Origin of the sequence: Paenibacillus sp. CF095 (genome assembly GCF_900101225.1) — a bacterium.
In the GTDB taxonomy this organism is placed as follows: Bacteria; Bacillota; Bacilli; order Paenibacillales; family Paenibacillaceae; genus Paenibacillus.
Window position 1 is genome coordinate 1 of the sequence record NZ_FMZN01000005.1, and the last position, 57671, is coordinate 57671.

Sequence of the window (57671 nt, forward strand, 5' to 3'; positions counted from 1 at the left end):
GAAAGTGATCTGGAACCGTGGTGTAGTTGGCCTAACATGCCTGCCTGTCACGCAGGAGATCGCGGGTTCGAATCCCGTCGGTTCCGCCATTTTTAATTAAATATACACCGTGCCGGTGTAGCTCAACTGGTAGAGCAACTGACTTGTAATCAGTAGGTTGGGGGTTCAAGTCCTCTCGCCGGCACCATTTTTAGTATTTACATCTGAATTTGTGATAGAATGTATATTATAGATGCAGTTGCTAATACTAAGATACTCTTAGTGGATGAATGGCTTACTCTATGGCGATCGTGGCGAAGTGGTTAACGCACCGGTTTGTGGATCCGGCATTCGGGGGTTCAATTCCCCTCGATCGCCCCATGATTTTTTAATGGGGATTAGCCAAGCGGTAAGGCAACGGACTTTGACTCCGTCATGCATAGGTTCAAATCCTATATCCCCAGCCATTTCATTACGAGTCATTAGCTCAGTTGGTAGAGCACCTGACTTTTAATCAGGGTGTCGAAGGTTCGAGCCCTTCATGACTCACCATTATATTTTGCGGTCGTGGCGGAATTGGCAGACGCGCACGGTTCAGGTCCGTGTGGGCTAACCCCCCGTGGAGGTTCGAGTCCTCTCGACCGCACCATATGTTTTGCGGAAGTGGCTCAGCGGTAGAGCATCGCCTTGCCAAGGCGAGGGTCGCGGGTTCGATTCCCGTCTTCCGCTCCAATATTTGCGCCCTTAGCTCAGCTGGATAGAGCGTTTGACTACGAATCAAAAGGCCGGGAGTTCGAATCTCTCAGGGCGCGCCATTATTCTCATAAGTATCGGGATGTAGCTCAGCTTGGTAGAGCACCTGGTTTGGGACCAGGGGGTCGCATGTTCAAATCGTGTCATCCCGATTTTTTTATTTTGCGGGTGTAGTTCAATGGTAGAACTTTAGCCTTCCAAGCTAATAGCGTGGGTTCGATTCCCATCACCCGCTTCCGAGTAACATACAGAAAAGCCTTTGCTTATAGTAAGGGTTTTTTTTTGCGTTAAAAAGAATAAGTGGATTCCTTTTAAAATAGAGTCAATTGTCATTTGATTAAGGATAGAATCTTTGTTTTAATAAATAGAACAATTCGTATCTGATTTACCGTGTTTATTTATAAAGGAGGACAAACAGTAATGAAAAGAGCACTGGTCATTGGTGGAAACGGAACGCTAGGTAAAGCTGTTGTTGCGAAACTGAGAGATTATTCCGTTGAGGTTATTACAGCAGGTAGACAATCCGGGGATGTTCAGGTAGATATGACTTCGACAGAGAGTATTACTACCCTCTTTGAAACGGTGAGAAATATTGATTACGTCATTGTGGCGGCAGGTCAGACCCATTATGCGAAACTCGAAGAACTTACACCTGAGAACAATCTGATTAGTGTGCAGGGTAAACTGCTTGGACAGGTTAATATCGTGTTGATTGGTCAGCACTATATTAATGACAAAGGGAGTTTCACGTTGGTCAGTGGCATAATACAAGACCACCCTATTGAGAAAGGCGCATCAAGTGCTATGGTCAATGGGGCCATTGATGCGTTTGCCAAAGCGGCAGCGTTTGAGTTGCCAAGAGGCATTCGTTTGAACTCAGTTAGTCCCAACTTGTTTGTAGAGTCGGCGGAGAAATATAAGGATTTCTTTATTGGATTTAATCCTGTACCTGTAGAGAAAGTGGCTAATACGTTTATCCAGAGTGCACTTGGGATCGAAACAGCCCAAAACTTTAAAATATATTAAAAGCCTGATGTGAATGAAGAATTACTGGAATGAAGAACTGCTGAATGAGACCATTTGGAATATTAAATATAAAGGAGATCCACCGAAAATCCGGTGAATCTCCTTTTGTTTGTTGTGGATGAAACAGAGGTATGTTTACTATTGTGAAGCAGGTAGTCCAAGAACTTCGAGCATTTCATTACGTTTGAGCGATTCGGCAATGGGGCCGTCAATAAGCCATTTCTTAGCATTGAGGACATAGACATGACCATTTTGAACAGCGGGTAGGCTTTTCCATACTTGGAGTTGCTGGATTTCGTTGAGTTCATCTTTTGTTTTTTGCAAAGCTTCAGCTGATCCATCTGAGCTAATGGACACAATGAACAGATAGTCTGCTTTGATTTCAGGCAAAAGCTCAACCGAGATACTGGCATTCATCCGATCTGGATTCTCAGCCTCGAGTTTGGTAACGAGAGCATCGGGAGTGAATCCAATTTCATAGCCCGCTCCTACATAACTAGAAGCTGGGAATGGCGTAGATGGAATGGACGAGAAGAACAAACGCATATCTTTCTCTTCCAGGCGCAGGAATGCAGCTGTTGGTTTGGTCTTGGTGATATCGGCTGCGAGTTTCTGAGCTTCAGTTACCTGATCTTTATTTTTTTGTAAAAGCTGTTCAGCCCGCTCTTCAATATCCAATGCAGTAGCTACCTGTACGATAGATTCCTGCCAATTACGGCGATCATAAGTGATCGTAGGCGCGATTTTCTCAAGTTGTTCGAGAATTTTGGCATCCAAACTGGCATTGGCAATAATGAGGTCCGGATTGGCGCTGACTACAGCTTCAAAATTGACACTTTCATTAATGGGTTCAACAGCCACGCCTTGGGCTTCAAGTTGCTCATTCAGGTAATCTTGCCGGCCAATAGGTGTAGCAAGTACCAGTGGTACCTCCAAGGAGAGGAGAATGTCCTCCATATTAATGGACACAATCCGTTCGGGATGTGCTGGGATTTCTTTGCTGCCACTGGCGCTCTCCACGGTTTTAGTAGTTGATTCAGTGGATGAGTCCCCATCTGTCCCCGCAGCTGATTTTACGCCATCTGCAGATGGCTGCGAAGTGCTTGCAGGTGTCTGTCCACACGCAACAAGTAACATGGCGAGTATGAACAGGATCCCCGTTATTTTGACATAATGCTGTTTGTACATCATAATCCCCCTGTGTTTCTAATGATATTGATTCTCAGTACACTTTATATTGTAGCGGTCTCATGTTGGGGGAGACATAGCCTTCTGTGCTATCCGGTCATGGATTAATGTGCTGAGTACCACCAAAAAGTTTCAGGGTTTCATCAATAATTTGATCATGGGCATATGGTGAATAATCCAACCAAGGCATTTCATCTAGCAGATATACATGCTGGTTCTGCACGGGCATCAATTGTTGCCATAGCTGAGTATGTTGTAGTTTATGCCAACGTTGCTGGGATTCTGAGTCCTGGTCCACAATCAGTAACATGCGATCTCCAACCATTTGAGGCAACTCCTGTTCATCCAATGCACGATAGACTTGCCCTGGAAGCAGATCGTGTGAAGGGGACACGCCCAGGTCGTTATATAGAACAGCGCCCCCATTGCGTCGCCCGTAGATTAACAGATGACCCATCATGATATGAATGATGGAGACCGTATCCTTTCCGATGAAATGAGTAAGCTGCTCTTTGGCATGGATTACCTTGTCATCATACTGCTCCAACCACTGCTGAGCATTCTGTTGCTGTCCCACAATGGAGGCAACTTGTACGAAGTGTTCCCGCCAGCTCAATCCTTTCCATGGGATAACGATGGTAGGAGCAATTCGCTGCAGCGTTCTTTTTAACGAATGGGCTTCGTACTCATTACAGATTATGAGATCCGGGCGCGCTTGTATCAACAACTCAACGTTGGTTTGCCAGATATGAGGATTCATGCGTTTGCTACGTCCCAGATGATAAGGGATATTGGAGAAAAACAGATTCCTGTGTTGATCCCGTCGGTTATCGATCAATGCCGCATGGGGATGATCTGTAATGCTAGCAGATGGCCAGTGGTTCCGAAGGAGAGAGCAGCAATTTTACTGCGTTTCTGCCGTTGATAGGTAGAGGGAGACACGCCAACATATTTTTTGAATTTGCGACTAAAGTAAAACTCGTCCTGAAAACCAACCTGTGAGGCGATATGTTTGATGGTTTGGCCGGGGACGAGCAGCATCTCTTTGGCCCTGTCCATGCGGATGTTATTCACGTACTCCATGGGACTGATGCCAGTACGGTTTTTGAATACCCGCGAATAGTGCCATACACTCATACCTGCCACACCGGCAAGAACTTCACGAGAAAGATGCTCAGCATATCCAAGCTCAATAAGTTCAAGCGTTTGATCCAAAGCAGAGGTGTGTTCGGAATCTCCTACTGTACTTTCTTTGGGAGGAGCATACACATGGGTCAACAATTCATGCATCAAAGTCTGAATACGAAATGGACGATTTTCTTGAGGTACAGAGATGCATTCATGGAGCTGTGAGGCAATTCTGGTACATTCCTGAAAAAGTTCATGCGGTAACTCATCGGCATAAGACGAACGAAGTAACCCTTTTTGGTAAATCTCCATTACAGTAGATCCAGAAGTAGTTTTGTTCATATCTGAAATGGGCTTTAACAGATCAAAATATATCGCGATGCCCTGTAAAGGATGAACCTCATCCGGTGTATATTCTATCGCTGTTCCTGGCAGGATCAGATACATTTTGCCGAGTGTGGCATGATTCAGCCTGTGCCCAATACGGATATCGGCCTCACCACCAGTACAGATGAGCAAAAGATGTGAGTCAGCTAATACGAATGGGGGAAGAAAAGACGCTTGATTGAGAACTTCGGATGTCTTGAATCTTGCATATAGGTCATGGGTATGGTCACCGTTAGATATCAGTGGAAAGACTTGCAAAGTCACCAGAATCCCTCCTTAACTTACGATAGTAACATTATATATGATGTATTTGAGAATCATTATCAATTATCGCATATTGTCATACAAATAAGAAGTCCATATGATAATATGAAAATGATATACAGAAGAAAAAGCGGAGGGGGGTATATAGAATGTGGTTTATACTTGGTTTTATTATCTTAGTTTCGATATTTGGTATTCGAACGACGAGTCGATCCAATAAACTAAAACAGCAGTTCGGATCAAGGTTACATGCAGTAGGGATTCATCAGTCAGGGCTTCCACAAGTTGCAGAAGGCAGGCGGGTGGATGTGCTGATAGGTAATGGGAACTTATATATTCAAAGTGGTCAGCAAACGTTTGAACTCTCATTAAGAAAAATCGGGAGTGCAGGATATCCAAAAAGAGCAGGTAGCTCAAATTCGAGAAATTATCTCGTAATACACTACGAGATGAATGGTAGGGTACGTCCGATAGTATTAAGATATATGAAGCCTGCGCACGCTAAAGCATTTCTATGGGAAATCGAGGGTCATCTATTCACGCGAAACTCAAGTGATGGAATTATAAGACTGTAGAAATTCTGATCATTGAACCGCGTAATTCTCCACTATAAATTGAATTGATATAGGTTACCGAGTTGTAGAATAGCCAATACATAGTGCCCATCATCCAAACTGTTGAGCGAATAACCAGTAAAATCTCAACCGATGTTAATCGTAGAATTACTTAAATAACAGATCATTTAATTCACTACGCAAAAAAAGACAAGCCCTCTCCTACGATGTCCGCAGGAAGAGGAACTTGTCTTTTTAATAGAGCTAGCGATTAGTATCTTTCCAGAATCGTTTGTGTTTTCAAGCCATCTGCAGGAATCAGCCAGTTGTTGTTCTCCAGCAATTGCAGCAGTTGGGTACGCAGTCCGGATACGGCTACAGCATCATCGGTTTTGAAAGAAACCTCTACGATATTCTCAATACCTGTACCTGCTGCGTCACGGATCGGCCATACTTCGAGTGTAAGCTCTTGACCATTCCATGTACCTTCATATCGTTGGAACGTTATCGGACCATATGCACGGGATTGAGTCAGTTGCTGCTTGCCCCAGTTGGAGGAAGTCCAGTTTTTCAATTTGCCCGGAAGCTTGTCCAGTAACATGTTCAAGGCTTCTTGCTGCGAAGGAAGTTGGACTCCTGTCGCTTTGGTATCGACTTTTTTGGTGTTGGAGAAGCTCAGCGTCTGTTTGCCGTATCCCCAATCAATTTCAGCCTCGTAGTTATCATCTGATTTATCAAAACCCTCTTGGTTAGCCAGAGTCAGCGCTGCGTTGATATCGCCATTGATCACAGGGTAGCGTTTTTTATAAGTCAATTCGTAGTTATTCTTGTCATCCTTTTTGCGAAAACGAACGTTCCATCCTTGTTGATCCAATCCGAGAGCATTGGTGTCGAAGTACTCTACGTTAATGTTTCTTGGCGTGGAACTCAGGCCGAGTGTCTGAATCACTTCACTGCGTGGTGTCCCATCTGTATTCAATACAAGTTCCGGCTTGGCCAGAAACTTTACTTCATAAGCAGGAACGGCATTGGCAGCAGCTGAAGCCTGGGGTGCTCCCAGAAATGTCATTCCACTTCCCAATGTTACGATGCTCAGCATCAATGAGGCGGTTACCTTTTTCCACTTTTTCAAAACCAATCACTCTCCTAATCTGGATTAACGTACAGATCCCACTTTATCGCCCGAATATATGAAAGCGATTAACGGGGAGCGCACATTGCGTTAACCCTGCATAGATTTGATGAATGGCAAACGATAGTTTATAGCGGATCAAGGCAATCAGCCATGGAAAATGGGGAAGCCGTGACTCACCTCTCGCAGCACTTCTTTGAAGCGGTTTACCTGAACTGAAGGGTGGCGGTCCTTGTTATGTACGGTGTATATATGGCGTGGTGCCTGCTCTCCGGGAATGGGAAGAACTTGAATGAGCCCGTGCTGTTCCTCCCACTGTACCGCCATCCGAGACATGAATGAGACATGCCCCCCGATTAACACGAGCTGTTTGATCGCTTCCAGGGAATCCATCTCCACCGTACTCCGCAAACGAATGTCATGTTGCGCAAGCCATTGATTGGTTAACCGACGAGTACTGGATTCATTGCCATGTAAAGCAAAAGGAATCTGTGCGATATGATCAGGTGTTAATGCATCCTTCTGGGCCAACCCATGTTGCGGAGAACAGATCAATACCAGGTCGTCTTCACACAACGTCTCAGCTTGCAGTGCGGGTCCAACAAATGGCTCGGAAGAGATCACCCCCAGATCAATCTGATGCCTAATTAACATTTCGCGAATAACAGGTGATGGTTTGACGGATAAGACGATACGAATGCCCGGGAATTCCTGCGAAAAGGTATTGAGTATGGTGGGCAGCAAATATGTAGCCGGTACATAGCTTGCTCCAATGTGCAGGGTGCCCCGATAGAGACTGTCATATTCCTTTACGACCCGTCGTGCCTCTTGGGTCAGAGCATTGATTTTGACGGAATAATGGAGCAGAGCTTGTCCAGCCTCGGTTAGAAAGGTCTTTCCACTGCGCGATTCAAATAATCGCACACCCATCTCTTCCTCCAATGACTTCATATGAAATGTAACGGTAGGTTGCTTGATCCCCAGTAACTCGGCCACGCTTGTCATGTGATGATGCTTGTCGATCAGCTCAACAATTTGCAATTTGATCAGATTCAATGTCCCAACACTCCTCTCACTTCTACTATATAAATTGAACTAAAGCTTATTTACACAGACACTACGATGACAGAACAACCTTCCAATCGCTGTTATCCCCAGATTTTTTTGATTCCCTTTCTCAAGGGAAAATCCGGTGATAAAGGCGAACGCTCCGCTTTTTCAGGTTTTTTCTGTCCTCTCCGTTATCGTGCAAATGATTAGTTCACCTTCTATAGATTTAATCTATGAACATCAACAGAATTCATCTAAAAAGTTAATTCCAATTTTACATACAAGACATACAACTCGCGAAAGCGGACGTTAGACTGAGAACAGTGCAAGAGATCAAGTAACAGAAGACAGGCAGGGATGCTTATGAAATTAGAGATGACAGGAATTCAAAAATCATTTAATCAAACACCCGCGCTGCTGCCGACAGATCTAACGCTTGAACATGGAAAGTTCACGACCCTGCTCGGCCCATCGGGCTGTGGCAAAACAACACTGCTCCGCATGTTGGCCGGGCTGGAACAGCCGGACGCGGGGGAGATTCGTGCAGATGGTCAGTGTATCTACTCTGCGGCGAAGCGGATTGATATACCAACACACAAGCGTAATCTGGGCATGGTGTTTCAGGATTTTGCATTATGGCCGCATATGACCGTATACGAAAATGTAGCGTTTGGCCTGAAGGCCGGAAAACAGAAATCTGATCTCCGGCAAAAGGTGAATGAAGCACTTGGTATGGTTCGCCTGCAAGGCATGGAAGATCGATATCCTCATCAGCTATCTGGTGGACAGCAGCAACGGGTTGCTTTTGCCAGAGCCGTAGCGGTCAGACCTGGTGTGATCCTGTTCGATGAGCCACTGAGTGCACTGGATGCTGTACTCCGGGAAGAGATGCGGATTGAGATGATGTCGCTGGTTCGGGACATGGGGCTGACTGCGCTGTACGTCACACATGATCAGATTGAAGCGATGTCGATGTCGGATGAGATTGTAGTGATGCAGAAGGGTCGGATATTGCAAAAGGGAAGTCCGGAAACGATATATTCGGCGCCGAGTGATCCATATGTCGCTTCGTTTATCGGAAAGTCCAACTGGCTCACGCCTAATCAATCGATGGTGCGACCAGAGCATGTCACTTGGAACAAAACAGGCCATGATGATCTGTGTTATCCGGGGACGGTACTTAGTGTCAGCTATGTAGGTGAGCGCTATGAAGTACGAGTGCAGATGGAAGGGCTGGGCGTATGGACAGCCTATATGAACCAAAGAGTGCGCGTAGGGGAGCGGGTGCAGCTCTATGTAACCCCTGAGCGGATATGCCGAATGGACGGTTATGACCACCCGAGTATGAAGCAGAACGAAGCGATCGCAGTGGCGTATTAAATTGTTGAACAAGCACGCAGTTGGAAGCAAGAGTACACATTTTATAAGAAACCAGGGGAGATGGACGAATATGTTGGGTATGAAAACACGGAAAAAGAGCGCAATGCTGTTATTAACAGCGGTAATGAGTATCAGTTTGTTCGGATGTAGTACAGGGAACACAACCACAGGCAATGCGGCACAACCCGCGGGTGAGGGAAACACAGCAGCAGCGGCGGAAACAACGAAACCGGCTGGTGGCAAGTTGGTCTTGTACAGTGCTGGCCCACAGAAGCTGGCGGATAACATCGTGAGCGGATTTACGGACAAAACGGGGATTGAAGTCGAGATGTTCCAGGGAACGACAGGCAAAATTCTGGCTCGTATGGAAGCAGAGAAGTCCAATCCGGTTGCAGACGTTGTAATTCTAGCCTCTTTACCTTCAGCACAGGCTTTGAAAGCAGACGGACTGACCATGCCTTACCCTGAAGCAGCCAATGCAGACAAGCTGAACAAGGATTGGTCGGATGCAGAGGGCAATTATTTCAGCAGCAGTGCTTCCGCACTAGGGATTGTGTATAACACTAAACTGGTATCTACACCACCAACAAGTTGGGCAGAGCTGGCTACGCCTGCGTGGAAAGATGCAGTGAACATTCCCGACCCTACATTATCAGGTTCAGCACTCGACTTCATCACAGGGTACCTGAGTGCAAATGGTGAAAAAGGATGGGATCTGCTGAGTGCCTATAAAGCCAATGGTGTAGCGATGGCAGGTGCCAATCAGGAAGCATTGGATCCGGTCATTACGGGTGCCAAAAGCATCGTAGCGGCAGGTGTGGACTACATGGCGTATTCCTCCAAAGCAAAAGGTGAACCACTGGATATCATTTATCCTGAGGAAGGCACGGTAATCAGCCCAAGGCCGGCAGCGATTCTGAAATCCAGTCCAAATGTAGAGAATGCCAAAGCGTTCATTGACTATCTATTGTCCGATGAAGCACAGAAGCTTGTTGCAGATGCTTATCTGATCCCAGGCCGCGAAGACATTGAAGCGACTAACCGTGCCAATGTGAAGGATATTCCACAACTTAAAGTGGATTGGAACTGGATGAGCGAACATGGCGAAGAGACAGCGGCGCGTTTTTCCGAGACTTTTAAATAATAGGATAGAGACAACTAGGCAAAAGGAATACCTGCTGTCTGTGGAAAGTCATGTGAGGTGAACGTAGTGAAACCTGTTGGAATGGACAACAACCGAATTTTTCGGAGAGTGGGCGTGATTCTGGCCCTCTTTCTGCTGACCATAAGTATTGGCGTGCCGCTCTTGCTGATCTTCTGGCAAAGTGTGTATCCGGATGGACAATGGGACTGGATGGCTCCGATTCGCACGATTACCGGTCATCATCTATCGGGTGTATTGCTGAATTCCGTCTGGCTTGGCATCTGTGTTGTAGCAGTAACCACGCTGCTGGCGCTACCGCTGGCTTGGATGATGGCGAAGACTCGGATGGGCGAACATCGCTGGGTGGATGTAATCCTGATGATTCCGTTCATGACCCCGCCGTATATCGGATCGATGGGCTGGATTCTGTTTATGCAAAAAGGGGGATATCTCCAGCAATGGGTGCCCTCATCTGCGGGCTGGAGTGAGCTGTTCTTCAGCTTCTGGGGCATGGTGCTCATCATGAGCTTGCACCTGTTCCCGTTCCTGTATCTGCTGCTTCGAGATGCGTTGATCCGCATCGGTGGCAATCTGGAAGAAGCGGGAGCTGTGCACGGTGCACGTGCAGGTTACCGTTTCAGACGTATTATTTTACCCTTATTGTTGTCGTCTTACGGCATGGGGATCATGCTGGTCTTTGTCAAAACGATTGCGGAATTCGGAACACCGGCAACCTTCGGGCGCAAGATTGGCTACTATGTTATGACCTCCGAAATTCATAAGTACATCTCCAGTTGGCCGATTGACTTCGGCAAGGCGACTTCGCTGGCATCGGTGCTGCTGTCCGTCTGTCTGGTGATGTGGTATATGCAGTCTGCCATGAGCCGGAAGTTCACGTATCGTCTGGTTGGTGGCAAAGGGCAACGTTCGAAGCGATATTCTCTTCGTGGCGGAGCAGGATGGTTATGCGGGGCGTATCTTGCAATCCTGTTGATCCTGTCGGTAGGCATTCCGTATTTCTCCATCATCGCCGCTTCGACCATGAAGTTACGGGGATCGGGAATTGCTTTTGATAATCTCACCTTGGATCATTACAAGGAGCTGTTATCTTGGGGATCGGTGAGTATGAAGGCCATTGGGAACAGTCTGGGATTATCCCTCGCGGCTTCAACCGTTGCTGTTATTGTCGGTACGGGTTTTGCGCTCGCGATCGGCAGATCATCTGCATTCATGCAGCGTGTGATTGACTTGTTCAGTCTGTTGCCTAATACGGTGCCGGGTATCGTGATGGTTGTGGGTCTGATTCTTTTCTGGAACTCACCCTGGATGCCAGTTACGTTTTATAACACCTACGGCATGGTTGTGCTCACGTACGTTGTTCTCTTCTTGCCTTACACCGTGCAGTATGTAAAATCGAGCTTTATCCAGATTGACGGAACATTGTTCCAGGCTGGGCAAGTGTTTGGCGGGAAACCGCTGTATATTCTGCGGCGAATCCTGATCCCGCTAATCCTGCCCGGCATGCTGGCCGGCTGGATGATGACCTTTACGATTGCTACCCGGGAGCTGGTAGGTTCGTTGTTGATTCTTCCTCCGTCGATGCAGACGTCGGCTACGTATATTTTTGCCCAGTTCGAACAAGGTCAGGTATCCCTCGGAATGGCGATGGCCGTTGTAACTGTAGGCATGACGGTGCTGATGCTGCTGGGAATCGAACTGCTGAATTCAAAGAGAAAGTGGAATGCATCATGATCAAACTGAACGTATGGGGCGGTGCAGGGGAACATGGACGTTCCGCCTATCTCCTGAGCGGGAGCCGGTTTCGGCTTTTGCTGGATTGTGGTGTGAAAAAAGAAGGCACAGGCCAGTATCCGCTGATTGATCCGGAGATTGTCCCACAACTGGACGCGGTCCTCTTGTCCCACGCCCATGAGGATCATTCGGTCGCCATCCCTTTGCTGTATAAGATGGGCTACCAGGGTGAAGTGTGGACGACGAGAGAGACGAGGGCGCAGCTGCGTACGTATTTTGCCAACTGGCGTAGGTTTGTAGAGCGTATAGGCGAAGAACTTCCTTATGATGAAGTAGATGAGCAGGCTATTCGTTATCGGTATCTGGAAGATGAGGTCGTATCCCAAACCTGGTTTGAACCTTTTCCCGAAGTAAAAGTGATATGGGGCCGGAGTGGACATCTGGCCGGATCGGTGTGGTTTGGGGTTGAAATGGAAGGTAAGCGGATTTTCTACTCCGGGGACTACACGTCCGAGTCGATGCTTTTACAGGAGGATTGTCCAGCGGAGGCATTCTGGCAGACAAACATGCTTCGTGAGAATCCTGTGTTCGATGCTCCGAGCAGCGAACGGTGGGGTACGGAGGAACTAATCGCCATAAATAGTGGGAAAAAGACTGGAGAATTCATAACGTCACAAGATCAGACATCTGTTGCATCAGAGGCATCGTCAAGAACACTTGTATCCATGGAGATACCCATGAAGCAGGGAAATTTCACATCGAACGGAGCAGATGGAGCAGGCAGAGCAAACGTAGCAAGCGGAGCAGATAGAGCAGCAATATCTTCCGTCGGGCTAGTGGATCTGGCGATCGTTGATGCGGCCTACGGTACGGACGAGGATACACAGGCCGACAAACTGGAACAGCTTGAACGAGCCATTCGCCAGACTATTGCTCAAGGCGGAAAGGTGCTCTTACCCATGCCTGTCGTAGGTCGTGGACAGGAGATCATACTGTGGGCACAGCAACAATTCCCGGCTATCCCAATCGTAGTAGAACACGGGCTGGTAGACGGCATGAAGCAGCTTATGCATGTTCCGTATTGGTTGAGGGAGAAGGGAGAGCATGTCATCGGAAGTTCGTTGAAAGACAAAATTGATGGCTTTCTGACTGGACGAGGATGGGATCTGCCTACGACCACCCAAGAGCGGGAACAACTGTTGGAACATCATGCTGCTTCGCTATGGTTCATTCCGGACGGCATGATGCAGTCCTCGCTTGCCCGTTGGTATTATAGTCAATTATCGGACAGGGAGGAGAATCTGATTCTGCTCACCGGGCATGTTGCTCATGGTACATTTGCTGATAAGCTGCTACGGGTTCCTGACAAGTATGGAGTGTGTGTGGTGCGGAAAATACGTTATAAAGTGCATCAGGGCTGGAAGGATGTTGAACGAATGCTGCATCAGGTTCCAGCAAGGCATACGGTCCTTGTGCATACTGACCGGGCAGAGACGGACCGTTTAAAAGAAGGTTTGCTCAGAAATAGCCCGTCACCGGGAACAGTTATACATTCACTGTCTGCTGGTGACGAGCTATATGTGTGAATTGTGCATGAATCGAATTGATGCGTCAGATTGGAACGTCCCTGGGGACGTTCTTTTTCCATTGTTGTCTGATCATTTAGGGTTCACGATGAATGGGGTGGTCCAGTTCGGCATGACCCATCAAACTATCAACGGCTTCACCATCCACCAGTATATCCAGGCTGTTCACTTCATCAAATTGAAACATCGTTGTAGTTAAAGCTTCCAATGCGAGCAATTCTCCACTGGTACCGAGATTGGCTTCAGCGGGGATATGAACATCCAAAGTCACTGTACCCTCAACATATTGGATAGAGAGCAATTCCACCTGCTCCCAGAGGGAAACAAGCTCCGAATCGGTGTTCGTTTGCAACGCTGTAAATGTTTTTTCATATTTTTCGGAATCATCCTTGTATTCAATTTCCTGCTCTGTTTTCTCAAGCTCAAGTACCTGAGAGTCTGCCAAATATACATCGACGACTTGTGTATTCATTGTGCCCAGATCCACCTCCGTTTCGGATGGGTTGGGTGACTGCGTCTGTCCTCCCTGAACAGCAGGTTCATTTGAACCGGATTGGCTCACTGGCTTCTGGGCACATCCAACTCCGATAAGGATCAAGCATGATAATATAAGTGCACAACCTAACTTCTTATTCAAAGAATCACTTCCTTTATCTGATTTATTTGATGATTTATAGGCCCAAATACTCCTTGATTCCATCGGCTATCGCTTGAGCGGCTTTCATCTGAACAACTTCGGACGACATCAGTTCTTCATCGAGTACATTACTCAAGAATCCCACTTCCAAAAGCACTGCAGGCATGGTCGTGTCTCGGATTACTTCCAAGTTGCCATTTTTCACACCACGATCTCTGAGACCCATGGCTTTCACCAAACGTTGATGAATGATAGTAGCTAATTCCTTGCTGTTACTGCGTTGATAATAATATGTCTCTGTACCTGTGGCTTGGGGGGCGGACTTCACGCTATTGCCATGGATAGATACGAATACATCTGCATTTAATTGATTGGCGAGCTGAACACGCTCAGGACGGGTCGGATAGGTATCACCTTCACGAGTCATCACCAATTCGATATTAGGTTCATTGAGCAACAGGGCTTGTACTTTGTGAGCCAATGCCAGGTTGTATTCTTTTTCGGGTTTGTTCGTGATGCTGATCGTCCCCGGGTCACTGCCACCGTGTCCTGGATCGATGACCACGACCTTGCGTCCTGAATCGCCTACTGGAGTGACTGGAGCAGGTGTGACATTGTCTCCCGCAACATTCAGATCAATAATCAGTTTATCGGCAATGATGTTCTGGCTGTACTGGACATCCTTCACATTATTCAATTCTACGACAATGCGAACTTGCGCCGGATCTCGTTTGAACAGCGAATATCTCACTTCTGTCACATTGGGATAACCGCTCACATCCAACTTGCCATTGAGTCCTTGATCCAGCGGTTGGGAGATATCACCAAAGGTTGCTCCAGGCAAGTCCACAACCAAACGATCAGGGTACTTGAGGGTCGTTACTACCGGCTGAACGGCCCCATCCGTGGATAAAACGAGCTGATTGTTGGTAAATTGGATATCGGTAACCTTAGCGGTAGACGTTGAATCCCCTTTTCCAGAACTGTTGCCTGGGTCGATAGCAGGTCCCTTACTGGTGTTTGTTAAGTATACGATCTTGTCTTGATTGTTCCATCTTACCTTAAGCCCCATTTGTTCACTGACAAATCGAATGGGCACCACCAGCGTTTTGTTCAAAATTTGCGGTGCTGTGTTCAAAGTGACTTGTTTGTCAGCAACCATGGCTTGCTTTTGATCCACGGTTAGGGAAATCGTCTGTTGATCTTGCTGAATTTTTACAGTGCGTGCTTGTTGGTTCCAATCGACTTTGAATTTCAAATTTTCGGCAACGACACGAATCGGGATCATCACGTTTTTATTGATAATCGTCACCTGTACATCACTTGGGAGGACTAATTCCTCTCCATCCATAAAGATTTTTGACGTGCTTGCAGCGGCATTTCCCTGATTAGGGAGCAAAAAGAGTAAGAACAGGCTCAGAAACAATAGTAAAATGGTTTTCTTCATTATGCACCTCGACTAGTATTAGATCTATATATGACTACCAAAATATACCTACATATTATAAACGGTAAAAATGTAAAAATGTTTCTCTTCTGATATCTAATTATCAATTGATGGAGGAAAACGTGATGTGTGATCGCAAATGGGATGAATATCTCTCTTTTTATTTTCAATAATGTAATTAAATTTCATATAATGTTTGACTTGTGAAATTTAATATCATATACTGGGTGAAATTATGGCAGGATGACGTGTTCATCGGGTCTTGCAGGAGGTTGGAAGTGGATGGATACAGGCAGCTATCCGATGTGGGAGAAGTATCGTTTGAAGCAGGAGCATCTGGTCATCGGACTAATGTCAGGAACGTCACTTGATGGAACAGATGCGGCACTGGTGCGTATTCAAACCGATATGAGCAGGGCAATACAGCAGATCGAGCTGGTTGATTTCGTCTGTGTGCCGTATTCGAATGGATTGAGAGACGTACTGATCCGGTTATGTTCACCGGGGACGGCGCGTGTCGACGAGCTGACAGCCGCGCATTTTGGTGTATCGGAGTGGTATGCGCATAGCGTTACGGAACTGATGCGGTCTGCCGGTATCTCAACGCAGCAGGTGGATGTGATTAGCATGCATGGACAGACGGTATGGCATGCTCCTGTAGCCTCTGCATTTCCAGGGCCAACGGGAGCCAGTATTGATGTGGTATCGACATTGCAGATCGGTGAATGTGCTGTCGTTCGAGAACGGACAGGACTGCCAGTGATTGGTAACTTGCGTGCAAGGGATATGGCCGCTGGTGGGGAAGGTGCCCCGCTTACGCCTTATGCGGATGCTCTGATGTTCCGTAGCCCGACGGAAGGACGGCTGGTGCAGAATATCGGTGGCATTGGCAATGTGACGGTGCTTCCCTCTGAGTCATCTACCGAAGGTATTTCGGCATTTGATACGGGACCGGGCAATATGGTGATGGACGCCATTGTGCGGCAGGCAACGGATGGGCGGCAGCATTATGATCCGAGTGGAAGTATTGCCGCACAGGGAAAGGTCGATCAGCGTCTGGTAGAACTGTGTTTGGAGGATGAGTATTTCAAAAGAATTCCGCCGAAAAGTACCGGGCGAGAAGTATATGGAGCCGCGTATGCAGTGAGACTGATGGAGATGGCCGCAGCGCGTTCCTTATCCCTTGAAGATACGCTGGCTACTGCCACCTGTCTGACCGCGGAAACCATCGTGCGTGCAGTGAAGGATTTTATTCTGCCCAAGGTGCAAATATCGGCCATGCTCGCGTGCGGTGGTGGCACTTCCAATGCCACGTTGATGGAGATGATCCGTCAGAGACTACCGAAGGATATCCGTTTGGAACGAACGGCAGATTATGGTATACCCGATGATGCTCGGGAAGCCATTGGATTTGCTTTACTTGGCCATGAGGCACTTATGGGAAGAACCAATACACTTCCGGCAGTAACCGGCGCGAAAAACGCCGTAATCTCGGGCAATCTCACACTCTAGTGAGGCCTGAATTTAACATGAGTTCAGTTATGGAAGGGCGAGGAATTCGATTAGACGCGAGTGGAATTATAAGATAAAATGCTTGTACATGAATGCAGTACGGAAAGGAGGAGCGAATGGAAGGCATGAAAGGTGGACTTGTGCGTTTACGCGCATTAATGGATGACTTGACTCCGTCCGAACGGAAGATCGGAGCTTATATTCTCGATCACCCGCAAGAAACTGTTCAATCCTCGGTGGCCCAGTTGTCTGAACGGAGTGGAGGCAGCCCAGCTGCCATTATCCGTCTCTGCAAATCACTGGGTGTAACGGGTTTTCAGGAGCTGAAGCTGAAGATTGCCGGAGATTTGCAGACGAGTGAGCCATATCAATATACGGAGATTCGTCCCCAGGACTCCATGGAGAGCATTATTCAGCATGTGTCCGCAAACAATATTCAGTCGGTGAAGGACACGGTTCATATTCTGGACCCACGTCTGGTAGAAAAAGCTGTGGACGTGCTTCATCAGGCGAATCGGATCTTTTTCTATGGAGTAGGGGCCTCCAACCTGATTGCGCTGGATGCACATTACAAGTTCATGCGAATCAATCGCACAAGCTTTTCGTTCGCCGATCCGCATATGCAGATTTCGTCCGCAACGACGCTTCGTGAGGATGATGCGGTTGTATGTATCTCGTATTCAGGGGAGACGTCGAACGTAATCTCCTGTCTCAAGCATGCTCATGATGGCGGTGCAGCGACAATCAGCATTACCAAGTGGGGCAGCAATACACTCAGTAGTATGGCGGATGTACCCCTGATGATTACTTCCACCGAAAGTGATATTCGGAGCGGAGCAACTTCGTCACGGATTGCACAGCTGAACGTGATCGATATTTTGTATCTAGCGATTGCCAGTCGGGATTACAACCAGTCGGTGGAGTATTTGGAGAAGAGTCGACAGGCTATTCTGGAGCACAAGTGAAATAGAACCATATGAATCCCTTTCTGATTATGCAGGAGGGGATTTTTTGACGATTATATCCGCTTTTAGTATAAAAAAATCAAAAAAAGAGCCCAGACTAATATCGGGCTCCTCTCTTTCAACCTCTAGAAATATCCCACTGTACGGCTCAGGAAGGCCCCGCAATGGCGCTGCGGACAAATCCGTCAGCCAGATCAAGCCTGTGCTGGGCTTCTGTTGCGTCCACGCCTGCCATGAGCATGACGATTGCCGTTTTTACATGACCGTCTGCACCGGTAAAAGCCTCTTCAATATCGGCTTCATTCGCTCCGGTTGCCAGATGGATCATGCGTTTGGCACGATGGACAAGCTTCTCGTTCGAAGGGTTCAGATCAACCATGAAATTACGGTAAACCTTGCCCAGACGAATCATGGCGGTAGTGGTGAGCATGTTCAGAATCATTTTCTGGGCGCTGCCTGCCTTCATACGTGTTGAACCCATGACAACCTCTGGGCCGACAACAGCCTCAATGCTCACATCAGCCAACAGGGTCATCGGCGTGCCTGCATTATTACTCAGGCTGATCACCGTAGCCCCGATCTCCTTGGCGTGTCTCATCGCACCCAGCACATACGGCGTTCGTCCACTGGCTGCAATGCCAACCACGACATCGTTTTTGTCTAAGCCATGTTCATCAAGGTCCGCAGCTCCCAACTCCTCATTATCTTCAGCACCTTCAACCGGGTCCTTCACTGCCCGGAATCCCCCTGCAATAATACCCTGCACCATGGAGGGCGGGGTTCCGTAGGTAGGCGGGCATTCCGAAGCGTCAAGTATTCCTAATCGTCCACTGGTACCTGCGCCTACATAAAAAAGCCTGCCGCCAGACTGAAACGCCTTCAAGATCCGATCCGCAGCCTGAGCAATGACCGGAATTAGGGGCTGAATGAGCTCCGCAATCCGTTGATCTTCCTTATTAATTAGCTCCATAATTTCTGCCGAAGGCAATTCATCTATATGATCCGTTAGTGGATTGGGTTGTTCTGTTATTAGTGAATTCAGCATGTGATTCATCTGTATGGCCTCCTTCTCTCTTTTAAAATGATTCATTCAGGGAACAGCGTTTTCTTGCCAGTTGTGCTGCGCCAACCGCTGGAGCGGGGGCATCTTCACGATATACAAAGTCCAACTCTCCATAATATCCCGATAACTTCTGAATAAATGTATTTCGGAAAAGTGCAGCGTATCGAAAAAGTGATCCGGACAGGACAACCTGAGTGGATGCAAATTCCCGATGACGGGCAATCAGCGCCTTGGCGGTATCCGCCAATTGGGAGGCTTCGTCGATGATCAGTGCCCGGGCGGCCTCATCTCCGAGTTTAGCTGCTTCTATAGCTAAGCGGGCGATGGATGCGGTCTCGGTTTTGCCCCAATCCGTCTGATACACCCGTGTCTTTAGCTCCGATATATCCCGAAGGTTCAGTTTCTTTAGAAGAAGCGGGGTTAAACGGGTTGGAGGAAGAACACCGTCATAACTCTGCATAACCACTTGGAGTGCACGCTGCCCAATACGATAGCCGCTCCCCTCATCTCCGAGCAGGTGACCCCAGCCTCCTGCACGGTATCGCTCGCCTTCCCGCGTAAATCCGTACACGATGGACCCTGTTCCAGAGATGCATAATACACCGTGCGTATGTCCGAGAGAGGCCATCAGAGCAATCTCTCCTTCGGATACAACCCAGACTGGACAACCTTCTGATGCCTGTCGATTACGACTCTTCATATAGTTATTTACTGCTTTGGCTATAAGTTGCCGCTCTTGGATCGTATCTACACCTGACATACCAAGGCATATACCCTCACAATTTGTCGATAAATCACTTATTAGATTAAATAGCTGTTCCAGCACTCGTTGCAGTTCGGAAATGGCCTGTTCAGTTGATACGCTGTGAGGATTCGTGGGGCCGCCGCTGAGTCGGGCGAGAATTTCACCAGATTCAGAAATGATTGCTGCATCAGTATTGGTACCGCCTCCATCTACGCCTACATACACTGGCAAAGTGGCTCACCTCGCTTGCTTTGGTTTTCTTTTTACATAGTATAGTTGGATGAAAAGAAAAAGTAAAATTAAATTTTATAACAAAAAATAATGTTGAATTTTTATTTTACAACTCATATAATGAATTCAATCTACAATTTTGGAAGGAATTAATACTGTTAATGTCAATTAAGTTGACGTTAATATTGCATTTAAGAGATTTAGCCTGCGACTGGCAGGCCCAATCTACAGGGGAGGTGCTTTTCCTTACTGCCGCGTGTATAGGTGGATGGCGTTTGAAGGCCGAACGATCACAAAGGGGTAGCATGGTTAGGCAATGAAAGAATCGGATGATGACATGCTAAGGAGATGAAGGGATGAAAAAGAAGGGTCTGGTATGGGCAATGTTGTTGATGATGGTCTGGGTTACAGCTTGTGGGAATAGCGGAGGTGCTGCTTCGGATGACCCGAATGCCGATGATACGGTAACGGTATGGACCTATCCTGTACATGGCACATATGAAGATGAACTGAAGGATCTAATCTCTGATTTCAATAAAGAACACCCGAACATTACCGTGAAGACGGAAATGCTCTCCTGGGCGGAAGGGCCCAAAAAATTCGATGTCGCTCTGAACGCAGGTAACCCGCCGGATCTTTATTTTCATAGCGTAGACGGCACATATGTGAATACGGGATTGGCACTTGAGCTGGACAGCTACCTGACACCTGAGATCAAGGACGACTACCTGCCAGGTACGCTGGATTTAGGCCAGATTCAGGGGAAACAGTACGGACTGCCGTTGTATCAATTCCAATGGGCTTGGGGTGGTAACAAACGTATTCTGGAGGAAGCGGGCATTGATTGGAAGTCCATTCAGCAAAATGGCTGGACCTGGTCCGAATTCAACGATGCTGCTGCCAAGCTGACCAAAACGTTGGATGGCGGGGCCAAGCAATATGCACTGGTTACCGACGGAACCTCGCTTGACTTCATTGAAATGCTGTCTCGTAACAACGGGATGATCGATGTTCTTGATAAAGACGGCACGTTCCAATGGAATGATGGTCGCATTCTGGATACTCTCTCTTTTATCAAAAACCTGATGGATCAAGGGTATATGCCGAAGGAAACGGCGGCTCTCGCTCCAGCGAAACGGACGGATATGTTCTACGCGGGGGAAACGGCGATTATCTCCAAAGCGATTCCTTATTATGATGTGATGATTCAGAACCGCAACAAGGACATCGATGATGGCAAGGTGCAAGGAGAGAAGATTGATTTTGTCCTGTTGCCTGTACCACATAATGATGATCAACCTGCGGCCACAACGATGGGCGGCGAAGGGTATGTAGCCTTCAAACAGAAGAAGGACAAAGGCGAACAGCATGCCAAAAATACGTTCCTTGTGATGGAGGCGCTTAGTGGTGCCAAAGCAGGGAACTCGGCCAATGAACTGGCACTTCCATTCGTAAGACAGTCCCAAGTGGAACTGTTTAAAGGAAAAGAACTTGGTCAACCGGATAATCTGGCTGCTGCAAAAGTCATGGCAGAGAATATCGCGATGCCGGTTGTACTGGAACTGGATATCGACAAAGCATCCCAGCAAAAACAATTCAAGGAACAGGTTGTGAAGCCAAACATCCAGGCGCTGTTCTCGGGAGAAAAATCACCAGAGCAGATCGCAGAAGACTTCAAGAGCAAAGGCAAGCAGATGTTTGGACAATAACTCGGACAATCAAACATAACGTAAAACCACACTGATTAGGAGAGGAGGATTCGCCATGCAGACCGCCCTTGCGCCAAAACCGTCCGTGCCTCGGACTTCCCGGGTTGCCCGGTTTTGGCGAGACTACGGGTGGGCGTATTTGTTTATTTTGGCGCCTGTCCTGCTGTTTCTCATTTTCACACTGTATCCTGTTCTGACGGCTCTTGTGATGAGCTTCCAGAAATACAACATTATGAACTCAACGTGGGTTGGATTGGATAACTACGAGCGTTTAGTGAAGGATGAGACGTTCTGGAAGTCGATTAAAAATACAGTGATCTTCACCGTAGGCACAGTCCCGGTCAATATTCTCATTACATTTGTACTGTCTTATTTCATCTATCAAATGAAAACTAAATGGCAGACTTTTTTCAAAGCTACCATGTATCTGCCTGCGGTAGCCTCCGGGGTAACCATCTCCATTGTATGGCTGGCAATCTTTGATCCTACCGATTCGGGGCTGCTCAACCGTTTTCTCGGCTTGTTTGGCCTTGATCCGGTGATTTGGTTGGGCCAGTCGGGAACGGCACTTTTTTCCCTCATTCTAATGAACTGGCTCGGATCACACGGAGTGGGCATTATTCTGTATCTGGCAGCCATGGGTGGTATTCCGAAATCGCTGTATGAAGCGGCGGATATTGATCATGCCAGCGGCTGGACCCAGTTCAGCAAGATTACATGGCCGCTGCTCAAACCAACTACGCTGTATCTGCTCGTCACGGGTGTCATTACATCCTTCCAGGTGTTTATCTCGGTATATCTGATGACACAGGGTGGACCGAACTTTGCGACAACTACAATCGCTTATCTGATCTACGAGACGGCATTCAAGTTCTATGAGTTCGGATTGGCTTCGGCTCAGTCGTTCGTACTGGCGATTATCATCATTGTCATCTCCGTCATTCAGTTCAAATATTTCTCCAGCGATATTGAGTATTAGAGGTAGTTCAAAACACGTGCTATTAGAGCACATTGCATTAAGCATCCGGGGGTGAATGAAATCCATGAAATCAACACAGAAAAAGATCCTGCTCGTTGTTGCATCCATTCTGCTGGTGGTCTGGGCGCTGGTGACGGTCATTCCGATGTATTGGATGCTCGTTGGTTCGGTGCAGGATAGTGCGATGTCGGCTTCGTTTAAACCACAGATGATTCCAGAGCAGCTGTCATTATCACCATATGAGCGCTTTTTTGCCAAAACTGATGCCTGGCGCTGGCTGTACAATTCGCTGCTCATCTCGATCATTCTGACCGTAACAAATGTATTCTTCGCCTCCCTGGCGGGATATGCGTTCGCCAAACTGAAGTTTCCGGGTAGTCAGGCGGTATTCTGGACGTTGCTTGGGACAATGATGATCCCGGCACAAGTGACGCTGATTCCTTTGTACATTCTGATGGTCAACGTGTTTGACTTGGGGGATACGTATACGGCCATTATTCTGCCTGCTGCCGTTAGCGTAGGGAACATATTCTTGATGAAACAGTTTATGTCCACGCTGCCCACATCGCTGATCCATGCGGCGCGTATCGATGCATGCAGCGAGTTCGGTATCTTCTGGAAAGTCATTCTGCCGATGGCAAAGCCGGGAATCGCGGTGCTGGCGATATTCACGTTTGTGGCTTCGTGGAACGAATTCTTCTGGCCGTTCCTCATTACCAATTCCAACGAGATGCGTACCATTCAGGTGGGGTTGGCCTCGTTTGTATTTGCCGAATCAACGGACTTCGGCGCAATGATGGCAGGGGCAACAATAGGTGCGCTGCCAATGATTATTCTGTTTTTCTCACTGCAACGTTACTTCCTGCAGGGCATTACGATCGGTGCGGTTAAAGGTTAACTGTTAGTTCAGGACAAGCGACAATGTAAAGGGGGATCTACCTATGGCACGCGTGGAGTTTCGCCAAGTGCGCAAAGAATTCAAAGACGATCATAAAGGAACGTTCACGGCTGTGGCCGGCTCGGACTTTGTTATAGAAGATAAGGAATTCGTAGTGTTTGTGGGTCCTTCGGGCTGTGGCAAGACAACGTCACTGCGGATGATTGCCGGACTTGAAAAACAAACGAGCGGTGATATTGTGATCGGTGACCGGCTTGTTAACGATCTGCATCCGAAGGATCGGGATATCGCGATGGTGTTTCAGGATTATGCACTTTATCCGCATATGACCATCCGTGAGAATCTTTCCTTTGGCCTGAAAAATCTGAAAAAGCCAAAGTCCTATATTGATGAACAGGTGCAGAATGCGGCCTCCATTCTTGGACTGGAAGCGATGCTGGAGCGCAAACCACGCGAGCTGTCTGGTGGTCAGCGCCAGCGTGTTGCGGTGGGCCGGGCGATCGTCCGCGATCCGCAGGTGTTTTTATTCGACGAACCACTGTCCAATCTGGATGCCAAGTTGCGGGTACAGATGCGGGTGGAGTTGGGTGAACTGCATAAACGTCTCGGTGCCACGATTGTGTACGTGACGCATGACCAGGTAGAAGCCATGACACTTGGGGAACGTATCGTGGTCATGAATCATGGAGATATCCAGCAGGTGGCTTCACCAAAAGAGCTGTATGCGAGTCCGCGAAATATGTTTGTTGCCGGATTTATTGGTTCCCCGGCGATGAACTTCATTGATGCACGGATTGAAGGCACGCAGGTTGTCATCGAGGGAGCATCATTCACCTTGCCAGCAGATGTACTTGCTCGTCTTCAGAGTCATCAAGGCAAGCCGGTGATTATGGGTCTGCGTCCAGAACATATTTTTGGTGATGATGTCGCTCCGAACATCCCGACAGACCATATGCTGCAGGCGCGAGTTCAGGTTGTAGAGCATCTGGGCTCCGAGAATTTGGTGTACTTCCATTCCGGTGCCCGTACCGTTACGGCCAAGGTTCACCCCGAAACACATGCTTATGTAGGTATGGACAAAAAGTTTGTGTTGGACTTACGTAAGGCACACTTTTTCGATCCAGAAACGGAGCTTGCGATTGGACGGGAGTAAAAGACGAGGCCTGGTGAAGAAGGAACGGTGAGAAAGGGGAGGGTGAAGATGCGTAAGTTGAGTGAAGTGTTGATCAAGTCGGGCGCAGAAATCTATCGGGATATTATTCCGGTGGCCTTGTACAGTGTCGTTAGCTCCATCGTACTGGTTCCCATTCTGATGTTTGCTCCGTTGCCGATCGCGGTGCTGCTTCTGGCCTTGATATATATGCCCATCCTGTTCGGTGTTTGTTATGCCGTGCATCACAGATTGGAGCGTAAGGAACGGCGCAATGGGTTTAAGGATATCTGGGTCGGAACATTGAAGGGAATAATTCCGGGAGGATTGGTGGGTGTGCTTTTCGCAGTGCTTGGCTTCATTCTATGGTCAACCTGGTGGTATTACGGTGGACAGGGTGGAATTACAGGTACAGCAGTGGGTGTATTCCAGACGTTCTTTGTTCTCATGGCGCTGATGTCACAGTTCTATACCTGGCAGCTTGTTTTACAAAAAAACATGGGCATCGTTCAAGCGATGGGGGAAAGTGTAAAGCTGTTCTTCCGTCACCCGGGGTACACGATGGGCGCTTGTTTTCAGGCCATGTGCCTGACTGCGCTGCTGATGCTGACTGTCGTTGGTTTCGGAGCGCTGTTTGGAGGTATGTTTGCCATCTATCAGCATAAGGTTGCTCTTAATGTGCTGGAGCCTGAAGAAGAGCCTGTCGTAACAGGCGGTAATGATCACCAGCAAACAGGCTGGATAAGCCAGGGGAATGTGTGATGGGTCAGTTGAATGAGACCGAGCAGATCCCGGCTGTAAAAACGGGAGTTGATCTTCTGTCCAGAGGGTTATCGCATCCATGGATAACGGGTAATCGAATCGGTCTAATTACAAACCCGACTGGTATTACAGCGGATTTTGTATCGACAATAGATGTGTGTGCCGGACTGGCTAATACCGAGCTTACAGCGCTCTATGCCTGTGAGCACGGACTGTATGGAGAGCTTCAGGCGGGTGTCAGATTCGGGGACATGATTCATCCGCGTCTGGACATTCCGGTGTTCAGCCTGTATGGAGATTACAAGAAACCTACGCCTGCAATGCTGGCTGGAGTTGATACGGTCCTGTTTGACATTCAGGACGTGGGCGTTCGTTATTACACGTATGCCTCAACCCTGTTCCATATGATGGAGGTCTGCGCTGGAGCAGGCAAACGTATGCTGATTCTGGACCGTCCCAATCCGCTGGGTGGAAACGTTGTGGAAGGCGGTGTGCTGAACGCGGGGTATGAATCACTCGTTGGCGCTTGGCGTGTACCTGTACGTACCGGATTGACGGTAGGTGAACTCGCCCTGATGGTCAACAGCGAGATGGATGTACCTTGCGAATTGGACGTGGTTGCCATGGAAGGATGGCAGCGCTCCATGGAGTTTGCGGATTGTGGGCTTCCCTGGATGTTACCCTCTCCCAATATGCCCACGCTGGATAGTGTGCGGGTATATGCGGGTACGTGCCTGTTCGAAGGCACTAATGTATCGGAGGGAAGGGGCGCGACTCGCCCATTCGAGTGGATAGGGGCACCTTGGGTTGAGGGTGAACGTTTGGCGGAACGATTTCGGGAATACAGGCTGGAAGGTGTGCATGTGCATCCAGTGTACATGTCGCCAACATTCTCCAAATACGCAGGTGAATTGTGTGGTGGCGTAAGGATTTTTGTAACGGACAGCAGGAAATTCCGGGCGGTAGAGACAGGGTTGGTGCTTTTGCATGAACTGGTTTCACTCTATCCGGAGCAATTCTGCTGGCTGGAGCCACCGGAGCCGGGTTCGAGGTACTTTATCGACCTGCTGGCAGGAGGGAAGGCAGTCAGGGAAACCATTCATGACCGCGCGGAGTTTGTTCGTTTAATGGAAGCGTGGAATGTACAGGCAGCGGAATGGAAGGAGCGGCGAAAGCCATTTTTGTTATATCCATGAACGGATGTTTTGTATCGGAGGGAGGTATGAAATGAGTGAGCCAAAAGAGTTATACCAGTTGAAGCTGAAACAGATGACCTTGCGTGAGAAAGTCGGGCAAATGCTGCTTTGCGGCTTTCATGGCACTGAAGCTGCTGGCGATGTGGAACCCTTTCTCCGAAAGTATCCCATCGGTGGCGTAATCTATTTTGCGCGCAACGTTGAGTCGCCAGAGCAGGTAGAGCGGTTATCGTTAGGGCTACAACAGATTGCCAAAAGCAGCGGTAATGTGCCGCTCTGGATATCCATTGATCAGGAGGGCGGCATGGTTGCTCGAATTACCGAAGGGATAACCTTGATGCCTGGACCAATGGCCATTGCCGCTGCCGGTTCCATTGACGATGCGTATCAGGCGGCATATATCAGTGGGTTGGAGCTGAAGTCCATGGGCATTAACATGAACTTTGCTCCGGTATTGGATGTAAACAATAACGCGGCCAATCCGGTCATCGGTGTGCGATCATTCGGGGAATCTCCACAATCGGTTGCAGAATATGGGGCCAGAACCATTGCGGGAATACAGGACGCTGGGATTGCAGCGACAGCCAAGCATTTCCCGGGGCATGGGGATACGGATACCGATTCCCATCTGGACCTCCCGATCATCACTCATAATCGTGAACGGGTAGAGCGCCTGGAGTTGATTCCATTCCGAGCGGCTATCGCCGAAGGTGTCGATGCCATGATGTCGGCGCATATTTATTTCCCTGCACTGGAACCAGAGCGTCTGCCCGTAACGCTATCACAAACCGTATTAAGTGGTCTGCTTCGCCAGGAACTGGGTTATGAGGGCATGATCGTGACAGATTGCATGGAGATGGATGCTATTGCCGTGAACTATGGCACTGTCGATGCAGCCGTAATGGCGGTAGAGGCCGGGGCAGATCTGGTGTTAATTAGCCATACGGCTAAGCTTCAGGCAGAGGCATTTGAAGCGTTGTTAGCAGCTGTGAGGAGCGGGCGGATTAGCGAGAGACGTATTGATGAGTCGGTGAATCGCTTGTTGATGTACAAGGCGAAGCGTGGTTTGCTGGAGAGTGGAATGGGCGGTGCAGGTGATGATGAAGTGAATATTGTAGTATCGAATGCATCATTGCCAAAGGCATCAAACGCTCCTGCTCTATCCAATTGGTCGGAGCGCAACAGTTCTTTACACCAAGAGGTTGCCCGCCGTATTAGCGAGAATAGTGTCACACTGGTGCGCGATCAGCTGAATATGCTGCCTTTGAAGCCGGAACGCACGCTGGTCATAACGGTTGCCACGTCCGTGACGACAATTGCCGACGAACAGTTGACTCAGACGTTTACCTTGGGCTCAGCCTTATCCATTTATGGTCTGGATATTGTCGATCTGACGGTCACACCCGAGGAAGTCGCCATTCGTTCCGCCCGTCTGCTTCAGGCAGCGGAAGCAGATGACATTCGGCAGATTGTGGTGGGAACCTACAATGCGGGAAGCCCCTCCGGCGATCCACAGTGCAGGCTGATTGGTTGGATACAGCAATTGGGTAAACCACTGGCTGTTGTGGCATTGCGAAGCCCCTATGATCTGCTGGCGCTTCCGGATGCCCAGGTCTATGTAGCGGCTTACGAGAGCCGGCCACTTGCCATGGATAGCGTCGCTCAGGCGCTGATGGGGCGCATTCCTTTTGCGGGGAAACTTCCTGTAACATTAAAGCAGACAGATGATGAAAGAGCGGATGTCTCCTAGGCAGTGATAAGAATATGAGTTAATCTGCCTTTTGCAGGATGAAGAAGAGCTGGATTGTGGGCTGAGCTTATACGGAAGTGTGAGTCGTTAAAATGAAAACATATACAGAGCAAAGAGACGATCCTTTAAAGGACCGTCTCTTTGCTCTGTATAAACGATTAATTATGGATTATTGCAATTGCAGTGCTGCTGCTGTTTTGGCCTCAACTTCATCCAAAAGTGAAGTCATGTCCATACCTGCATGGTTGCCGAGCAGGATAATCGTGATATCATCGGACAGATTACGTGAAAAGGCTGTGGCAAACCCGCCACCACTACCGTTATGGAAGACGGTACGGTTTGCGCCATTCTCTTTGAGAATCCAGGCGTAGCCATAGTTTTTATCAGAATAAGGCTCATACATCTGTTCAATCGTATCCTGGCTTAGAATCTTGTCTGTATAGAGCGCACGATCCCATTTCAGCATATCGTCCACCGTGGAATAGATGGTTCCTGAACCGGATTGAGACACATAGTAAGGCGCAGTTACCCATGCGTTATTTTCTTGAACAAAACCACTAATCGTATGCACTTTACGGGAGGCCTCTCCCGAATTTTTCATACCAAGTGGTTTCAGTATCGTCTGTTGCACGTAGTCGGCATAACTCATGCCAGATACCTGTTCAACGACGTATGCGAGCAAAACATAACCGCTGTTGCTGTACAGATAGGCACTCCCCGGTTCGAATTTCAGCGTTTTGTGACGAATCTCTTCTACAGTCTCTTCCATAGAAGTTCCTTCACCCCGACCAAATGCGGATGGCAGACCTGAAGTCTGGGATAACAGCATATGCAGCGTGATCTGATCTCCCTTTGGTATACCAGAGATATACTTGGAGATTGGATCTTGCACATTAATCTTACCATCCTCAACCAGACTCAGAATGGACGCGGCCGTGAAGGATTTGCTCAGCGATGCGATTCGGGTCTTCTGATCCGGGCGATTCAGCGTCTGTTCATCGGCAAGTCCGTAGCCTTGTCTTAGCAGAACTTCACCATCACGCGCGATCAGAGCCATACCTGGATAGTTGATCTCGCGCAGATACGTATCAACGCTGGCAACCTCGCTGTTCAGTAGGCTGACTTGATCGGTTACCATATTCACACTCATCTGACCTGTAGCTGTACGTTGGACTTTGATATCGGCCTTGATTGCATTAGCCATAGCCCGGACAGGTACCATCAACGTACCGTTAACGGTACGTGAATTCACACCTGTAGCCAGATCGACCTTGTTTACCTTAATGGAATTGCTGCCAGCCTGATGGATCAGCTTGTCTCTGCCAACGGTAATGGTAGCCGTCTTGGTGCGATTATCCCATTTCAACGTGCCTTTAACCGATGTGACCACATCCCGTAGTGGAACAAACGTTGAGCCTTTGATTATAAGTGGTGCGTTCTTCCAGGATTGTTGCTCACCATTCACTTCAATGTGAACTGCTTGCGTCGCTTGCGCTGCGGATGCCGTAATACCAGCTTGTCCCAGAATCGGGCCTGCGCACAGGATGAGCGCTAACAGAATGCGGAACATGGATGAATATAACGTGGAAATACGTTGTCTTTCATTTGACTTGCGTAAGATTTGAATCCTCTCCTTCCAATCGTTTCATGAATAGCCAGCTTATGAGCATTGTAAACGATCTCGCGTAGAGGGTCAAAACGATTAAGCGGATATAATCCATATCATCTGATCAGATCATTTAAATTAAATTTGTACTAATTTAGTATCTATACATAATATTTTTACAGCGATTGTCCGATAAAAGGATGGGTGAAGATTATGATGGGGGATAGTTAAAATGAAGAAAAGGATTCGAAATTGGTTTACTTTAACCGTAAAAAAACGCCTGATTGCTGCATTGCTCCTGTTCCTGATAGTACCGAGCATTACCGTGGGATGGTTGTCTTATCAAAAAGCTGCTGACCAGGTTAAAATGGAGATTATTCGTTCCGCACAGGCCAAAACAGAAATGCTTAGTCTGCAGATAAATCAAATGCTCGATATGGAGAAGGATAACGCAGCGCAGATGGCTGCGGGTATTACTTCAAACGATATTATTAATAAATCCCCTGCGCTGCAAAGGCAGATGGATCGGATGTCTCAGAATCATAAGGAACTGGGTGTACTTACCGCAGGTGCCGAAGATGGTAGCTGGATGAAGTCCCCTGAATCCGAGGAACAGAATTATGATCCTCGAGAACGTTCATGGTATACGATGGGTATGTCCCAGGATGAACCGGTAATCTCGGATACGTTCCAGTCGGCTTCGACGGGCGAATGGGTTGTGACCGCAGCGGTCAAGCTGGCTGACGGCAAAGGGGTATTCGGAGCCAATGTCAGTCTCAATCATCTGAAAGAATCCGTTGATCAGATACGTATTGGTAAAGAAGGAAAACTGTACATGCTGGATAACGGGGGTAAATTCCTGTTCCACTACAATATTGAATCCGGTACACAGTCGGATGAAAGCTACATTAATGAGATGTATACGAAGGAAAGCGGAACGGTGAAGTATACATATGATGGTCACGAAGTGGAAGCTGTGTATTTCACGAATCCGGTGACAGGTTGGAAAATTGTTGGTGAGATGGTTCCTTCTGAAGCAAGTGAAGCCGTAAGACCTATTTTGATCCGTTCAATTACAATTGTGGCATCTGCATTGGTTATTGGGTTGATTCTGCTTATTTTCATTATCCGCAGCATACACCGGCCATTGCTGCAACTAACTCAGGCAGCATCCAAAGTAAGCGCAGGAGATCTCACCGTTCGGGTAGGTTTGCAGCGCCGGGATGAGTTCGGACAACTTGGGGAAAGCTTCGATACGATGACGACATCACTGCGCAATGTTCTTGGAGAGGTACATGATACGTCCAGCCAGCTGGCCGCATCTTCTGAAGAGCTGATGGCAAGTTCTGAGCAGACATCCAAAGCCACAGAACAGGTGGCCGAACTGATGCAGGATGCAGCTGCAGGAACGACTTTGCAGAACAATAGTCTTGCTGCTACAGGTCAACTCGTGGGCGAAATGTCCATTGGAGTCAAAGAGATCTCATCAAGTGCTGAAGACACCGCTCGTATCGCTCTGGATGCTTCCACCAAGTCGGAAGCGGGTATGGTTACCGTGGAAGAAGCGGTTACCCATATTCAGCAAGTGAATGACGAGAGCAAAGCCATGTCTGTGGTCATTGAGGATCTGCGCGCGAAAAATGAAGAGATTCTTGTGATTGTGGCCGAGATTACGGCCATTGCCAAGCAGACCAACATTCTTGCTTTGAATGCGTCCATTGAAGCTTCAAGAGCTGGCGAACAAGGGCGTGGATTCGCGGTTGTAGCCAACGAAGTGAAGACACTGGCTCACAGTTCAGGCGCTTCAGCCGAGCGGATTAATGAGCTTATGCATGAGATGCAGGAGAAAACCAATGCGGTGCAATCGACTTTTGCCCGTACGGGAGAAGGTATGGTGAAGAGTTCGCAGATGGTTACAGAAGCGGGCGAAGCGTTCCATAACATTCGTACTGCGGTTCAGTTGGTGGCTGCACAAGCTGGAGAAGTATCTGCGGCTTCCCGTCAAATTGATGGTGGCATGAGTCATGTCAACAAGGCAGTAAGTGATACCATGGTTCTGTCGGACAGAATTGCCTCTGGAACGGAAGATGGATCAGCGGCGGCTCAAGAGCAGTTGGCTACAATGGAAGAGGTTGCAGCTTCTTCGGCAGCATTGTCACGTATGGCTGAAGATTTGCAAAGCATGATTGAACGGTTTAAGTTGTAACAGGGATTGAAATGAGACTGCAGGGTTGCGACCCTGCGGTCTTTTTTCTGTTGAACAAGGGCATCCGTTATGTCTTTAAAAACAGCATCCTTTTCCGTTATATTGACATATAATAAACAAAATTATATTATGTCTATATATAAACAAACAAAATTATAAAATAATTAATTAGTATACGGTTGGATGACCATACAATGATAAAAAGGAGCTTTTACATGAAATCATCGGAATCCTGGTTGCAAACAGCTTCATTGGAAGAGATCAAGCGTGGTTATATGGAGGAGGGTCCCGCCTATATATGTGTCTGCTGCGGTTACAGGACGGAAGCGGGGATTATCTACCCTGAAGAAGGAGTGCTCTATGAGGCAGCCCGTTATATGCGAGTGCATATTGAGAAGGTTCATGGATCGGTATTTGAGTATTTGCTGGAGCTGGATAAAAGCGTAACCGGATTGTCTGATGTCCAGCGTGGATTGCTGGCCCAGTTTTATGAAGGAAAGAAGGATGCTGAAGTACAGAAGGCCCTTGGTATCGGGAGTGCCTCCACGATCCGTAATCATCGGTTTGTATTAAAGGAGAAGGAACGACAGGCCAAGATATTCTTGGCATTAATGGAACTGCTCAAAAGCAAGGATACCCAGGCTCCAGCCGAATGGGTGTCACCGGTGACAAGACATGGACATACGATCCATCCGAACTCATTTGATATTACAGAACAGGATCGGGAAAAGGTGCTAAACAAGTATTTTCCAGAGGGTACTGGCGGTCGGCTGACGACGTTTCATATGCAGCAAAAGCATAAATATATTGTGCTCATCGAAATTGCCAAACGATTCGAGACAGAGCGCAAATATTCCGAGAAACAGGTCAATGAGCTGCTGAAGGAAGTTCATGATGATTACGTGGAAATACGGAGGTATCTCGTCGACTATGGTTTGCTGGAACGTGAGCCAGACGGCAGTCAGTATTGGCTGGGAAGCCACGCAGATCAACAGAGCGCCGAAGTTGGAAAACAGGAGCGCAAAGAAAAGGGGGAGCAGGAGAAGATGAATCGTCGCAAAGAATTGCAGGAACAGGCTAAAGAAGTTAAAACGGAAGCGGGCGTCTACCAGATTCGGAATGAACGTAACGGCAAAGTTTATATCGACAGCACACTGAACCTGAAAACCATTAACGGACAACGTTTTATGTTACAGATGGGTAGCCATCTGAATCGAAGATTGCAGGCTGAATGGAATGAATATGGAGAGACTGCGTTTGTGATCGAGGTGCTGGAGACATTGAAACAAGACGATAACCCGTATTACGATTCCAAAGATGCACTCGCCAAATGTCTGAACCGCTGGTTTGAACAGTTAGAGCCCTATGGAGATCAAGGATATCACGGAGATAAAAAGCAATCGGTTTAACTCCGTTATTCCGGACCAAACCCCTCTTATTCAAGCGAATGCATAGAATTGCTTAATTTTCTCAGGCTTCAGGGATCATCATGAGTTCGAATAATTCTATTGTGCAGTTGGGCAGCTGTAGAGGCTGTAATCGGAGGTATTGTTGTAGAAAGCATCTCGCTAGCATCCGTTGGTTTGCTTGGTGGAGCTTTGGTTGCCATTGGACTGATCCCGGCTATTATTTCATTGTCCCTGCGTCGCCGATCTGCAGCTGCGGAACGAAATGGAGCGTAAAGTACCTTCTTTCTCAGAAATGAAAATACCGCCTGAGCGTTGTTGAATAACGCTCAGGCGGTATTTTCATACTCATGGAGAACATTGCATTGCGTTTTTTTAAGTGCAGCATACCGTGATAGTTCATTCAGACGCCCCAAATACAAGTTCACCCTATGGGAAGTCAGTTGTGCACCTCGAACGAATGACTACACGGTAATGTCTCCGCACCAGCGAGTGATTCCTTCATTTATGGTTTGCATTGGATTTGGATCGGATAGAGGAATCGCCCAGGCAATATGCCCATCCGGCCGAATAAGCGCCGTGTGGACGTCGTTCCAATCCGCGTCAGCCTCAGCCAAAGAGGCATGTACAACTTGAAGGTTGTTATACGATTCCCATTGATCGCTATTCTGTTCATTAGAATGGAAATGCAGCAGAAGAAAAGTACCTTTGTGTAGTAACGGATAGGCGTTGATCAATTGCCCGTCTTTCAGCTTTAAGCTTAGATCCTTAAAACGTTTCCCATTTAAAGGATGGGGAGGCGCTTCGGCGTCTGGAGCATAATGTACATCCATTGCGGAAACTTGTGCGGCGATTTGATAATTTGCCTCCGGTATTTGAATCAGTTTAGCTAACATGCTTCGAAGTTCCGTGATAGGGGGAGTCACGTCCAGAAGCAAGGTTTGGACCTCGGTATTCCGGAGCAAGGCCGTATTCCATGGAAAGCGTTCGGCATGATAACTGTTCAATAGCCAGTCCGGAGCCCAGCCTTTGATTGCTCCTGCAAGCTTCCAGCCTAAGTTCATCGCTTCTTGTAAGCCAACGTTCATTCCCTGTCCACCAGCGGGAAAATGAATGTGCGCCGAATCTCCCGCCAAGAACAATCGACCATTCCGATATCGTCCCGCTTGCCGCGTCGCATTTCCGAAACGGGACATCCATTTCACATCGTTCAATCCCAGGTCGCTTCCGGTCGTACGGATGAGCGATGAACGAAACTCTTCCAATGTAACGGGCTCATCCTTAGAGATGTTACTTCTCTCCATATCGATCATCAAGACCCGATACATATGATCATTGATCGGCATGATGCTGACCAATCCTTTTTCTGTAATCCGGGATATGACACTCATAGGAGCCAAATCAGATAGAATGGCATCCCCCAGAATTGCCGTGAAGGTCGCATCTGTACCTTCAAATGATATATTTGCATGCTTGCGAACCAAACTTCTGGCTCCGTCTGTACCTACCACATAAGCTGATCTTAACGTTGTTTCTCCATGAGGTCCTGCGATCTTAACGTCAACCCCATCCTCATCCTGGTGTACAGATAGAGCCTCAACCTCTCTCCAGACCTCTGCACCAAGGCTAAGCGCCCATTCCTCCAGCACCTTCTCCGTCTCACTCTGCGGTAAAAATAGAGTGTGATTGGAAGAAGAATCCAAAACGGTGAAATCCAAAGGAGCTTCTAATCCGGCGAAATGTCCTCTCGAAAGTAAGCGGCCTTGACTGATTAATTGTGATTTCACTCCACGCATATCTAATATTTCAAGAGTTCGAGGATGTACGGTAAGCGCGCGTGAATAAGGGGTTGTCTCTTTTAATCGCTCAATGACGCAGACCTTTACACCGGCTAATGCCAATTCCCCAGCCAGCATCATGCCGACAGGTCCGCCACCAATCAGGATGACTTCATATTTCATATCAAAACCCTCTTTTCTTATACATTATGGGAAAATCACGATAGCGTCTATTTCGATAAGCCATTCAGGATCGGCTAGTGCTTGAACGCCTATATACGTACTTGCTGTCTTCGGCCAGTTAGGGCCAAACACATGAAATCCTGCCTCAAAAATAATCGAAATCAATTCCGGGTTGTGGTTTACAACAAAAATATTCATTTTTACAATGTACAAGGGATCCGCTCGCACGGCTTCCAATGCATACTTAAGGTTGGTGAACACTTGAATCGCTTGCGCGTAATAGTCCCCTGAACCGACCAATAATCCTGTTTCATCTACAGAAACCTGACCTGAGATGAAAGCCAATTTGGAGGCAGTAGTCACCACGACATGAGAAATTACAGATGTAACCTTATCCGTCAAGGTCTTCGGATTTACGACTTCCATAGGCAGGTATGCTCCATTTCCATATTTTATAAATTTCCTCTTGAAAAGTGGACAAGTATTTCCGTCAAACCTCCTTCATCAATTATTGTTTCGTTAGAACTTTTTTTATTGCCTGTTAAAACAAGTGTGATGAAAATTATATATAATTTTAGTTTCATACGAAACAATATAATTTTACTTAGTTTCTATTTACCATGTCAACCCCAATCCCAATATGGGTATGCCCATATGTTTCTCAGAGAACAATCTATGATATAATAAAACAAATAAGTCGAGGAGCCAGCATAATGATGGATACTGCCAGTAAAAACAAAACGGCCATTCATGAATTTTTCGTTCAGTTTCTTGAGCAAAAAGAGCAATATGAAACCCGAATAACTGCCTCATACCTGGAGGATATCCGGAAGCATATTGAATCAGAATTCAGCTTGAATATGACGGAACTGCACACCATTGCATGCATCGGAGAGCAGGAGCCGATCAATCTCACTTCCATCGCGGAGAGAATCAATTTAAGTAAAGGAAATACCTCCAAGATCGCAAATAAATTACTAAAGGCAGGTTGGGTGCGAAAATCCCAGTTCAACGACAACAAAAAGGAAGTGTATTTTCGGCTAACGCCTATCGGCAAAAAGCTATTTGCTGCTCATGATGAGCTTCATACGAAGGAAAAGCAAAGAATGTACGAATTTTTGGAAAGATATAACGAAAGCGAGCTCGAATTTATTAAACGGCTGTTTGGAGATATGGTGGACTTCTATCGGTAACGTACCCAATAAATTGTTGTACATAGGTTAGACATCAATAACAATTGGGGATACAGTTCAAGTGGGAGGCTGCTTATAATTAATTCATCGGGCGGTCTATTAAAGTGAAGAACTGACAGAAAACAAGACATGCACAAAGTATGCAGAAAACAAAGGAACCGAGGGCAAGAATATTACACGCTTAACCTCGTCCGCAAAATGCAATATTTTAGCGAAGTATTGATCTCAAGTTGAAACACGTTGGTGAACACATCGATGATGCTCATCAGGAAGAAGAAGCGTCCTTCGCCTTCGATCCAGCCATATTTCACGTCCTATCCATTACCAAAATCCCCTCTGCCAACGTGATGGCAAAGGGGATTTTGATGTTACAGACTATTTATTAAATAAGTTGGACTAATCTTCTGTACGAAAGCAGCGATTGGAAGGTTATTCTGTCATCGTAGTGTTAGTGTAAACCATCTTTAGTTCAACGATTACAGCTTGAATTGTTCCACCAGCTTCTGCAGCTTGTGAGCCAGATGGGCAAGGGAATCAGCAGAGGATGATATCTCCTGCATGGAAGCCACTTGCTCCTCCGTAGCAGCAGAGATGTTCTCCGTTCCATCGGCATTGGTTTCCGATATGGCGTGGATCTGATCAATGGATTGCACCACTTCGGCTGTACTTGCAGACATCTGTTGTGAGGCGGCTGCAATGTTCTCAAGCTGATGATTAACGACCCCGACGGCCTCACTAATCTGGGCAAAAGCTTCATCTGCAAACTGAACGGCACGAATGCCGTTGCTTACATCCTGTTGCCCGATCTGTACACTGTGGTTGGCCATTGAAATCTCCTGTTGAATCGCTCCGACCATCTCTACAATCTTCTGGCCGGACAGGCTGGATTGTTCCGCGAGCTTGCGGACTTCGCTGGCAACTACGGAGAAGCCACGTCCATGCTCTCCTGCACGTGCTGCTTCTATAGAAGCATTGAGAGCAAGCAAATTGGTCTGTGCAGCGATATCTGTAATGACAGACACCATCTCACCAATGGATGTGGAATGCTGTTCAAGTCGTCCAGCAGTATCTGCCATACCTTGCACAAAGCGACTGACAGAACTCATCTCCGATACGGCCGTCTGCATGGTAGCATTCCCTTTATCCGCGAGCTCACTTGCTTGCATGGCAGCTTCGGATACTTGCTGTGTGCTATTCGTTACCTGTCCCACACCTCCAGCAAGCTCATTCATTTGCAGTGCCGTATGTTTCAGGCTGCTTGCTTGTTTCTCAAGTCCGGCTGCGGATTCTTCCGTGATCAGGGCGACTTGCTCTGTTGCTTTGGTTGTCTCCGATGAGTTGACTGCCAATTGTGTGGAAGAGGCGGTTAACTCGTCAGCCGTGTGTCGCACGTCCTGAATAACGGTTCGCAAGGATTCACTCATTTTATTGAAGCTGGTGCTCAGCTTGCCGAATTCATCCTGTCCCAATACAGCAACCTCGATGGTCAGATTACCATTACTAATTTCGTCAGATGCCTTCACCAAGCGGTTCAGTGGTTTGGTGATTGATTGCACAATCCAGAAAATAATAATGGAGCTTACCGCAATTGCAATCGCTATAACAATAAGTGTGGTGTATAGGATCGGACGGACAGATGCCGTCACTTCCCCACTGTCGATGACACCAACCACGGTCCAGCCTGTCGTTTCATTGGTGGAGAAAAAGGCGTGTTCCTGGTTTCCATTTAGTGTATAGGTCAGACTTCCGTTTTTCTGTGCAAAAATATCTTTATAGGGTGCCATGGTTCCTTCGGTCCCCGGTTTTTCAGTAGGATGTACAATGATTTTATTGGCATTATCAATGATATAGACATAACCCTTCTCGCCAATCTTGGTGGAATTAACCGTCTTCGAGAGGGCTTCAAGCGACAGGCTGACAGAGACGACACCATGGCCATCCGCTGAGGTCTGAGCTACCGATGCAACAACATTGCCGGTATTGCTTGATAAGTAGGGGGTGATTACGGTAGGGACATCTTTGTTCTGCGTAGCAGCCTGATACCACGGGCGTTCGCGAGGGTCATATCCTTCTTTGTTCACCGCAGTTACAGGGGAGTTAATATACACGCCCTGATCGGTACCGATGGAGGCAAGTTCCACGTCATCATGGGTTTCCTTATACGCGTCGAGCAAGGTACGGATGGTATCTGTCTCGTCACCCTGATTGGGTCCGACATTGCCTGCATCCAGCTGACTTGCCAGGAAATCAACATTTTTGCGTGTTGCACCAATGATCTGGTCAATGGTCTGGTTGAGCACAGTAACATTGCTAATTGCGTTTTCATACATTTTCTCTTCAACCTTGGCATCGGCTGTTTGAAACGAGATAATGCCCAGACTGATTGTGGGAATGAGTAGTACGATGGCAAATGACAAAATCAATTTCTCTCTCATCTGCAGCGTTCTTTTAGCCCCTTGTTTACGAATCTTCTTCATACACATTCCCCCTCTGTGTCATCCAACCATTTCCCTGGTGGATATATCCAATCTGGTAAAGTTTCCAACATTTCCAGAAGTTTCTGGTGCTATCGTATGACAAAATTCGAGTTTATTCAACATTATTTATGCGTTTTGCGAAAATATTTTTTTGATTTTGTAGGTATTTAGGATTACATCTGTTCTATAAAAATTAATCTGTCTCTCCCTTAGTGCACATCTTGTGGTATATTTCTGAATTAATGTGAAGTGAATTTTGCAAAATGTGAAATCCATAAGGCATGTACCTGGTCATGTTGAATACACAAAGAAGTTGTTTTCATGAAGAATGGACCTGGATGGATCTACATCCATATATATCGGTTTATGGGGACAGAAATTGGAGAGGGGTTGTACGGAAGTTGGACCAAAGTACACTACAGATATCTGGACAGGAGGACATGGAAGAGGTCCAGGATCAGGCTACATTCATGCAGGGGGTCAAAGATTGTATCCCAACCCTGCTTGGTTATTTGAGTATTGGGTTTGCGGCGGGTGTCATTGAAATGACCGCAGGTCTGAGTCTGGCGGAAACAGCACTGCTCAGCCTGATTTTATATGCAGGATCGGCTCAGTTCATTGCAGCAGGCATGCTCGCATCGAATGGGTCAGCAGTAGCCATCATGTTCACCATATTTTTTGTGAATCTTCGCCATTTGCTGCTCAGTGCAGCTGTATCGCCGTATTTTCGGCATCTGACCCCGCTTAAAAATATGTGGATTGGTTCATTGCTTACCGATGAGTCTTTCGGCGTGGCAATGACACGTGCGATTGGCAGAGAAAGGCTCAGTGAACGCTGGATGCACGGTCTAAATATTACCGCATACCTGAACTGGTTCGTGGCTAATATGGCGGGAGCATACTTTGGACGCTGGATTACCAACCCGGAACGGCTGGGTCTGGATTATGCCCTGCCAGCGATGTTTATCGGACTGGTTGTACTGCAGTTGGTGCATCGTAAAAACAAAAAAATACACATTAATGTGGCTATTATCGCCGTGGTCTGTGTAATCTTCGCCAGCATGGCTTCACTTGGCAGCATGAGTGTCATTGTAGCTGCGGTCATTGCGGCAACGATGGGAGTGTTCATGGAACGATGGAAGTAAGATGGGATGTATTCTGGATTATTATGGGATCGGCGCTGTTAACATTTATCCCGCGTGTACTGCCACTGATGCTGTTCAGCAAGATACAGATTCCAATGTGGTTGTTACGCTGGCTGGAATATGTACCCGTAGCGGTCATGGCAGCGCTGATTGGTCAGGAACTGTTCATGTCGGACAACCAGTTGGTGCCGATTACGCACAATGCAGCTCTGTGGGCATCCCTGCCTACGATTGCAGTCGCTATCTGGACACGCAGTCTGCTTGGAACCGTATTGGTCGGTATTGTGGCTATGATGATACTGCGATATTGGATCGGATAGTTGAACTAAAGAATATTTACACTAACCACTTCGATGAAAGAACAACCTTCCGATCACTGTTATCCCCAGATTTTTTAATTCACTTTTATAAAGGTGAAAATCTTGTGATAAGCGTATGCTTCCGATGAAGCTTTCTTTCAGAAAGCTTTTAGTCGAGGTTTATGCTTTCGAAGTAGCTTTCTTGCAGAAAGCTTGTAGCTTCGCTTCTTCAGGTTCTTTCTGTCCTCTACGTTCTCGTGTAAATGGCTAGTTCAACTTATATAGGTTGTATTGTAATATCCGGTAATTCCTTTGCCTGATCGGTTAATACTGTTCTATAGAGGACAGATAGCCTATCTGAGCGAAGGGAGCTGGATTCATGAGTGAACTTAAGCGCAAGCTGTTAATTACGGGAGCTGCCGGAGTGATTGGTCGCAGTCTGCTGGAGGGGCTGAGAGCCAAGGGTGCGTATGACATCGTTGCAGCTGATTTGCGTGAAGACGAGGAAGCTGGCATTGTAGCCATGGATGTGACCGATGGGGAACGCCTGAAGGAACTAATGCAGGGGGTTCACACCGTTCTGCACATTGCATGGGCCAAGGATGAGGAAGATTTTCTGGGCAAAGTTCTGCCGATCAATGTAACTGGAGCCTACCATGTGTATGAAGCAGCACGGTTGAATGGTGTTCAGCGGGTGATCTTTGCAAGTTCCAACCATGCGACAGGCTTCTATCCTACAGGTGAAGATATTGAAGTGGATGACCCTTACCGACCGGACAGCTTCTATGGACTTAGCAAATGTTATATTGAACTGCTGGGACGTTATTACGTTGACAAATATGACCTGTCCTCATTCAACATTCGGATTGGAAACTTCTCAGGTGATACATACCCGCACTCGGAGCGCTCGGCTCATATCTGGATCTCACCAAGAGACATGGTCCAGCTCGCTGAGTGCTGTATTGAAGCGGATTCGGATATGAAGTATCTGAATCTGTACGGGACTTCAGCGAATACAGATAATTACTATGATATTGGCTATCTGGCGCAGAAGATTGGATACCGCCCACAGGATGATGCAGCCGAGTTGTGGGAAGAGGCAAAGCTTAGAGGCATACCTGACAAACAGGATGAGACAGCCTATCAGGGCGGAGGCCATGTGGAGAAAGAACCGGAATCTTCATAGATGGGTATCTATATAAGATGAATTAATCATCTACACGATAACGGAGAGGGCAGAAAAAACCTGAAAAAGCGAAGCGTTCGCCTTTATCCTCGGATTTTTCCCTTCAGAAAAAGGGAATCAAAAAAATCTGGGGATAACAGCGATTGGAAGGTTGTTCTGTCATCGTAGTGTCAGTGTAAATATAGTAGTTCAACTTATATAGTGATGAAAACGCTATTTTCTATTGTAGCCGAAAGGGATAAAATGGAGACTGAGGTGTTCAGTGTTTCTATTTTGCACAAGAGGAAGGAACGATTTCAATCATGAGTACTAGTCCATCCGTTATATTGTTTCAGGGAGACTCGATTACAGACGGGGGAAGATCACGCAATGATGATCCGAATCATTTTCTCGGACACGGATATGCGTATCTGATCTCCAGCAAACTGGGTATGGAACTGGCGGGCAAGCAAAAGACCTTCTATAACAGAGGCATCAGCGGGGATCGGGTATCGGATCTGTACGCACGCTGGAATGAGGATACCATTAGTCTGAAACCGGACCTGATCAGCATCCTGATTGGGGTTAATGATGCCTGGCGCACGATGAATGGTGAACCTAGCGGGGTAACGGATCGTTTCGGACGGGCGTATCACCATTTGCTCGAAGAAACTCGGGAAGTGATGCCGGATACGGGGCTGATTTTGATGGAGCCGTTTATTCTGAGAACCGGAGCAACTGCGGAGAAATGGGAAGCCTGGGAAGAGTATATCGGTCAATATCAGAAACTGGCTCAAGGTCTTGCTGAAGAATTCGGCGCGGTGTGGGTGCCATTGCAGCAGACGTTTAATGATGCTCTGAAGCAGGCGGATGCAGCCTACTGGTTGTGGGATGGTGTACATCCAACCGCAGCAGGTCATGAGCTGATTGCACGCCAATGGTTGTCTGTTGTACAGAATTCTCCGCTTGCAATTGTGTAACAACAACAGCGGACAGTTACGATATGGGCAGCAGCATTAAAGGTATTCCGGATTAGTTGAGGATATAAGATAGTTAAGAATATGAGATAGCCATAAAAAGCCTGTGGTGACAGGCAGAATGTAACGGAGAACCTGACGAAGGTTCTTCGTTTTTTTTTGTGTTGGGAAGGAGAAGGACGTAACATCGTGGAAAGGGTTCTAATGGATAATTCTTCAAAAGTGCTATCATATCCGGTAAAATGAAATCGATTACATTATAATATGGATATGACAATCCATTAACGAAGAGTGGTGAATCCAGTGGAAGATTCCATTCACGAAGTCGAAAATGAAAATATAAACCAACGTGGGAATGAGAGCAAAGTATTGAGCTATCTAAGTGCAGACAGACTCTTAGAGAAGTTATCCCGGCCTGAATTGGCTACGTTATACACAGACTTGAAGGCTTACGCTGAACGTGCCTTGAAAGAACCGATGCCTTCCTTGTCATTCCGTCTATATCGACAGTTCAGCGATACGGGTGAGCGCAAAGCATATGAGCAGACTTATTTCGATCGAAGAGGCAGACTTGCTACTGTGGCGATGCTCGCCTTGGACACGGATAGGCCGGATGCACTGCAAGCGCTGGAAGAAATGTTGTGGGACGTGTGTGGTGAGTATACGTGGTGTTTGCCCGCGCATTTGGGTACGGGCGAGATCAACCAGGTGGATGGAAACATCGATCTGTTCGCCGCAGAGACGGTACATATGCTGGCCGAGATTGTGAACATTCACACCGAGCGGCTGGATCGCCTTGTCATAGAGCGGGTAAGGTCTGAAGCAGAGCGGCGAATTTTCACCCCGCTTTACCGGGAGCAACGGAAGTTCCACTGGCAGACAGCGGATCACAACTGGTCGGCGGTCTGTGGTGGCTGCTGTGGCATGGCTGCATTGTTACTGCTCGAGGATGAGTTCACACTACAGGAATCGATCTCCCATACGGTCAGCTGTATGAACGCATTCTTGAGCGGATATGGCGAGGATGGCGGCTGTGCCGAAGGCATTGGATATTGGGTATATGGCTTTGGTTATTTCACCTATTATGCCGAGATGCTTCGTGAATATAGTGAGGGCGAACTAAATCTGCTGACGGGTTCCAAAATAACAGCTATCGCAGCCTTCCCGCTACGAGTTCATCTGTCGGGTGGCACATTCGTGAATTATTCGGACAGTTCCGAACAGGAAGAGATCCCTTCCGGATTGCTTTCCCTGCTCGCATCCCGAGTTGGGTTGCAGGTGGATTTGCCGCTTCATATTCCACTGCTTACTTATGATCCCTGTCATCGCTGGGCTCATCTATTGCGTAACGTGATGTGGAGCGATCCGGCAGTATACGGTGATGAAGGTGCCTCTGCGCAGGCTGAACGGGGATTTATTTTTCAGAATCTGGGCTGGATGATTGCAAAAGGCTCGCTTGATTCTCCGGATACAAAGCGTACAAACGGCGAACCTCTTCAGGTGGCGATTTCCGTCAAAGGCGGGCATAACGACGAACCTCACAACCATAATGATCTGGGTCAGTTCATTATCCATTGCGGTGGTGAGAATATTCTGTGTGATCCAGGAGCAGGGTTGTATACCCAAGCGTATTTTGCGCCAGGCAGAGAGCAGTTGTTACACATCTCGTCATCCGGGCACAACGTTCCGCTCATTGAAGGCCAGGAGCAAAGTTCGGGCCGACAAGCGCAAGCCCATGTGTTAGAGGCAAAGCTGGCAGAGGATGGCGGTGAGCTGAATACAACATTGGATCTGACATCCGCCTACCCTGGAGCAGCTTCACTGGCTTGTTATACGCGCCAATTTCATTGGAAAAGGGCTTCTGGCGGTAGCAGTAGTGGAGTGGAATTGCGTCTGATTGACCGTTTTCGATGGAAGAGCAGGATGGTGTCTTCGGCAGAACCATTCTCTTCAGTGGATGAATCAGATGCAGGATATTCAAGCATTGTGGAGCGATGGATGAGCAGAGTGCAGCCTGAAGTGGTGAAGAGCGGTAACCTTTGCTGGCAAGGTGTACATGGAACGGTCCAGATGGCGTATGATGCGAACCACTGGCAAGTCTTTACGGAGGCAATAGACACAGTTGATCATGACAATATTCCAGTCACATTCTATCGAACCTCACTATCATGGATAGGGCCAGTGGGTGATAACGATCATCGGCTTGAAGGTCATGCCCCACTTGAAACGGTATGTGAAGTACGCTTCATCATTGAACCGAAAATGGGAGAAACCGAGGTGAGCATACATGAGTAAATATACATCTGCGTCCACGTATCCATGGAAAGATGAACTCGAACGTTACCGTACGTTGGCAGAACAAGGGGGCCCCGCTCCGACAGACGGCTGGAATAGGGATCGCAAGTTGGCACTTGTTGAGAGTGTTGTTCGCGCTTACACACCATATCAGAACAGCCATGGTGCAATTATTGATCCGTTCTCGGGTGTGGAGAGATATTATTCTACACCAGCCTATGCGATGGCGGCGGCAGTTCTGGTTGACGCGGGGCGTACAGATCTGCTTGACTCCGCAGCGTCAGCCTTGTCACAGAGCATTGATGCCGTGGTCAAAGGTAGCGCACCTGACAATCACCCTGATTTTTTTCCGGTACTCATGATGAGAGCTTACATGTTGTTGAAGTCATATCTGCCGGAACAAGCGAAGATTTGGGCTGAGGCGCTCAAGACAATCGATCCTGAACAAGATTATGTATTTACGATGAGCAAGATGAACAATCCCAATCGCATGATCAACTGGAACGCGATTATGATCTCTGGCGAATATCTGCGGTGGCATGAACAGCTGGCGAATCAGGGTACTGCGTGGATGGATCGATATCTGGAAGCCTATCATGTACCTCGATTTACGGCACTTGGATTATATCAGGATGGACCGCTGGATCGACCGAATTGTCCATTTTCCTATGATATTGCCACCCGTTATCACCTTGGGGTGATGCTTGAAGCTGGTTACGATGGAACCACTGCCGATACGTTACGTGAACAATTGCGCCATGGTGCCTTCAGCTCGCTACTGACGCTCTCGCCGCTAGGTGAGATTCCACCGCGTGGTCGCAGCTCCCAGCATCAGTGGAATGAAGCTGCCGCAGCTTATGTATGCTCCACACATGCAACGCAGGCTCTGGAGTCGGGAGATCCGGTGATGGCGGGTGCTTTTGCACGTGCGGCCAATCGGTGTTTTGCTGCTGTTGAGCGCTGGAAGATGGATGATGGACGTTTGAAAATCGTGCGCAATGAATACTCGCCAGAAGATCGGCACGGGTATGAAATCTATACTAACCACACCTGTTACAACCTGTGGACGGCAGCAGCGCTGGCCCACGCTTGTCTCAGTGATCCGGGAGATGATGTGGGCGAAGTGTACCTTCCTTCCGAGGTGGGCAGTAGGGTTTTGCAGACGGATGGGTGGTTCGAAACTGTGATTGCTTCCATACCTGGTCAGCAACTGGTATTACACACGGCGATGAATGATCCGTATACGATTCCTGGTTTGGTACGGATTCAGCAGATGGGGTTACCTGGTCTGATTGGTCCGTCCGCTGCCAGCCATGTGCAGGCCGGGTTTACGGAATTTGTCGAAGGGGAGGTCCGTCCGCTCAGCTACTGTCCTGCCTGGAAGACACCAGATGGGGTATGGCACAGTCTTGCAGAGGGGATTCCATCCGGTGGTGCATATGATCGTGACGTTGGATTAGACCCGGCTCAGGGAGGAGGGTCTATAGTGTATGAGAAGGTGGACCATGATACGCGGAATCAAGTGGAGCAGCATCTGGCGGAAAGAGCGGCGGAAGATGTGGTAAACGCCTCGGAAAATTCTTTTGCCGTGACATGGGGTGGTCCATTACCCGGAATTGAAACATTGCGTACTCATTATGTGCAACAGGCAGACTTGCTGACCATAACGTATGAATTCGAAGGTGAGATCGCGGCGGCAGGTGCACTCATTCCGTTGATGTTCCATGATGGTCGTCAACAGGCGGTGATTACGCATACGGATCATAGTGTGCGAACGGAGTATCGGGGGGCATATGTAGAATCCACAGCGCTGGATCAGGAAGCCATTATTCATTTGGGGGAACAGGCTGTGGCTTCTCGTAATGGGTTACTGAAGGAAGCGCGGATTGAAGTGAACGGAGCACGTAGTCTGTCATTTACGATCCGATTGGGCGAGGTTGCACATGAAGGTGTTCAGGTCGAGGATCATTAGATCTCGAAACATCTCGAATCATAGTTAAAAGTGTTATTCGTGGATGATTAGTGATATTTAACGGATAGATATTGTAGTTACGGCGTACGACGCTATAGATAAGTTGAGGATGAGCTGGAGCATCAAGAACGGTGTCCGGTATTGAATCGAGGAGGGATATGTTCATGAACACATCAACGTCGGTAAAATGGCTCGAGGAAGCGTGGCAACAGGGAGCTGCCAAGACAATTCGGAATGCAAAGCGGATCAAGGATACATTTCCACACATTGCCCCGCAGGGGACGTATGACCGGAATGATCCGGAATGGTGGACAGCAGGTTTCTGGCCTGGATTGTTATGGTTGGTCTATGAGGATGCGCCGGAAAGTGAAGCGGTCGCTCCGTTACATCGCATTGCCGAAAGCTGTGAGCGGCAACTGGAGGGTTGTCTGCGTGATCCCGAATCGGTGGATCACGATCTGGGGTTCATCTGGCTGCTTAGTGGCGTAGCCAACTACCGCCAGACGGGCAGCATGGATGGACGGCGACGCGGCATGCTTGCTGCCAACTTGCTCGCTGCCCGCTTCCACGTGCGCGGTGAGTTCATCCGCGCCTGGAACTTCAGCTCGTCAGCAATGGATACGCGCGGCGTAGCCATCATTGACAGCATGATGAACCTGCCGCTGCTCTACTGGGCATCCGAGCAGAGCGGCGACCCTCGCTTCCGCTGGCTGGCGGAAGCACATGCGGACACCGTGGCGCGCGAATTCATCCGCGCTGACGGGTCCATCTGCCACGTGGTGGAGTTCGACCCACACACGGGGCAGAAGTTGCGAGAGCATGGCGGACAGGGCCATGCTCCAGGTTCCGCCTGGGCGCGGGGCACCGCCTGGGCGGTGCATGGGTTTGCGCTGTCTTTCCGGTATACGGGCGAAGCCCGATATCTGGAGACAGCGGAGCGTGCGGCCGATTTCTTCCTCGCCATGCTTGGCGAAGAGATCGTGCCGGTGTGGGATTTCCGCGCACCTGCGGAGCATCAGGTGGCGTGGGACTCGTCCGCTGCGGCGATTGCCGCGAGCGGGTTGCTCGAGCTGGCGAAGCTGTCGCCACGCGGGGAAACCTATGCTGCCGCGGGAGAACGTATCGTCCGTGGGTTGCATGAGCACTATAGCTCCGGCGACTCGGCAGCGGAAGAAGGTCTGATCATGCAGGGAACGGTGCATTACCCGGAAGGGCGAGGGTTGAATGTGCCGATTATATACGGCGATTATTTCTATATGGAAGCGCTGGCGAAGCTGCGTGGACATGCGGGGTTATTTTAAAAAAAGAATTGAGAACTATGCACATAGAGGAACTGAAGGTGAGAACGGATCAGTAGGGTCGTATTCGTGTTATGAGCCTTCGAGTTATTTCATTGGATTCAACCAATAATCAGTTATATATTCAGTATTTAATTGTCAGTAGCATCATTAGCAAACCATCATCACCTGTCCGCATAAGGCTGTCTCCAGTATCAGGAACGATATCTCTTCTATTGGAGACGGAGTATACCTAAGCTTGAGCTTTGAATAGACAAATCAAGGTGAGCGGACAGGTTGATGGTGTACATAATCGAAGGAAGACAAAAGAATATTTGGCCTATGAATACTCATTCTTACGGGTCCAGTTGGGGTGCAGACTTAGTTATGCTCTACTGAAAAAATCGCTTTTCACTTCGAAGGCGTACGTCTCAGGATGACAAAGTCGGCAGAAGATTGATCTGGATAACGCTGCGGAATAATCTCATGAACTTTGAAATCAGGGTAGTCGAAGAGATATTCGAACAGATTACGGTCCTGGATTGTATCAATCCCCGGGTTGCCGTTTTCTTTCAAACGGGTGTAAAGCACCACCCATGCTGTTGAGGAGTGCAGAATATCATAGAGGGTATTGCGAAAATCTGTTTCATCCGTGATGTGATATAACACATCCAGACAGACCGTCAGATCGGCTTGCAGGAAACCTCGGTTAATCCATAGGCCTGGTGTATACAGCATGAAGCTCTTGGACGAATCCTTGGCAAATTGGGAAGCACAACGCTTTACTGAAGAAGCCGCTACATCCACGCCCAGGTAGTCCTCATAATTCATGTATTGCAACTGGTTGCCATCCCCACATCCAAACTCAATGACACGATGAATCCCTTCACGTTGAATCAGTCCGTTCACGACCTCGGCTTTGAATTCAGCCAAAACCCCGTATGAACCCCTCCCGGAAGTTTCACCCGAACGATATGTTTCCTCCCAATACCCGATGTAATCAAAAGGCTGACGCATTATGTTTCCTCCAATCCTGTTAAAAGAAGTTCAAGACAGTCAATATACATAGGTATGCGCAATATTTGCAGGTATGATCGGTTGAAACAGGAATAGAAGATAAATTAATTTCCATAGAATTCCCTGAAAATTTCCTGAAAGTCTAAACATCTGGAAAGGACTTGCCGACATAAAACATAAGGAAAAAAATGATGATAATCGGGGGGAAATGATGTTAAAGCCAAGATTGACCAAGTACATGGTGATGATGCTGGTGTTGATGCTGAGTATTTCCAACGTAGGCTTGGCCGCTGCGGCAGACAAAGAACTGTCCAAAATTGTGGTTTCCAAGAATGAAATGTCGCTCGAAGTTGGTGATTCCAGTTCCGTTACAGTGACAGGTGTATATTCTGATAATACATCGGCAAACGTAACGATCAGTTCATCCTGGAGTACCAGTGATACTTCGATAGCAACTGTATATAATGGCGCAATTACAGCCAAAAAGGAAGGTACAGCGACGATTACCGCAGCTTACCAGGGTCAAAGTCAAACCGTTCAAGTAAAAGTAACGAAGAAGGTCAAAGCCCTTTCGAAAAACGTGCAAAGTCTGGATTTGCGCACGGGAGATACAAAAGAAATTATTTTGACAGCAACGTATAGTGACAATGAAACAAATAATGCAGCAGCAAGTACCGCTGAATGGTCTACAAGTGATGAGAAGGTTGCTACCGTTGTGAATGGTAAAGTAACTGGACAAAGCGCAGGTACGGCAGTTATTACTGCGAAAGTTGGCAGCCAGAGCGTGACGGTGGATGTTAACGTTGAAGTGGTTAAACGTGTAGATGTAGATAAACAGCAGGTTAACCTGTTGTTAAACAAAAGTGAAAGTGTGAAAGTGACGGCTACGTATCCAGATGGCACAACCAAAGATGTAACCGATCTGGCGGAGTGGACATCCAGCAACGAGAAAGTTGCAGACGTTCTTAAAGGCGAAATTACAGGATACTCGGCAGGTTCTGCCAAGATCACAGCCAAATACGGTACGAAATCCGTATCCGTTGACGTGGATGTAGATCTGACCAGCAAACTGAGTGTGGAGAAACAAAGTATTTTCTTCCGTTTGAGCGAGACAACCAAAACGGCTAATGTCGTTGTAACGGCTTCTTATCCAAACAGCAGCGATGTGAATGTAACCGATCAGGCAACATGGACATCCAGCAACGAGAAAGTTGCAACGGTATTCAAGGGGCAGATTACAGCCATTAGCGCAGGTTCAACAACGATCAAAGCAACCTATAGTGGCAAAACAGTAGAAATTGCTGTGGATGTAGATACGGCAAGATATCTGGATATCAAAGATGTGAATGACAAGCTCGCCATGAGTGTTACCGGTGATAACAAGTCCAAGACATTGGTAGCCAATGCCGAATATATTGATGCCAGTACAGAAAATGTAACTTCCAAAGCAACATGGACTTCAAGCAATCCAGACGTTGTATATGTATCAAACGGCGATCTGATTGCATACAAATCCGGTACGGCTACGATCACTGTAGCTTATGGCGGTAAAACAGTTAAGTTTACAGTGAATGTAGACGTAGCAGACAAGTATGAGATGGACAAGAAAAAAGCATCGGTAGCCGTTGGTGGAACGACTTCTGCCAAAGTACTGGCGTTGTATGGTGAAACATCCAAAGATGTATCTGAAGATGCAACCTGGAGCAGCAGCAGCGACAAAATCGCTGAGGTAGATAGCAAAGGGGTTATCACAGGTGTTGCTACAGGTAAAGTAACCATTACCGCGAAGATTGAAGGCAAAACACTGACTCTGCCTGTTGAAGTAGGTATGGCTAGTGGACTGGAAGCAGATGTGAACTTCGTTGTTCTGTCTGCCAAAGAAACTCAGACGATCCTTCTAACAGGTACGGATGAGGACGGCAACACGTTGGATGTTACATCCGAAGCAACCTGGAAATCCAGCAATGCACGTGTAGCGGATGTGAAAAAAGGCGTGATCACAGGTAACAGCAGTGGTAAAGCCAACATCACAGCAGAATACGGCTCCAAAAAAGTGACGATCCAAGTTGAAGTGGATGTCATCACACGTATTGAAGCTTCCGAGCCGGTTCTTTCCCTGAAATCAGGCGATACAGCTGATCTGACGGTAACTGCCTTCTTGAGCGACGGTAGCGAGCGTGATGTTACGGACAAAGCTGAATGGAAAACGAACAGCTACAAAGTAGCTCAAGTGACCAAAGGTAAAGTCAAAGCGACAGGTTCAGGTAAAGCCAAAATCACAGCCAAATACGGCAGCAAGTCTGTCACGATTGCTGTAGATGTGGATACACTGAAATATTTGCAGACGGATAAAGTAACGTTGACCATGAAACCTGGTGAAAAGGTAACTGTAGCGGCTACTGCAACGTATGCTGATGGCAGTGAAGCTAATGTATCCAAACCGGCTCTCTGGAAATCTTCCCGTATTGCAACAGCATCGGTGAAAGATGGAATCATTCAGGCGAACGGCAAAGGTAAAGCAACAATTACGGTGACATTTGCAGGTGTGAAAACCAAAGTAACGGTAGTGGTTGAAGCAAAGTAAACGATATTTTTCAACTGTGAGTGTAAAACGCGCAAAGAAAAACGGTGATGCCAGCTAATAGCTGGTATCACCGTTTTTGGTCTATAAACTAGAGCATGTCTTCAAGCGCTAACGAATCTGAAACGTCTTATTCAGGGGTCTGGAGCGTTTGCAGAAATCTAATGAATTGGAGACACGTTATATCGGAAATTACAGTCTTTTATAGTACTTGTGTCAGGTGATTTTGGTAAATAACGTGTCTGATGTTCCTTACAATATAAACTGAGGACCTTAAGACCGAATAAGACGTCCTCAGTTCCTTAGAAAATGAGAATAGTCTAGCCATTCGCCAACGTCCAGAACCCCTGCATACACCACCCTATTACAGATGTATATCCAAGAGATTCTGTGGCGTAACTTGTAGTTTCTAAAACTACATCGTGTGAGACAGTACCAGTGCACCATAGGCAAAAGCGATAACGATTAGAATGGCTGGATGTAGCTTGGTCTTGGTCATGACCCAGAGCGAGATACCTGCAATGATCAACGTCTGCCAGATGCCGATGGAATCAGTGGATAGCTGCCCGAATTCCCATGTAAGCAGAATCATGAGTACAGCGATGACAGGCTGCACGAGTAGGGTCATGCCTTTGACTTTTGGTGACGTGCGATGTTTGTTCAACAGACGAAGTAATATAATTAGTGCGGTTGCGGAAGGCACGATTGTAGCAAAACTTGCAATAAATGCCCCAAACCAGCCTGCTACGTGGTACCCGACAAATGCAGCAATTTTGGTTGCAATCGGGCCGGGAAGGGCGTTACCAATCGCCAGTACATCCCCGAATTGCTCTGTAGTCATCCATTGGTAATGGTTCACAATCTCTTCCTGCATAAGCGGAATGGAAGCCGGACCGCCCCCATATCCCAAGATGTTTGCTACGAAAAATCCCCAAAATAATTCCCACCATGTCTGGAGCATCCTTAGGACACCCCCTTATCGGACTTGCCTTTGGACTTGAAGCGCTGAACCAGATCCAGATGGAAGACACCATATCCAAGGAAAACTGCGATGACAATCCCCGGATGGATATCCAGCAGCTGCAATAGTACAAAGGCAATTACGCCGAATAAGGCGGCAAAAACTTTACCGAGTCCCTTCCAGGCTTTCATGGCAAATTCATAAGCCATCATGCCCAGCATGACAAAAATGACCGGCCGCACGGCGGCTACCATGCCTGCTACCACTTTCGACTCGCGTAGCGCGTACATGGAACCGAGCAGAGCAATAATGGCAATACTTGTTGGCAAAATATGAGCGAGTACGGACACAATCGCGCCCAGCGCACCTTTGGTTTTATAACCGAGATATGCGGCCATCTTGGTTGCGATGGGACCCGGCAAGGCGTTGGCGATAGCCAAAATCTCGCCGAACTCCTCATCACTGACCCATTTATAACGCGTAACGGCTTCATAACGGATTAACGGAATAACCGAAGGGCCACCGCCATATCCGAGAATTCCGGTCCGCACCATTCCGATGACGAGACCGTTGTAATCTTTCCAACCCATGCTGATTTCCTCCTAGAGTCTCATGCCCATCCGGCTTTTATAACGTTTCAACAATAGCTGTGATTCCACTTTGACGATACCCGGCATCTTATAGAGCTTCTCCAGCAAGAACTGCTCCATCTCTTCCATATCCGCAAAAATACCGTGCATGTGCAGGGTACTCGGACCTGTCATATGATAAAGGCTGGTGACGGCGGGCTCTTCGTCCAGTTTCTCAGCGACTTCATCCAGGAAGGGCGGTTCGACATCGACATTAAAAAAGGCCGAGACCTGAAGCCCAACCTTGCCAGGGTTGATCACCACGGTGAAACGTTCGATGATTCCTTTTTCGGATAACGCATTAATGCGCGCCTGAACAGCTACACGCGACAATCCAATCTGTGTACCCAGGTCCGTGTAGGATATCCGGCTGTTCTTGTGAAGCGCGGCGATGATTTTGCGATCCATCTCGTCGAGATTGTACATTTGTGGAATTTCTCCTCCTTTGGAGGAGCGTTTCTCTGACATGTTGACCATCCTTTTCTTTCGCTATATGAAATGAACAATGGAATTTTACTAAACATACAATGTGTATGTGGCATTCATAGTTTAATGACGAATCGTAACAGGAGTCAATCTATTTATCATGATTATTGAATTTAACCGATTTTAAGCCTTCATTTTGTCATTTCGACCAATCGGAAATAAAAAGACCACTCGCACAGTCCAATAGCGAGCAGCCGTTAAATAATAGATAAGCTGGAGTGAAGCGCTAAGTGTGATACGAAGCATGTCCGGTTATGCTCGGGCTGTCTTGGGCAGTAAAAGGGTAACGGTAGTCCCTTCGCCAGGCTCGGAAGAAACTCTCAACGTTCCTCCTGCACCACGGGCACGCTCTTCCATACTGAACAATCCAACGCCATTGCCGGCAGTTGCTTCGCTGAATCCGGCACCCTGGTCTTCAATAATAACCATCGTCATGTCCTCAGCGTCTTCTATAGTAACACGTGCCTCGGCAACATCGGCATACTTCGCGACATTGGTTAAGGCTTCCTGAATAATCCGGTAGATGGCTATCTCCCGGTTCATCTCCAGACGTTTGCGCAAATTACATTCCAGATCAACTTCGATTCCGTAGTGACGGGTGTAATTCTCGATATACGTACGAATCGCCGGAACAACACCCAGGTCATCCAGAACGGACGGTCTCAGCTCCCATGCCATACCGCGTACATCTTCCATAATACCCGTGACCTGCTTACGAAGTGCTTCAACCCCGGGTTGAGGCTGGTCTGCCAGCAGTCGGTCCATCTGAATCACCAGAGAGAAGAGACTCTGTCCAATCCCGTCATGCAGTTCACGCGAGATCCGGCGTCGTTCCTCTTCCTGAATATTCATGACCTGGGACATCATCTTCTGCAATTCGGCTTCAACGGATTTCAGCTTGGTGACCTCGCTGCGTACAGCCAGGTATTGATATGGCTCGCCGTCGTTATCGAGGAAAGGCACAATGGTGGTGTTGACCCAATAATGACTGCCATCTCTGGCACGATTGCGAATTTCCCCGTTCCATACCTTACCTGAGGATATCGTCTCCCACAGGTTTTTCATAAAGCTTTTGCCATGGTATCCGGAATTAATGATTCGATGATCCTTACCGATCAGTTCCTCGCGCTCATACTGTGAGATTTCACAGAATTTATCATTCACATATTGGATTTTCCCTTTGCGGTCCGTGAGGGCAACAATGGAGGACTCATCCAGAGCAAACTTCAGATCACTCAGTTGATGCAGGGAACCCTTTAACCTGCTGCGAAATTCATTATCCGTAATGTGATTATCGATTTCGTTCAGCAGGAGGCGTACGGGCTGGTCTGCGAGTCCACTTAGTCTGTTCTTGCGTGCACTACTCAAAGTTCAGCAACCCCTTTTTCATGGCGAACTTCACCAGTTCCGGGCGTGTACGCAGGCCAAGTTTCTCCATCAGATTGCTTTTGTGGGATTCGACCGTTTTGACACTGATGATCAGATGTTCGGCGATTTCCTTATTGGCGTAACCTTTGGCAATCCAGGACAAAATCTCTTTCTCCCGCTCGGATAACGTGTCATACGGTCCGGCGTTTTCCTGTTTGGCTTTGTCCAGGTATTCACTCATCAGCCGCTTGGTGGCACTCGGGTACAGATAGGCGCTACCCTCTGCTACGGAACGAATCGCGGCAAGCAATTCTTCATGCGGCGCACTTTTGAGTATGTATCCGGATGCTCCCGCGTGGATGGCGCGGAACAGATATTCTTCATCGTCATGCATGGTCAGTATCAAAATGGAGACATCTGGCATCAATTTCTTCAATTCAGCAGTAGCGGTCAGACCGTCTTTGCCTGGTGGCATGCTGAAATCCATCAAGACCACATCTGGTTTCAACTCTTGAGCCTTGGCAATGGCTTCATCGCCATCTGCGGCATCTCCAACGATATGTATATCATTCTTTCCTTCAAGTAAGGCGATCAGCCCGGAACGCACGACAACATGGTCGTCTACAACTAATAGTTGAATCACATGATTTCCCCCTGTCCGCTTCCTTAGTTCTATCTATATCATAACAAAAAAAGAAGCCATTCAGAGCTTTAATCTCCGAATAGCTTCTTTCTCTCTCAGCTTGTGGGATAGAAACATTGAACCTTAATGTTCTGTTTGGCCGAAACGTTCCTGAATCATATTGGCAATCTCCTGGACCTGTGCTTCCACGGCAAGAGGATCATAAGGCCAGAACCGTTCCCCATCCAGCTTAAACACTCGATTGTTCTTCACAGCGTCCAGGGATGACCAGACGGGTGATGTTTCATCCAGCGAACCTCCATTGGATAAATCGAGGAAAATATAATCACCTGCATAATCCGCCAGTTTCTCCTCGGATACAGTTACAGTATCTTTATCCTGATCAATCAGTTCCTTTTGCACAATGTCTGGTGCTTTCAGTCCGAGCTGTTGGTAGATGGCTTGTCCACCGCGGTTGACACCATCTCCGTTGATGTACCAATCCTTACCAAAGAGACTGAAGTTGGAGAAGGTCGTACCTTCCTTGACCAGCCCTTGAATGGAGTCCTTGGCTGACTTCACTTTTACTTCGAATTGGGATAACCAGTCTGCAGCTTCCTTTTGTTTGTTTAGGATTTCCCCAAAGGCAGTGATTTCCTCATGCACATTGTCGTATGTACCATAAGGGATGATGAGGGTTGGTGCGATTTTGCGATATTGCTCATTCAGCTTCTCATCCCCACCTACAGTGACGATCAGGTCGGGCTCAAGCGAAAGAATTTTTTCGACTGAACCGCCGTCGATACGACCAATGTCTGCTACACCTTCAATCAGATCAAGCACATAAGGGCTTTCCAGCTCATAATCCGGTGCGCCTACTGGCTTGACGCCAAGTGCGAGAAAATCAGCGAGGTAACCCTGCGTCACAATCCGCTGCGGGTTCGTGGGTATTTCAACGTCTCCATTAACGGTGGATATGATCTGCGTTTCTGCGGCGCTGTCTGCCGTTTGTTCTTCTGTAGTAACAGATGAGGAAGTTTTATTTTCTCTTGTATCATCCGCTTGGCTTGAGCAGCCAATAATTCCAATCACCAGTACCAGGAACATAAGCCCAGTCCACCATTTTGATTTAACCCCTGTCATTCTGCTTCTCCCCAATCAATAATGATTATCTTTCTCAATAAAACCTCCTTAGTATCGTAGCTTTTGGATACAAGTATCGTCCATCTCAAAATGTGACCTCTTGAGCATGGACAATGGTTACCTGTTCTTTTTACCATTCTCCCGAATCAGGATATCTACCATAAGCTGAAGCTGCTTTTCCAGAGCCAGCGCATCATTACACCAGAATTGTTCCAGCTTGAGCGGATATATCCGGCTATTTCCGTTATTCATAATCTTGTTCCAGTATGGTCGTTCCCTGAGTTTGACTTGTGCATCATGATACAGACCGCCTTCATGTGAGGGAAGCACGAGAAACATATGGTTTGCCGCATAATCCGTCAATTGATCTTCTTGGATAAACTGGTGATTGTGGGATTCCAGAACGTCACGCAGGATATTGGGGGCAGGTGTAAGATTGAGTCCGTAATATACGTTGTATGCCGCTCTGGCGGTTACATTCCAGATACAGATTGTGCCATCTTCCCAGAGTTCATATA

At 47.7% G+C, this 57671-nt stretch carries 47 protein-coding genes and 10 tRNA genes (1 of these 57 running past the window's edge); 36 read left to right on the forward strand and 21 right to left on the reverse strand.

The window, feature by feature from the left end; all coding sequences use genetic code 11:
* Positions 1 to 11 precede the first annotated feature (11 nt).
* The 11 genes from BLS69_RS26150 (at position 12) to BLS69_RS26200 (ending at position 1758) form a co-directional block, all read left to right on the forward strand.
* Positions 12 to 89: transfer RNA gene (locus BLS69_RS26150), tRNA-Asp, on the forward strand.
* A 22-nt stretch (positions 90 to 111) separates the two neighbouring features.
* Positions 112 to 187: transfer RNA gene (locus BLS69_RS26155), tRNA-Thr, on the forward strand.
* A gap of 97 nt (positions 188 to 284) precedes the next feature.
* Positions 285 to 360 (forward strand) — tRNA-His (locus BLS69_RS26160).
* Between the two features lie 11 nt (positions 361 to 371).
* Positions 372 to 446: transfer RNA gene (locus tag BLS69_RS26165), tRNA-Gln, on the forward strand.
* 9 nt (positions 447 to 455) lie between these two features.
* A tRNA-Lys gene (locus BLS69_RS26170) sits at positions 456 to 531 on the forward strand.
* Between the two features lie 9 nt (positions 532 to 540).
* A tRNA-Leu gene (locus tag BLS69_RS26175) sits at positions 541 to 628 on the forward strand.
* Positions 629 to 636: 8 nt separating this feature from the next.
* Positions 637 to 711, forward strand: a tRNA-Gly gene (locus BLS69_RS26180).
* 6 nt (positions 712 to 717) lie between these two features.
* Positions 718 to 794: transfer RNA gene (locus tag BLS69_RS26185), tRNA-Arg, on the forward strand.
* Positions 795 to 810: 16 nt separating this feature from the next.
* Positions 811 to 884: transfer RNA gene (locus tag BLS69_RS26190), tRNA-Pro, on the forward strand.
* A gap of 12 nt (positions 885 to 896) precedes the next feature.
* Positions 897 to 967: transfer RNA gene (locus BLS69_RS26195), tRNA-Gly, on the forward strand.
* A gap of 185 nt (positions 968 to 1152) precedes the next feature.
* On the forward strand, positions 1153 to 1758 hold the full coding sequence (locus tag BLS69_RS26200; RefSeq protein WP_091038008.1) for a short chain dehydrogenase: 606 nt from the start codon (positions 1153 to 1155) through the stop codon (positions 1756 to 1758).
* Positions 1759 to 1896: 138 nt separating this feature from the next.
* On the opposite strand, the gene BLS69_RS26205 is transcribed toward BLS69_RS26200, so the two are convergent.
* The 5 genes from BLS69_RS26205 to BLS69_RS26230 form a co-directional block, all read right to left on the reverse strand.
* Entirely contained in the window at positions 1897 to 2949 is a 1053-nt protein-coding gene (locus BLS69_RS26205; RefSeq protein WP_091038010.1) for an ABC transporter substrate-binding protein, read from the reverse strand.
* A 94-nt stretch (positions 2950 to 3043) separates the two neighbouring features.
* The gene (locus tag BLS69_RS26210; RefSeq protein WP_091038011.1) at positions 3044 to 3706 is read right to left on the reverse strand and encodes an ABC transporter substrate-binding protein; all 663 of its coding nucleotides are present in this window, start codon (positions 3704 to 3706) and stop codon (positions 3044 to 3046) included.
* A 74-nt stretch (positions 3707 to 3780) separates the two neighbouring features.
* Positions 3781 to 4725 (reverse strand): helix-turn-helix transcriptional regulator, encoded by a 945-nt coding sequence (locus tag BLS69_RS26215; protein WP_091038012.1) that lies wholly within the window; start codon positions 4723 to 4725, stop codon positions 3781 to 3783.
* An 825-nt stretch (positions 4726 to 5550) separates the two neighbouring features.
* Entirely contained in the window at positions 5551 to 6411 is an 861-nt protein-coding gene (locus BLS69_RS26225; protein ID WP_091038015.1) for a hypothetical protein, read from the reverse strand.
* 147 nt (positions 6412 to 6558) lie between these two features.
* Entirely contained in the window at positions 6559 to 7467 is a 909-nt protein-coding gene (locus BLS69_RS26230; protein WP_076253950.1) for a LysR family transcriptional regulator, read from the reverse strand.
* A 357-nt stretch (positions 7468 to 7824) separates the two neighbouring features.
* Between BLS69_RS26230 and BLS69_RS26235 the strand changes: the two genes are divergently transcribed.
* The 4 genes from BLS69_RS26235 (at position 7825) to BLS69_RS32780 (ending at position 13323) form a co-directional block, all read left to right on the forward strand.
* Entirely contained in the window at positions 7825 to 8841 is a 1017-nt protein-coding gene (locus tag BLS69_RS26235) for an ABC transporter ATP-binding protein (protein WP_047840482.1), read from the forward strand.
* Between the two features lie 70 nt (positions 8842 to 8911).
* A complete protein-coding gene (locus BLS69_RS26240) occupies positions 8912 to 9985 on the forward strand; it encodes an ABC transporter substrate-binding protein (RefSeq protein ID WP_091038017.1) in 1074 nt (357 codons plus the stop codon).
* A gap of 81 nt (positions 9986 to 10066) precedes the next feature.
* Complete coding sequence (locus tag BLS69_RS26245; RefSeq protein WP_091038353.1) at positions 10067 to 11737, forward strand: ABC transporter permease; 1671 nt, start codon at positions 10067 to 10069, stop codon at positions 11735 to 11737.
* Complete coding sequence (locus tag BLS69_RS32780) at positions 11734 to 13323, forward strand: MBL fold metallo-hydrolase (RefSeq protein WP_249912936.1); 1590 nt, start codon at positions 11734 to 11736, stop codon at positions 13321 to 13323. The genes BLS69_RS26245 and BLS69_RS32780 overlap by 4 nt, the downstream gene beginning before the upstream one ends.
* Before the next feature lie 76 nt (positions 13324 to 13399).
* Here BLS69_RS32780 and BLS69_RS26260 read toward each other — a convergent pair whose 3' ends face one another.
* Together BLS69_RS26260 and BLS69_RS26265 are read right to left on the reverse strand one after the other, a co-directional pair.
* Positions 13400 to 13960 (reverse strand): GerMN domain-containing protein, encoded by a 561-nt coding sequence (locus tag BLS69_RS26260; protein ID WP_176873049.1) that lies wholly within the window; start codon positions 13958 to 13960, stop codon positions 13400 to 13402.
* Positions 13961 to 13994: 34 nt separating this feature from the next.
* Positions 13995 to 15407 carry an N-acetylmuramoyl-L-alanine amidase family protein gene (locus tag BLS69_RS26265; RefSeq protein ID WP_091038021.1) on the reverse strand — a complete coding sequence of 471 codons (1413 nt, stop codon included), beginning with the start codon at positions 15405 to 15407 and terminating at the stop codon, positions 13995 to 13997.
* 282 nt (positions 15408 to 15689) lie between these two features.
* Between BLS69_RS26265 and BLS69_RS26270 the strand changes: the two genes are divergently transcribed.
* Positions 15690 to 16919, forward strand: coding sequence for an anhydro-N-acetylmuramic acid kinase (locus BLS69_RS26270; protein WP_091038023.1), 1230 nt, complete (start codon positions 15690 to 15692; stop codon positions 16917 to 16919).
* A 125-nt stretch (positions 16920 to 17044) separates the two neighbouring features.
* Positions 17045 to 17884 (forward strand): MurR/RpiR family transcriptional regulator, encoded by an 840-nt coding sequence (locus BLS69_RS26275; RefSeq protein WP_036616797.1) that lies wholly within the window; start codon positions 17045 to 17047, stop codon positions 17882 to 17884.
* 148 nt (positions 17885 to 18032) lie between these two features.
* On the opposite strand, the gene murQ is transcribed toward BLS69_RS26275, so the two are convergent.
* Entirely contained in the window at positions 18033 to 18938 is a 906-nt protein-coding gene (gene murQ, locus BLS69_RS26280; protein WP_091038024.1) for an N-acetylmuramic acid 6-phosphate etherase, read from the reverse strand.
* A 22-nt stretch (positions 18939 to 18960) separates the two neighbouring features.
* Positions 18961 to 19917 (reverse strand): N-acetylglucosamine kinase, encoded by a 957-nt coding sequence (locus BLS69_RS26285; protein ID WP_256332436.1) that lies wholly within the window; start codon positions 19915 to 19917, stop codon positions 18961 to 18963.
* A gap of 362 nt (positions 19918 to 20279) precedes the next feature.
* On the opposite strand from BLS69_RS26285, the gene BLS69_RS26290 reads away from it, so the two are divergent.
* The 7 genes from BLS69_RS26290 to nagZ all read left to right on the forward strand — a co-directional run bounded on the left by BLS69_RS26290 (position 20280) and on the right by nagZ (position 28367).
* Positions 20280 to 21632 carry an ABC transporter substrate-binding protein gene (locus BLS69_RS26290; protein ID WP_091038027.1) on the forward strand — a complete coding sequence of 451 codons (1353 nt, stop codon included), beginning with the start codon at positions 20280 to 20282 and terminating at the stop codon, positions 21630 to 21632.
* Positions 21633 to 21687: 55 nt separating this feature from the next.
* Entirely contained in the window at positions 21688 to 22611 is a 924-nt protein-coding gene (locus tag BLS69_RS26295) for a carbohydrate ABC transporter permease (RefSeq protein ID WP_091038029.1), read from the forward strand.
* A 64-nt stretch (positions 22612 to 22675) separates the two neighbouring features.
* Positions 22676 to 23509, forward strand: coding sequence for a carbohydrate ABC transporter permease (locus BLS69_RS26300; RefSeq protein ID WP_017691096.1), 834 nt, complete (start codon positions 22676 to 22678; stop codon positions 23507 to 23509).
* Positions 23510 to 23552: 43 nt separating this feature from the next.
* Positions 23553 to 24662 (forward strand): ABC transporter ATP-binding protein, encoded by a 1110-nt coding sequence (locus BLS69_RS26305; RefSeq protein WP_091038031.1) that lies wholly within the window; start codon positions 23553 to 23555, stop codon positions 24660 to 24662.
* Between the two features lie 48 nt (positions 24663 to 24710).
* Entirely contained in the window at positions 24711 to 25421 is a 711-nt protein-coding gene (locus BLS69_RS26310) for a hypothetical protein (protein ID WP_091038033.1), read from the forward strand.
* Complete coding sequence (locus tag BLS69_RS26315; RefSeq protein ID WP_091038034.1) at positions 25421 to 26617, forward strand: exo-beta-N-acetylmuramidase NamZ family protein; 1197 nt, start codon at positions 25421 to 25423, stop codon at positions 26615 to 26617. The genes BLS69_RS26310 and BLS69_RS26315 overlap by 1 nt, the downstream gene beginning before the upstream one ends.
* Before the next feature lie 31 nt (positions 26618 to 26648).
* On the forward strand, positions 26649 to 28367 hold the full coding sequence (gene nagZ, locus BLS69_RS26320) for a beta-N-acetylhexosaminidase (RefSeq protein WP_091038035.1): 1719 nt from the start codon (positions 26649 to 26651) through the stop codon (positions 28365 to 28367).
* Between the two features lie 169 nt (positions 28368 to 28536).
* On the opposite strand, the gene BLS69_RS26325 is transcribed toward nagZ, so the two are convergent.
* A complete protein-coding gene (locus BLS69_RS26325) occupies positions 28537 to 29937 on the reverse strand; it encodes a serine hydrolase domain-containing protein (RefSeq protein ID WP_091038037.1) in 1401 nt (466 codons plus the stop codon).
* Between the two features lie 268 nt (positions 29938 to 30205).
* Here BLS69_RS26325 and BLS69_RS26330 point away from each other — a divergent pair, with 268 nt between their 5' ends.
* The 3 genes from BLS69_RS26330 (at position 30206) to BLS69_RS26340 (ending at position 33861) form a co-directional block, all read left to right on the forward strand.
* Complete coding sequence (locus BLS69_RS26330; protein WP_091038039.1) at positions 30206 to 32179, forward strand: methyl-accepting chemotaxis protein; 1974 nt, start codon at positions 30206 to 30208, stop codon at positions 32177 to 32179.
* 215 nt (positions 32180 to 32394) lie between these two features.
* A complete protein-coding gene (locus tag BLS69_RS26335) occupies positions 32395 to 33588 on the forward strand; it encodes a DUF2087 domain-containing protein (RefSeq protein ID WP_091038041.1) in 1194 nt (397 codons plus the stop codon).
* A gap of 99 nt (positions 33589 to 33687) precedes the next feature.
* Positions 33688 to 33861, forward strand: coding sequence for a hypothetical protein (locus tag BLS69_RS26340; protein WP_176873052.1), 174 nt, complete (start codon positions 33688 to 33690; stop codon positions 33859 to 33861).
* A gap of 188 nt (positions 33862 to 34049) precedes the next feature.
* On the opposite strand, the gene BLS69_RS26345 is transcribed toward BLS69_RS26340, so the two are convergent.
* Both BLS69_RS26345 and BLS69_RS26350 read right to left on the reverse strand, forming a co-directional pair.
* On the reverse strand, positions 34050 to 35546 hold the full coding sequence (locus tag BLS69_RS26345) for a monooxygenase (RefSeq protein ID WP_091038043.1): 1497 nt from the start codon (positions 35544 to 35546) through the stop codon (positions 34050 to 34052).
* Between the two features lie 24 nt (positions 35547 to 35570).
* Positions 35571 to 35972 carry a RidA family protein gene (locus BLS69_RS26350; RefSeq protein ID WP_091038044.1) on the reverse strand — a complete coding sequence of 134 codons (402 nt, stop codon included), beginning with the start codon at positions 35970 to 35972 and terminating at the stop codon, positions 35571 to 35573.
* A 287-nt stretch (positions 35973 to 36259) separates the two neighbouring features.
* Between BLS69_RS26350 and BLS69_RS26355 the strand changes: the two genes are divergently transcribed.
* Positions 36260 to 36739 carry a MarR family transcriptional regulator gene (locus BLS69_RS26355; RefSeq protein ID WP_235193904.1) on the forward strand — a complete coding sequence of 160 codons (480 nt, stop codon included), beginning with the start codon at positions 36260 to 36262 and terminating at the stop codon, positions 36737 to 36739.
* Positions 36740 to 37215: 476 nt separating this feature from the next.
* On the opposite strand, the gene BLS69_RS26360 is transcribed toward BLS69_RS26355, so the two are convergent.
* The gene (locus tag BLS69_RS26360) at positions 37216 to 39216 is read right to left on the reverse strand and encodes a methyl-accepting chemotaxis protein (RefSeq protein WP_091038046.1); all 2001 of its coding nucleotides are present in this window, start codon (positions 39214 to 39216) and stop codon (positions 37216 to 37218) included.
* Positions 39217 to 39656: 440 nt separating this feature from the next.
* Here BLS69_RS26360 and BLS69_RS26365 point away from each other — a divergent pair, with 440 nt between their 5' ends.
* The 7 genes from BLS69_RS26365 to BLS69_RS26395 all read left to right on the forward strand — a co-directional run bounded on the left by BLS69_RS26365 (position 39657) and on the right by BLS69_RS26395 (position 48370).
* On the forward strand, positions 39657 to 40361 hold the full coding sequence (locus BLS69_RS26365) for an AzlC family ABC transporter permease (protein ID WP_036616527.1): 705 nt from the start codon (positions 39657 to 39659) through the stop codon (positions 40359 to 40361).
* Entirely contained in the window at positions 40352 to 40681 is a 330-nt protein-coding gene (locus tag BLS69_RS26370; protein WP_062837141.1) for an AzlD domain-containing protein, read from the forward strand. Before BLS69_RS26365 ends, BLS69_RS26370 begins: the two co-directional genes overlap by 10 nt.
* Before the next feature lie 358 nt (positions 40682 to 41039).
* Positions 41040 to 41846 carry an NAD-dependent epimerase/dehydratase family protein gene (locus BLS69_RS26375; RefSeq protein ID WP_091038047.1) on the forward strand — a complete coding sequence of 269 codons (807 nt, stop codon included), beginning with the start codon at positions 41040 to 41042 and terminating at the stop codon, positions 41844 to 41846.
* A gap of 302 nt (positions 41847 to 42148) precedes the next feature.
* On the forward strand, positions 42149 to 42805 hold the full coding sequence (locus BLS69_RS26380) for an SGNH/GDSL hydrolase family protein (protein WP_091038049.1): 657 nt from the start codon (positions 42149 to 42151) through the stop codon (positions 42803 to 42805).
* A 300-nt stretch (positions 42806 to 43105) separates the two neighbouring features.
* On the forward strand, positions 43106 to 45097 hold the full coding sequence (locus BLS69_RS26385) for a heparinase II/III domain-containing protein (protein WP_091038051.1): 1992 nt from the start codon (positions 43106 to 43108) through the stop codon (positions 45095 to 45097).
* Positions 45090 to 47069 (forward strand): glycosyl hydrolase, encoded by a 1980-nt coding sequence (locus BLS69_RS26390; protein WP_091038053.1) that lies wholly within the window; start codon positions 45090 to 45092, stop codon positions 47067 to 47069. Before BLS69_RS26385 ends, BLS69_RS26390 begins: the two co-directional genes overlap by 8 nt.
* A 164-nt stretch (positions 47070 to 47233) precedes the next feature.
* Positions 47234 to 48370 carry a glycoside hydrolase family 88 protein gene (locus BLS69_RS26395; RefSeq protein WP_091038055.1) on the forward strand — a complete coding sequence of 379 codons (1137 nt, stop codon included), beginning with the start codon at positions 47234 to 47236 and terminating at the stop codon, positions 48368 to 48370.
* A 387-nt stretch (positions 48371 to 48757) separates the two neighbouring features.
* Here the strand turns inward: BLS69_RS26395 and BLS69_RS26400 are convergent, their stop codons facing one another.
* Positions 48758 to 49363, reverse strand: coding sequence for a methyltransferase domain-containing protein (locus BLS69_RS26400; protein ID WP_091019980.1), 606 nt, complete (start codon positions 49361 to 49363; stop codon positions 48758 to 48760).
* Positions 49364 to 49574: 211 nt separating this feature from the next.
* On the opposite strand from BLS69_RS26400, the gene BLS69_RS26405 reads away from it, so the two are divergent.
* Entirely contained in the window at positions 49575 to 51947 is a 2373-nt protein-coding gene (locus BLS69_RS26405) for an Ig-like domain-containing protein (RefSeq protein ID WP_091038056.1), read from the forward strand.
* A gap of 412 nt (positions 51948 to 52359) precedes the next feature.
* Here BLS69_RS26405 and BLS69_RS26410 read toward each other — a convergent pair whose 3' ends face one another.
* From BLS69_RS26410 to BLS69_RS26440, 7 genes are all read right to left on the reverse strand, one after another.
* Complete coding sequence (locus tag BLS69_RS26410) at positions 52360 to 52905, reverse strand: chromate efflux transporter ChrA (protein ID WP_017691072.1); 546 nt, start codon at positions 52903 to 52905, stop codon at positions 52360 to 52362.
* Positions 52906 to 52907: 2 nt separating this feature from the next.
* Complete coding sequence (locus tag BLS69_RS26415) at positions 52908 to 53495, reverse strand: chromate efflux transporter ChrB (RefSeq protein WP_091038058.1); 588 nt, start codon at positions 53493 to 53495, stop codon at positions 52908 to 52910.
* Positions 53496 to 53507: 12 nt separating this feature from the next.
* Complete coding sequence (locus BLS69_RS26420) at positions 53508 to 54002, reverse strand: chromate efflux transcriptional regulator ChrS (protein ID WP_062837151.1); 495 nt, start codon at positions 54000 to 54002, stop codon at positions 53508 to 53510.
* Between the two features lie 270 nt (positions 54003 to 54272).
* Positions 54273 to 55388 (reverse strand): PAS domain-containing sensor histidine kinase, encoded by a 1116-nt coding sequence (locus BLS69_RS26425; protein ID WP_091038059.1) that lies wholly within the window; start codon positions 55386 to 55388, stop codon positions 54273 to 54275.
* Positions 55381 to 56031, reverse strand: a complete 651-nt coding sequence (locus BLS69_RS26430; RefSeq protein ID WP_017691068.1) for a response regulator — start codon at positions 56029 to 56031, stop codon at positions 55381 to 55383. The genes BLS69_RS26425 and BLS69_RS26430 overlap by 8 nt, the downstream gene beginning before the upstream one ends.
* Before the next feature lie 123 nt (positions 56032 to 56154).
* Entirely contained in the window at positions 56155 to 57153 is a 999-nt protein-coding gene (locus tag BLS69_RS26435) for an ABC transporter substrate-binding protein (RefSeq protein ID WP_091038061.1), read from the reverse strand.
* Between the two features lie 117 nt (positions 57154 to 57270).
* On the reverse strand, positions 57271 to 57671 hold the 3' portion of the coding sequence (locus BLS69_RS26440) for an AraC family transcriptional regulator (protein ID WP_091038063.1). Its footprint extends 1210 nt past the window's final position; only the last 401 of its 1611 coding nucleotides appear in the window; the start codon falls outside the window, past its right edge; the stop codon is at positions 57271 to 57273.

Coding starts and splice junctions, on each gene's coding strand:
- BLS69_RS26200 (WP_091038008.1), top strand. CDS start 1,153: ATGAAAAGAGCACTGGTCATTGGTGGAAACGGAACGCTAGGTAAAGCT.
- BLS69_RS26205 (WP_091038010.1), bottom strand. CDS start 2,949: ATGATGTACAAACAGCATTATGTCAAAATAACGGGGATCCTGTTCATA.
- BLS69_RS26210 (WP_091038011.1), bottom strand. CDS start 3,706: ATGAATCCTCATATCTGGCAAACCAACGTTGAGTTGTTGATACAAGCG.
- BLS69_RS26235 (WP_047840482.1), top strand. CDS start 7,825: ATGAAATTAGAGATGACAGGAATTCAAAAATCATTTAATCAAACACCC.
- BLS69_RS26240 (WP_091038017.1), top strand. CDS start 8,912: ATGTTGGGTATGAAAACACGGAAAAAGAGCGCAATGCTGTTATTAACA.
- BLS69_RS26245 (WP_091038353.1), top strand. CDS start 10,067: ATGGACAACAACCGAATTTTTCGGAGAGTGGGCGTGATTCTGGCCCTC.
- BLS69_RS32780 (WP_249912936.1), top strand. CDS start 11,734: ATGATCAAACTGAACGTATGGGGCGGTGCAGGGGAACATGGACGTTCC.
- BLS69_RS26265 (WP_091038021.1), bottom strand. CDS start 15,407: ATGAAGAAAACCATTTTACTATTGTTTCTGAGCCTGTTCTTACTCTTT.
- BLS69_RS26270 (WP_091038023.1), top strand. CDS start 15,690: ATGGATACAGGCAGCTATCCGATGTGGGAGAAGTATCGTTTGAAGCAG.
- BLS69_RS26275 (WP_036616797.1), top strand. CDS start 17,045: ATGAAAGGTGGACTTGTGCGTTTACGCGCATTAATGGATGACTTGACT.
- murQ (WP_091038024.1), bottom strand. CDS start 18,938: ATGAATCACATGCTGAATTCACTAATAACAGAACAACCCAATCCACTA.
- BLS69_RS26290 (WP_091038027.1), top strand. CDS start 20,280: ATGAAAAAGAAGGGTCTGGTATGGGCAATGTTGTTGATGATGGTCTGG.
- BLS69_RS26295 (WP_091038029.1), top strand. CDS start 21,688: ATGCAGACCGCCCTTGCGCCAAAACCGTCCGTGCCTCGGACTTCCCGG.
- BLS69_RS26300 (WP_017691096.1), top strand. CDS start 22,676: ATGAAATCAACACAGAAAAAGATCCTGCTCGTTGTTGCATCCATTCTG.
- BLS69_RS26305 (WP_091038031.1), top strand. CDS start 23,553: ATGGCACGCGTGGAGTTTCGCCAAGTGCGCAAAGAATTCAAAGACGAT.
- BLS69_RS26310 (WP_091038033.1), top strand. CDS start 24,711: ATGCGTAAGTTGAGTGAAGTGTTGATCAAGTCGGGCGCAGAAATCTAT.
- BLS69_RS26315 (WP_091038034.1), top strand. CDS start 25,421: ATGGGTCAGTTGAATGAGACCGAGCAGATCCCGGCTGTAAAAACGGGA.
- nagZ (WP_091038035.1), top strand. CDS start 26,649: ATGAGTGAGCCAAAAGAGTTATACCAGTTGAAGCTGAAACAGATGACC.
- BLS69_RS26325 (WP_091038037.1), bottom strand. CDS start 29,937: ATGTTCCGCATTCTGTTAGCGCTCATCCTGTGCGCAGGCCCGATTCTG.
- BLS69_RS26330 (WP_091038039.1), top strand. CDS start 30,206: ATGAAGAAAAGGATTCGAAATTGGTTTACTTTAACCGTAAAAAAACGC.
- BLS69_RS26335 (WP_091038041.1), top strand. CDS start 32,395: ATGAAATCATCGGAATCCTGGTTGCAAACAGCTTCATTGGAAGAGATC.
- BLS69_RS26345 (WP_091038043.1), bottom strand. CDS start 35,546: ATGAAATATGAAGTCATCCTGATTGGTGGCGGACCTGTCGGCATGATG.
- BLS69_RS26350 (WP_091038044.1), bottom strand. CDS start 35,972: ATGGAAGTCGTAAATCCGAAGACCTTGACGGATAAGGTTACATCTGTA.
- BLS69_RS26355 (WP_235193904.1), top strand. CDS start 36,260: ATGATGGATACTGCCAGTAAAAACAAAACGGCCATTCATGAATTTTTC.
- BLS69_RS26360 (WP_091038046.1), bottom strand. CDS start 39,216: ATGAAGAAGATTCGTAAACAAGGGGCTAAAAGAACGCTGCAGATGAGA.
- BLS69_RS26365 (WP_036616527.1), top strand. CDS start 39,657: ATGGAAGAGGTCCAGGATCAGGCTACATTCATGCAGGGGGTCAAAGAT.
- BLS69_RS26370 (WP_062837141.1), top strand. CDS start 40,352: ATGGAAGTAAGATGGGATGTATTCTGGATTATTATGGGATCGGCGCTG.
- BLS69_RS26375 (WP_091038047.1), top strand. CDS start 41,040: ATGAGTGAACTTAAGCGCAAGCTGTTAATTACGGGAGCTGCCGGAGTG.
- BLS69_RS26380 (WP_091038049.1), top strand. CDS start 42,149: ATGAGTACTAGTCCATCCGTTATATTGTTTCAGGGAGACTCGATTACA.
- BLS69_RS26390 (WP_091038053.1), top strand. CDS start 45,090: ATGAGTAAATATACATCTGCGTCCACGTATCCATGGAAAGATGAACTC.
- BLS69_RS26395 (WP_091038055.1), top strand. CDS start 47,234: ATGAACACATCAACGTCGGTAAAATGGCTCGAGGAAGCGTGGCAACAG.
- BLS69_RS26400 (WP_091019980.1), bottom strand. CDS start 49,363: ATGCGTCAGCCTTTTGATTACATCGGGTATTGGGAGGAAACATATCGT.
- BLS69_RS26405 (WP_091038056.1), top strand. CDS start 49,575: ATGTTAAAGCCAAGATTGACCAAGTACATGGTGATGATGCTGGTGTTG.
- BLS69_RS26410 (WP_017691072.1), bottom strand. CDS start 52,905: ATGCTCCAGACATGGTGGGAATTATTTTGGGGATTTTTCGTAGCAAAC.
- BLS69_RS26415 (WP_091038058.1), bottom strand. CDS start 53,495: ATGGGTTGGAAAGATTACAACGGTCTCGTCATCGGAATGGTGCGGACC.
- BLS69_RS26420 (WP_062837151.1), bottom strand. CDS start 54,002: ATGTCAGAGAAACGCTCCTCCAAAGGAGGAGAAATTCCACAAATGTAC.
- BLS69_RS26435 (WP_091038061.1), bottom strand. CDS start 57,153: ATGACAGGGGTTAAATCAAAATGGTGGACTGGGCTTATGTTCCTGGTA.